This window comes from Pseudohongiella sp., assembly GCF_040877505.1.
Taxonomy (GTDB): domain Bacteria; phylum Pseudomonadota; class Gammaproteobacteria; order Pseudomonadales; family Pseudohongiellaceae; genus Pseudohongiella.
On record NZ_JBBDNQ010000010.1, the window covers coordinates 23,572 to 81,242 of the forward strand.

The 57,671-nt window shown below is 58.1% G+C and carries 41 protein-coding genes and 1 pseudogene (1 of these 42 running past the window's edge); 35 read left to right on the plus strand and 7 right to left on the minus strand.

Features of this window, described 5'->3' with window-relative positions; genetic code table 11:
* The first annotated feature begins 68 nt into the window (after window positions 1–68).
* Complete coding sequence (locus WD071_RS03350) at window positions 69–383, plus strand: BolA family protein (RefSeq protein ID WP_368046916.1); 315 nt, start codon at window positions 69–71, stop codon at window positions 381–383.
* A gap of 272 nt (window positions 384–655) precedes the next feature.
* The gene (locus WD071_RS03355; protein WP_368046917.1) at window positions 656–1,495 is read left to right on the plus strand and encodes a glucosaminidase domain-containing protein; all 840 of its coding nucleotides are present in this window, start codon (window positions 656–658) and stop codon (window positions 1,493–1,495) included.
* 104 nt (window positions 1,496–1,599) lie between these two features.
* Here WD071_RS03355 and WD071_RS03360 read toward each other — a convergent pair whose 3' ends face one another.
* Together WD071_RS03360 and WD071_RS03365 are read right to left on the minus strand one after the other, a co-directional pair.
* Window positions 1,600–4,134: a hypothetical protein gene (locus tag WD071_RS03360; RefSeq protein ID WP_368046918.1), complete on the minus strand. Its 2,535-nt coding sequence runs from the start codon at window positions 4,132–4,134 to the stop codon at window positions 1,600–1,602.
* Window positions 4,135–4,270: 136 nt separating this feature from the next.
* The gene (locus tag WD071_RS03365; RefSeq protein WP_368046919.1) at window positions 4,271–5,407 is read right to left on the minus strand and encodes a polysaccharide deacetylase family protein; all 1,137 of its coding nucleotides are present in this window, start codon (window positions 5,405–5,407) and stop codon (window positions 4,271–4,273) included.
* Between the two features lie 381 nt (window positions 5,408–5,788).
* Here WD071_RS03365 and rpsB point away from each other — a divergent pair.
* The 29 genes and pseudogenes from rpsB to WD071_RS03510 all read left to right on the plus strand — a co-directional run.
* A pseudogene (gene rpsB, locus WD071_RS03370) lies at window positions 5,789–6,553 on the plus strand (30S ribosomal protein S2); the annotation flags it as partial.
* A 271-nt stretch (window positions 6,554–6,824) separates the two neighbouring features.
* The gene (tsf, locus tag WD071_RS03375) at window positions 6,825–7,694 is read left to right on the plus strand and encodes a translation elongation factor Ts (protein ID WP_368046920.1); all 870 of its coding nucleotides are present in this window, start codon (window positions 6,825–6,827) and stop codon (window positions 7,692–7,694) included.
* A gap of 95 nt (window positions 7,695–7,789) precedes the next feature.
* The gene (gene pyrH, locus WD071_RS03380) at window positions 7,790–8,548 is read left to right on the plus strand and encodes a UMP kinase (RefSeq protein WP_368046921.1); all 759 of its coding nucleotides are present in this window, start codon (window positions 7,790–7,792) and stop codon (window positions 8,546–8,548) included.
* A 10-nt stretch (window positions 8,549–8,558) separates the two neighbouring features.
* Window positions 8,559–9,116, plus strand: a complete 558-nt coding sequence (gene frr, locus WD071_RS03385) for a ribosome recycling factor (RefSeq protein WP_368046922.1) — start codon at window positions 8,559–8,561, stop codon at window positions 9,114–9,116.
* A 50-nt stretch (window positions 9,117–9,166) separates the two neighbouring features.
* Window positions 9,167–9,931, plus strand: a complete 765-nt coding sequence (gene uppS / locus WD071_RS03390; RefSeq protein WP_368046923.1) for a polyprenyl diphosphate synthase — start codon at window positions 9,167–9,169, stop codon at window positions 9,929–9,931.
* Window positions 9,924–10,829 (plus strand): phosphatidate cytidylyltransferase, encoded by a 906-nt coding sequence (locus WD071_RS03395; protein ID WP_368046924.1) that lies wholly within the window; start codon window positions 9,924–9,926, stop codon window positions 10,827–10,829. The genes uppS and WD071_RS03395 overlap by 8 nt, the downstream gene beginning before the upstream one ends.
* Window positions 10,830–10,852: 23 nt before the next feature.
* A complete protein-coding gene (gene ispC, locus WD071_RS03400) occupies window positions 10,853–12,076 on the plus strand; it encodes a 1-deoxy-D-xylulose-5-phosphate reductoisomerase (RefSeq protein ID WP_368047005.1) in 1,224 nt (407 codons plus the stop codon).
* Between the two features lie 2 nt (window positions 12,077–12,078).
* Complete coding sequence (gene rseP / locus WD071_RS03405) at window positions 12,079–13,464, plus strand: RIP metalloprotease RseP (protein WP_368046925.1); 1,386 nt, start codon at window positions 12,079–12,081, stop codon at window positions 13,462–13,464.
* 64 nt (window positions 13,465–13,528) lie between these two features.
* Window positions 13,529–16,258, plus strand: a complete 2,730-nt coding sequence (gene bamA, locus WD071_RS03410) for an outer membrane protein assembly factor BamA (protein ID WP_368046926.1) — start codon at window positions 13,529–13,531, stop codon at window positions 16,256–16,258.
* Between the two features lie 106 nt (window positions 16,259–16,364).
* Window positions 16,365–16,871, plus strand: coding sequence for an OmpH family outer membrane protein (locus WD071_RS03415; RefSeq protein ID WP_368046927.1), 507 nt, complete (start codon window positions 16,365–16,367; stop codon window positions 16,869–16,871).
* 33 nt (window positions 16,872–16,904) lie between these two features.
* Window positions 16,905–17,966: a UDP-3-O-(3-hydroxymyristoyl)glucosamine N-acyltransferase gene (gene lpxD, locus WD071_RS03420; RefSeq protein ID WP_368046928.1), complete on the plus strand. Its 1,062-nt coding sequence runs from the start codon at window positions 16,905–16,907 to the stop codon at window positions 17,964–17,966.
* 4 nt (window positions 17,967–17,970) lie between these two features.
* A complete protein-coding gene (gene fabZ, locus WD071_RS03425) occupies window positions 17,971–18,414 on the plus strand; it encodes a 3-hydroxyacyl-ACP dehydratase FabZ (RefSeq protein WP_368047006.1) in 444 nt (147 codons plus the stop codon).
* Complete coding sequence (lpxA, locus tag WD071_RS03430; RefSeq protein ID WP_368046929.1) at window positions 18,387–19,181, plus strand: acyl-ACP--UDP-N-acetylglucosamine O-acyltransferase; 795 nt, start codon at window positions 18,387–18,389, stop codon at window positions 19,179–19,181. The genes fabZ and lpxA overlap by 28 nt, the downstream gene beginning before the upstream one ends.
* Window positions 19,181–20,347, plus strand: a complete 1,167-nt coding sequence (gene lpxB / locus WD071_RS03435; protein WP_368046930.1) for a lipid-A-disaccharide synthase — start codon at window positions 19,181–19,183, stop codon at window positions 20,345–20,347. Before lpxA ends, lpxB begins: the two co-directional genes overlap by 1 nt.
* Complete coding sequence (rnhB, locus tag WD071_RS03440; RefSeq protein WP_368046931.1) at window positions 20,344–20,958, plus strand: ribonuclease HII; 615 nt, start codon at window positions 20,344–20,346, stop codon at window positions 20,956–20,958. Before lpxB ends, rnhB begins: the two co-directional genes overlap by 4 nt.
* 50 nt (window positions 20,959–21,008) lie before the next feature.
* Window positions 21,009–24,626 (plus strand): DNA polymerase III subunit alpha, encoded by a 3,618-nt coding sequence (gene dnaE / locus WD071_RS03445; RefSeq protein ID WP_368046932.1) that lies wholly within the window; start codon window positions 21,009–21,011, stop codon window positions 24,624–24,626.
* A gap of 61 nt (window positions 24,627–24,687) precedes the next feature.
* Window positions 24,688–25,641 (plus strand): acetyl-CoA carboxylase carboxyltransferase subunit alpha, encoded by a 954-nt coding sequence (locus WD071_RS03450; RefSeq protein ID WP_368046933.1) that lies wholly within the window; start codon window positions 24,688–24,690, stop codon window positions 25,639–25,641.
* Between the two features lie 33 nt (window positions 25,642–25,674).
* A complete protein-coding gene (gene tilS, locus WD071_RS03455) occupies window positions 25,675–27,123 on the plus strand; it encodes a tRNA lysidine(34) synthetase TilS (RefSeq protein WP_368046934.1) in 1,449 nt (482 codons plus the stop codon).
* Window positions 27,124–27,187: 64 nt separating this feature from the next.
* Window positions 27,188–28,822 carry a CTP synthase gene (locus WD071_RS03460; RefSeq protein ID WP_368046935.1) on the plus strand — a complete coding sequence of 545 codons (1,635 nt, stop codon included), beginning with the start codon at window positions 27,188–27,190 and terminating at the stop codon, window positions 28,820–28,822.
* The gene (kdsA, locus tag WD071_RS03465; protein ID WP_368046936.1) at window positions 28,819–29,667 is read left to right on the plus strand and encodes a 3-deoxy-8-phosphooctulonate synthase; all 849 of its coding nucleotides are present in this window, start codon (window positions 28,819–28,821) and stop codon (window positions 29,665–29,667) included. The genes WD071_RS03460 and kdsA overlap by 4 nt, the downstream gene beginning before the upstream one ends.
* Before the next feature lie 62 nt (window positions 29,668–29,729).
* Window positions 29,730–31,025, plus strand: coding sequence for a phosphopyruvate hydratase (eno, locus tag WD071_RS03470; protein WP_368046937.1), 1,296 nt, complete (start codon window positions 29,730–29,732; stop codon window positions 31,023–31,025).
* A gap of 33 nt (window positions 31,026–31,058) precedes the next feature.
* On the plus strand, window positions 31,059–31,328 hold the full coding sequence (ftsB, locus tag WD071_RS03475; RefSeq protein ID WP_368046938.1) for a cell division protein FtsB: 270 nt from the start codon (window positions 31,059–31,061) through the stop codon (window positions 31,326–31,328).
* 4 nt (window positions 31,329–31,332) lie between these two features.
* Window positions 31,333–32,124 (plus strand): 2-C-methyl-D-erythritol 4-phosphate cytidylyltransferase, encoded by a 792-nt coding sequence (gene ispD / locus WD071_RS03480; RefSeq protein WP_368046939.1) that lies wholly within the window; start codon window positions 31,333–31,335, stop codon window positions 32,122–32,124.
* Between the two features lie 5 nt (window positions 32,125–32,129).
* A complete protein-coding gene (gene ispF, locus WD071_RS03485; protein ID WP_368047007.1) occupies window positions 32,130–32,609 on the plus strand; it encodes a 2-C-methyl-D-erythritol 2,4-cyclodiphosphate synthase in 480 nt (159 codons plus the stop codon).
* A gap of 39 nt (window positions 32,610–32,648) precedes the next feature.
* Window positions 32,649–33,659, plus strand: coding sequence for a tRNA pseudouridine(13) synthase TruD (gene truD, locus WD071_RS03490; protein WP_368046940.1), 1,011 nt, complete (start codon window positions 32,649–32,651; stop codon window positions 33,657–33,659).
* A gap of 138 nt (window positions 33,660–33,797) precedes the next feature.
* Window positions 33,798–34,454 carry a protein-L-isoaspartate(D-aspartate) O-methyltransferase gene (locus tag WD071_RS03495; RefSeq protein WP_368047008.1) on the plus strand — a complete coding sequence of 219 codons (657 nt, stop codon included), beginning with the start codon at window positions 33,798–33,800 and terminating at the stop codon, window positions 34,452–34,454.
* The gene (locus WD071_RS03500) at window positions 34,454–35,314 is read left to right on the plus strand and encodes a DUF368 domain-containing protein (protein ID WP_368046941.1); all 861 of its coding nucleotides are present in this window, start codon (window positions 34,454–34,456) and stop codon (window positions 35,312–35,314) included. The genes WD071_RS03495 and WD071_RS03500 overlap by 1 nt, the downstream gene beginning before the upstream one ends.
* 92 nt (window positions 35,315–35,406) lie before the next feature.
* Complete coding sequence (locus tag WD071_RS03505; protein WP_368046942.1) at window positions 35,407–36,519, plus strand: peptidoglycan DD-metalloendopeptidase family protein; 1,113 nt, start codon at window positions 35,407–35,409, stop codon at window positions 36,517–36,519.
* A 201-nt stretch (window positions 36,520–36,720) separates the two neighbouring features.
* On the plus strand, window positions 36,721–37,584 hold the full coding sequence (locus WD071_RS03510; protein WP_368046943.1) for a sigma-70 family RNA polymerase sigma factor: 864 nt from the start codon (window positions 36,721–36,723) through the stop codon (window positions 37,582–37,584).
* A gap of 3 nt (window positions 37,585–37,587) precedes the next feature.
* Here the strand turns inward: WD071_RS03510 and fdxA are convergent, their stop codons facing one another.
* Window positions 37,588–37,920, minus strand: coding sequence for a ferredoxin FdxA (gene fdxA / locus WD071_RS03515; RefSeq protein ID WP_368046945.1), 333 nt, complete (start codon window positions 37,918–37,920; stop codon window positions 37,588–37,590).
* Between the two features lie 119 nt (window positions 37,921–38,039).
* Window positions 38,040–40,628: a DNA mismatch repair protein MutS gene (gene mutS, locus WD071_RS03520; protein ID WP_368047009.1), complete on the minus strand. Its 2,589-nt coding sequence runs from the start codon at window positions 40,626–40,628 to the stop codon at window positions 38,040–38,042.
* Window positions 40,629–40,813: 185 nt separating this feature from the next.
* Between mutS and WD071_RS03525 the strand changes: the two genes are divergently transcribed.
* Window positions 40,814–41,440 (plus strand): response regulator, encoded by a 627-nt coding sequence (locus tag WD071_RS03525; RefSeq protein ID WP_368046946.1) that lies wholly within the window; start codon window positions 40,814–40,816, stop codon window positions 41,438–41,440.
* Here the strand turns inward: WD071_RS03525 and WD071_RS03530 are convergent.
* On the minus strand, window positions 41,413–43,161 hold the full coding sequence (locus WD071_RS03530; RefSeq protein WP_368046947.1) for an ATP-binding protein: 1,749 nt from the start codon (window positions 43,159–43,161) through the stop codon (window positions 41,413–41,415). The genes WD071_RS03525 and WD071_RS03530 overlap by 28 nt on opposite strands.
* Window positions 43,162–43,451: 290 nt before the next feature.
* On the opposite strand from WD071_RS03530, the gene WD071_RS03535 reads away from it, so the two are divergent.
* Window positions 43,452–55,196 carry a hypothetical protein gene (locus WD071_RS03535; RefSeq protein WP_368046948.1) on the plus strand — a complete coding sequence of 3,915 codons (11,745 nt, stop codon included), beginning with the start codon at window positions 43,452–43,454 and terminating at the stop codon, window positions 55,194–55,196.
* A gap of 71 nt (window positions 55,197–55,267) precedes the next feature.
* Here WD071_RS03535 and WD071_RS03540 read toward each other — a convergent pair whose 3' ends face one another.
* On the minus strand, window positions 55,268–55,525 hold the full coding sequence (locus WD071_RS03540) for a hypothetical protein (protein ID WP_368046949.1): 258 nt from the start codon (window positions 55,523–55,525) through the stop codon (window positions 55,268–55,270).
* An 89-nt stretch (window positions 55,526–55,614) separates the two neighbouring features.
* Complete coding sequence (locus tag WD071_RS03545; RefSeq protein ID WP_368046950.1) at window positions 55,615–55,884, minus strand: hypothetical protein; 270 nt, start codon at window positions 55,882–55,884, stop codon at window positions 55,615–55,617.
* A 376-nt stretch (window positions 55,885–56,260) separates the two neighbouring features.
* Here WD071_RS03545 and WD071_RS03550 point away from each other — a divergent pair, with 376 nt between their 5' ends.
* Window positions 56,261–56,815 carry a CinA family protein gene (locus WD071_RS03550; RefSeq protein ID WP_368047010.1) on the plus strand — a complete coding sequence of 185 codons (555 nt, stop codon included), beginning with the start codon at window positions 56,261–56,263 and terminating at the stop codon, window positions 56,813–56,815.
* A 121-nt stretch (window positions 56,816–56,936) separates the two neighbouring features.
* On the plus strand, window positions 56,937–57,671 hold the 5' portion of the coding sequence (gene recA / locus WD071_RS03555) for a recombinase RecA (RefSeq protein WP_368046951.1). Its footprint extends 330 nt past the window's final position; 735 of the gene's 1,065 nt are visible here — the first part of the coding sequence; the start codon lies at window positions 56,937–56,939; the stop codon falls past the right edge of the window.

The following is a 57,671-nucleotide window of genomic DNA, read 5'->3' on the forward strand; positions in this document are numbered from 1 at the left end:
AAAAACCCCCCCCCCCGCAGTCCCCATAATCACCTCCGAATTTACATGAATCAGTTTGCAGGAGCCGCATGACGATGGCCACTATGCATGAACGAATCAACAACAAGCTGTCGGCGGATATCAAGCCGACACATTATGAGATTATTAACGAAAGCCATATGCACAGCGGGCCGGCCACGGAATCCCATTTCAAGCTGATTGTGGTGGCGGATTGTTTTGCAGACCTCAATGCGGTCAAGCGTCATCAAAAGCTCTATGGCCTGCTTGCCGATGAACTGCGTGACGGTGTGCATGCGCTGGCGCTGCATCCCTATACACCGGCAGAGTGGGCGGTGAATCAGCAGGGTGCGCCGGCATCGCCGAACTGCCGTGGAGGCGAGTAACTGCAGCTACGATATCTGGTGGCCTGCTGTTTCAAAAAGCGCTATATCTGGGATGCTGTCGGCAAAAATGGGGCGTAAAAGGCGTGAATTTCTTGCCAGCGGGTGCATTATCCGTTAAGGTGCCGCCCACTACAGTGCAGTGACTCAGTTGCCATGACGGGCAGCAGAGCCCTGCGGAATAAGTTATAACGTTGATACGTCTGGATAAGAGTAAAACAATAATCATCGACCCTTAGCTTTAATTTGACGTTAATACCAGAGGCCAGGACTAGATGCTTGATTTACTCCGACACCCGAGATTACCCGCGCTAGTGCGCGTCGGAACGATTGCTGCCGCAGCTATCTTCACCCTGACTGCTTTTGCGCAGTATCATCAGACCGCAGTCATCACGCATGAACTGGTGCTGCAACCCCAGCCGCAACCGGTAACATCCGATGTTGTTATGCTGCTACCCGATTTCGAAGCCGTGGCTGACACGGATAAGCGGAAAGAGGCTTTTTTTGCCTTCCTGCACGCCCATATCGAAGAAGAGAACGAGCGTGTGCGCCAGACCCGGTCGCGACTGCTGCCGCTGGCTGAGATCGTGGCGGCGGGCGAGCCTCTGAGCGCGGTGGAACAAGCGGAGCTCGATGACATCGTGGCGCAGTATAAACTTGCTGACACTGCCATGTCCGATCGCGCCCTGATGGCGGAGTTGTTGCGCCGCGTCGATATCGTGCCGATGTCACTGGTCATGGCGCAGGCCGCCAACGAATCAGCCTGGGGCACGTCACGTTTTGCCCGCGAGGGCAACAACATCTTTGGTCAGTGGTGCTTTGACGAAGGCTGCGGCCTGGTCCCGGAGCGCCGCCGCAGCGATGCCAGCCATGAAGTGCGCAGCTTTGGTTCGGTGCAGGGCTCGGTGCGCGCTTATCTGCGTAACCTCAATACCCATGCCAGCTATGCCGAGATGCGCGACATGCGCGCCGACATGCGGGCACAGGGCCGTCCACTGGATTCCATGGTGCTGGCCCGTGGCCTGACGCAGTACTCCGCACGTGGCATGGCTTACGTCAGTGAGCTGCAGGACATTATCCGCGTCAACCGCCTGCACGCCTTCGATCGATCGTAGGAAAGAATGGGGACGGAGGGAATACTTTTTAACCAATATTGGTTAAAAAGTATTCCCTCCGTCCCCATTCTTTCCTCCGTCCCCTTAACTCTCCCCTCAACTCTTTACTGGCCCTGGTAGCCCGGGCCGGGAATAAATTCACCGGTGATGATGGTGGGCACGCTGTATATCAGTTGCACACCATTGCGGGTAACGAATTCATAATCCATGATGCCGTCGCTGTTGTTATCCACGGCGCGCAGGCCGACATCCCAGGGGTTACCGTTAAAGGCCAGCAGGTTGTTGTCGGCTGGCTGCAGTGGCGTCACGAAGTAGCTGGGCCGGAAGCTGCCAACGCCTTCGATGCTGATGACGCCGCTGAACCGATTGGTGGTGACGTTCAGGCCGTCGGCCTGAAGCATTGCGTACAAAGTTGTGTCGTCGATGGCGGGGGAGATCCGCTGGGTGACACCGTTGCTGCACTCTGCGATAAAGGCAACTTCTGACGCGACCGGGTAAACGGGTGTTGCGTCTTTAATGGTCACCTCACTGCAATCGCCGTCGCCCCCGCTGATATCCTCAAATCCGAACGCCCCTGCGAACCGCTCGCCATTGCCCAACTCAATAGACAGGACTCCGTCGTTGCGCAGGCTGGGAACGTAACCCATGTCTATAACCGCACTAAACAGCGCGTCGGTATTTACCGGGATGGCGGACAGGTCCAGCGCCAGGCCGTCGGTGTAGATAAGGTGCGCGCCGTTGGAGGTCTCTACCATGCCGGTAAGGTCCTCTGAGGGCAAAAATCGCACGGCGGTAAGCTGTGTCAGGTACTGCTCGCCGTTGGGCATGGTGATCAGAATTTCACCGCTGTCCGGGTCGCGGTCAATGAGCGGGGAGGCCGTTGCCGCAAGGATATTGCTTGCTTCTGGCGGCGCTGTCATCCGCTTGAGCATGGCGATTTTCAATTTTTCGTCGGAGAATTTGCCGCTGGTATCTATTTTTTTCTCATCAAATTTTGACACTTCACTTTGTTGTTTCTTCGAGGCGGCGTTCGCAGCCAGCTTGCCCCGCAACAGCTCCTCTTTTTGCTGTTTGACGGCTAATTTTGCTGACCTGTGCTCGATCTCCTGAAGCTTGCGGCGTCGAACTTGCTCCTCGAGTTTATCAAAATCCTTGAACTCCTCGGAGGTCTCCTGCTCGGTCATATCCCGGTGTTTCATCAGCAACGAGGCAAATTCCTGTGTTGTGCTGCCATCAAGTTTAACGCCCAGGTCAAGCTGCATGGACGCGATGCTGCCCAGAAGTTCCTTGTTTTTATACGCAACTTCCTGCTGACTGATTTTGCTCTGCACCTGTGTTTGTGATTTCAGCAGCCGAACCATGTCTTCTTTTAGTGCGTTCTGCTGCGCGGTCGAAAGCAGCAGTCGTTGAATCAGCTGAGTTTGTCGCTGTGCTTCCAGTTGTTTCTGCTTCATTTCCTCCATCATGTTGTTCTGGGCTTCAAGCAGATGTCTGCTGATAGCGCCGGGATCTGTCATGTTCTGATTGGCGATCTGGGTGACCAGTTCAGTTGTGCCGGTCAGCGAATCGATGACAACGATTGTTTGTGGAACGGTTAACTGGTCTGCGATCTGTCGGGATTGGGTGTTGATACCGAATGCACGTAAAATGAAGTTGTTGCGGGCGCTCGGGTCGACACCGGACACAGACTGGTCGCCAGCGTCAGACACAAACTGGGCGTCAGCGTCGAGAATGGATTGCTGAAACGTATCAGCGGCGCTGGGAGGCGTAGCTTCTTCGGTCTCATCGGATGTCTCTTCTTCTGCGCAGTCCTCGGACAGCAAGGTAAATGCGGCGCCCGGCTCTCCCGGGTCTGCACCCAGCTGCAAAATGCCACTGATGGCGTAGGCAGAGCTGAAGGCGGCGGCCAATGTGCCCGACAGGGTAAAATTAGCGTCGCTTTGTGAGCTCGGAGAATTGGTGCAGGTGGTTTGCATGCGCGGGAGTGCGGTGAAACTCTGCCCATCCTGGACGCCGAAGGCTACGTTGTCGGTAAGTGGTTGCATAACGAGGCGTATGTTGATGTTGCGCGCATCGTTGAGGTCACCAAAAGTTTTCAGAAAATCGACAACCGCAGAATTGCCTTGTAGCTCGTATAACGCGTCGGGCATGCGAATGTATATTTCTTCATCGGGAGAGAGCGCGCCGTTACCTGCGTCAAAGGTGGCGGTTCGGGTATCAGTACCATTTGTAACGACCAATTGTGTTGACTCGCTGTCGTCAATGACAATTGTATCGAGTTCATCGTCCTTGATCGTGATGCTGACGGCGCCCAGACCAGCCTCCAGCCTCGCTTCAGTGTCCTGGTCCTGCAGTATAAGACCCAGGCGCAGCTTGTATTCGCCGTCAGCCAAACCGAGGGCCTGCAGAGCGAGCGGTATTTCAAGGGCGCTGGTTTGCGAAAGCAATTTTTCGGGCGTCAGGTTGAACTTGCCAAAAGAACCATTACTTTGCACGTTAACCGTGACCGGATTGTCGGACAGGCTGATATCAAGCTTATTGCCCACCAGGCTGAACCCGTCAGCAGCAGCCGATGCGCTGAAGGTGGTAATGGCAGAGGCTAGCAGCGCTCTTGTCAAAAACGGTATAGGTCTGATCATGATCTACGGTCCCTGTAAAAAAGTCCAACCTTAAAGAAGAATGGGGACGGAGGGAATACTTTTTAACCAACAGTGGTTAAAAAGTATTCCCTCCGTCCCCATTCTTTCAAAAAAGTATTCCCTCCGTCCCCATTCTTTAGTCTGCATTATCGGGCGTGGGGCGGGTCCAGAACTTGTTGAACCAGTAGTAGCGGTCCGTGCCGCGTTTGGGTGCGGTGCAGATGTAGCCGAAACGGCGGGCGTCGAAGGTGTTGCCTTCGGCGGGCTGGATGGTGAAGTGGGCTGCCTCGCGATCGATCCAGTCCAGTTCCAGCGGCTCACCGCCCGCGTAGCAGCCCAGCTGCGAGACGTTGAAATCGCCGGCCAGTTGCAGGGTGACGGCGGGGCGGCGGCTGTCGGTAATGGGTGAGCGCGGCTCCTGGACCTTGATTTCAAACGCCAGGCTCTGCAGTTTGGTTGCGGCCGATTCTATGTCGGCGTAAAAGCCCGCCAACGGGAAACGCGGCAGGGCGGTCATGTCGGAATGATAACCCACGGCGCCTGAATTCTGCGCCAGACCCACAAAACCCTCGTCCTCGATCATGGCGGTAATATCGGTATCAAATTCGCCATAGGGGTAGGCCAGGATTTTGTGATCCTGGCCGGTCTCATCCCTGATGCGTTGCTGGGCGTGTAATAACTCCTCACGCAGGCGCTGCAGGCGTTCGGCATTGCTCTCCCCGGGCAAAGCGTCAATCATGTGCGGGTGGTGCACCATGTGGTTGGCGATTATCACGCCAGCGTCAGACATCGCGCGGATCTGGTCCCAGCTCAGGTAGCCGGCCTGGTTGTCATCAATGGGCTGGGTGCTGACGAACAGCGTCATCGGAAAACCGAATTCCTGCAGCATCGGCAGGCCGTTGGTGTAAATCGACTCATAAGCATCATCAAAGGTCAGCGCTGCCACCCGTTCGGGCATGTCTTCCCGGTTTTGCAGTGCCGCCAGCAGGCGGTCCAGTGGCCACACCGCAAAGTCATTGTCACGCAGGTACTCCAACTGGGTGCGCAACTCGTCCGGGGTCAGACTGGTTGAGCGTGGGGTGGCGTCAGAGACGTGGTGATAGGTGGCAATGACCGCATGTTGCGCCCGGGCTTGCGGGCTGCAACCAGCCACCATGGCTGCCATCAGGGCCAATGCGGTTACCCGTGCCATGACCCGCGCGACAGAACCGAAGCCCGGCGTCCGGATGCTGGGTTGATCAAAAAGGGTCTGCCGCTTTGTTTGAATGCGCATAACAACTCCTCTGCACAATGGTGTCGAATCCCTGATCTTACCCGACATCAGCGTCCCGATTCTATCCGCATGACCGGTGTTGCGACCTTGAACCGGGGTTCTGTGCTTTGACCGTTGTCAGTCTTGTCGGTTTGCCCGTAAATGTCTCATTTGCGCACAGTTTTGCTTTATGTAGACGGGTGGTTGTGGTATAAATGCGCCCGCTGCAAAACCGGGTGCCTTCTGCTGAAGTTCTGCTGAAGTCATCCAGCCTGCCGCGAAACTTAAAACTTAACGTCACACATGCACCGACACATGTTCTTGGGTGCCCGTCATAGCGTCAGCGAAGGTGGGTTAGATCATGGGGTGTATGGAGGCCTAACCCGAAATAAGGTAAATATCATGACTGTAGTATCAATGAAAGACATGCTCAAGGCTGGCGTCCACTTTGGCCACCAGACCCGTTACTGGAACCCCAAGATGAAGCCTTTCATCTTCGGCGCGCGTAACAAGATCCACATCGTTAACCTGGAGCACACCGTGCCCGCGTTCAACGAAGCCCTGGCTGCCATTCAGAATCTGGCCGGTGGCAACAAAAAAATTCTGTTTGTCGGCACCAAGCGCGCTGCAGGTAAGATCATCAAAGAGCAGGCCGAACGCGCTGGCATGCCTTATGTTGATCATCGCTGGCTCGGCGGCATGCTGACCAACTACAAAACCATCCGTGGTTCCATCAAGCGTCTGCGTGACCTGGAAGCCCAGGAAACCGACGGTACGCTGGAGCGTCTGACCAAGAAAGAAGCACTGATGCGTCGCCGTGCCAAAGACAAGCTGGATCGCAGCATCGGTGGTATCAAGGATATGGCGGGTCTGCCTGATGCACTGTTTGTGATCGATGTTGATCACGAGCGCATCGCGGTGACAGAAGCCAACAGCCTGCGCATCCCCGTGATCGGTGTGGTTGATACCAACAGCAACCCTGACGGCATTGACTACCCGATTCCCGGTAACGATGACGCCCAGCGCGCCATCCTGCTGTACGCGACAGCTGTGGCCGATGCCTGCCTGGCGGGCCGCACCAAGGGCAACCTGGTCAGCGACAGCGACTTCGTTGAAGTAGACGAGACGGCTGAAGCAGCGGCGGCGGCAAAAGCGCCTGCGGCTGAGAAAGCGCCTGCAGCCGAGAAAGCACCTGCGGCAGAAGCGGAAGCGCCTGTGGCAGAAGCAGCGCCAGCGGCGAAAGAACCCGCTGCAGATTCGGAGAAGCCGGCCTGATGCGGTTGAGGGTGTCGGCCCCCGACACCCTCAACCCAAGCGACCCGACATACTCCGTTGGCAGATTATTGAACATTATCTGCTTGAAAAAAGGGGCCTCGCCCCTTTTTTTTAACAATTTTTCAGCAAACTTTATTCAAGAATTCTAGTGAGGCTATCGCAAATGGCGAATATTACAGCAGGCATGGTTAAAGAGTTACGTGAGCGCACCGGACTGGGCATGATGGATTGCAAAAAAGCCCTGGTGGAAGCCGACGGTGACATGGAAAAAGCGATCGAAGACATGCGCAAAGCCAGCGGCCTGAAAGCAGCCAAAAAAGCCGGCCGCACGGCCGCTGAAGGCGTTGTCAAAACCCGCGTGGCTGATGACAACAGCTATGGCGTGATCATTGAAATTAACAGCGAAACCGATTTTGTTGCCCGTGATGACAGTTTCCTGGCCTTTGCTGATGACTGCCTGAACCAGGCGTTTGACAACAAACAGAGTGATGCCGCAGCGTTGGCTGCCAGCGTGGAAGATGCGCGCTCTGCCCTGGTGCAGAAAATAGGCGAGAACATCAATCTGCGTCGGGTGAGCGTTGTTGATGCGGATGTGGTTGATACCTACGTACACAGCAACAACCGCATTGCGGTGCTGGTTGCCCTGAAAGGCGGCGACGCTGATCTGGCCCGTGATGTTGCCATGCACGTGGCGGCTTCGAACCCCATGGTTGTGCGCGCCAGCGACGTACCGGCGGATGTTCTGGATAAAGAACGTGAAATCTACTCTGCGCAGGCAGCTGAAAGCGGCAAACCGGCTGAAATCGTGGAAAAGATGGTCGAAGGCCGTATTCGCAAATATGTCGCCGAAATCACGTTGCTGGAGCAGGCCTTTGTCAAAGACCCTGACCTGACAGTCGGCGCCCTGCTGAAAAAGGCTGGCGCGGATGTCGTGAGCTTTGTACGCTACGAAGTCGGCGAAGGCATCGAGAAAGAAGTGGTCGACTTTGCTGAAGAAGTTGCCGCGCAGGCAGCGGCCTCGAAAAAGCAATAAACAGCTTTGGTCGCCCCTTAATACAACCGCTAGGGGACGGAGCTTCGCTCAGTCCCCGAGCAAACAGAATCGAACCAAACTGAATCGGACCTGACATGGCTAAAACTGAGAAAAAGTATAAACGCATACTCTTGAAGCTCAGTGGCGAGGCGCTGACGGGCGAGGCCGATTTTGGCATCGACCCCAAAGTGCTGGACCGCATGGCAGTTGAAATCGGCCAGCTTGTGGGGCTTGGCATTGAAATTGGCGTGGTCATTGGCGGTGGTAATCTGTTCCGCGGGGCGGCACTGCATGCTGCTGGCATGGAGCGGGTCACCGGCGATCACATGGGCATGCTGGCCACGGTGATGAATGCGCTGGCCATGCGCGATGCGCTGGAGCGGGCCGGCATCTCGACCCGGGTGATGTCGGCCATCCCGATGAGCGGCGTGGTTGAACACTACGATCGTCGCGCAGCGATTCGCCATCTGCGCTCCGGCGACGTGGTCATCTTTGCTGCCGGTACCGGTAACCCGTTTTTCACCACCGATTCTGCCGCCTGTTTGCGCGGTATCGAAATTGATGCCGGTCTTATCCTGAAAGCCACCAAGGTAGACGGCGTATATTCTGCCGATCCCATGCGTGTGCCCGATGCCGTCAAGTATGATTATCTGACTTTTGATGAAGTACTGGACAAAAAACTGGGAGTGATGGACCTGACAGCGATCTGTCTGGTGCGTGACCACGATATTCCGGTGTGTGTATTCAATATGCAGAAGCCGGGATCATTATTGAACAATGTGATGGGCCTGACCGATGGTACCTTGATAGGTGTGGTTCGCCCGAGCGAGTCTGGTGGCGAAACCGCCAATTAAGGGGATCAGCATGATTGACGAAATAATCGATGATGCCAGTGAGCGGATGGAAAAATCACTGCATTCACTGGAAATTGCATTCAACAAAATACGTACCGGCCGCGCTCATCCGGGTATTCTGGACACGGTCATGGTGCCTTATTACGGCGCCGACACACCCTTGAACCAGTTGGCCAATATTACTGTGGAAGAGGGGCGTTTGCTGGTCATTGTGCCCTGGGAGCGGGCGCTGATCACCGAGGTGGAAAAAGCCATTCTCAAATCCGATCTGGGTTTGAACCCGTCCAACAACGGTGAATCCATCCGTCTGCCGATGCCTGCGTTGACAGAGGAAACCCGTCGCGATTACACCAAGCAGGCCAAGCACGAAGCCGAAAATGCGCGCGTTGCCATCCGCAATATACGCCGCGATGCCAACAGCACTATCAAGGATCTTCTCAAAGATAAAGAGATCAGCGAAGATGATCAGCATCGGGCTGAGGAACGCATCCAGAAACTGACCGACAAGTACATCGCGTCTGTCGAAGCCACGTTCGGCGCAAAAGAGAAAGACCTGCTGTCTATCTGATTGATGGTCGGCACGACAGCTCAAGCCATGGATGCGTGAGGAGACGTCAAATGGGAGAGGTAAAAGCAGGCACTGTACCCAGACACATCGCGTTTATCATGGATGGCAATAATCGCTGGGCAAAGTCGCGCGGGCTGGGCGGCGGTGCTGGTCACCGTGCCGGGGCCGAGGCGGCACGGGATGTGGTTTACGCCTGTGTCGAGCGTAATATCGAGCACCTGACCCTGTTTGCGTTCAGTAGTGAGAACTGGCTGCGTCCCCGCAAAGAAGTACGCGGCCTGATGGCGTTGTTTTTGAGTGTCCTGCAGCGCCATGAAATCAATCAGCTGCATGAGCGTAATGTGCGGCTGCGTTTTATCGGTAACCGTGCCAGTTTTTCGCCACGGCTGCAGAAAAATATGGCCGACGTGGAATGCCTGACGCGGGATAACACGGGTACCGTGGTAACGGTGGCGGCGGACTACGGTGGCCAATGGGACATCGCTCAGGCCTGTCGGCGCATCGCCGATAACGTTCAGCAGGGCACCCTTCAGGCTGCTGATATCACGCCCGACACGGTACAGCAATATGTCTGTCTGGCTGACGTTCCCCCCCCGGATCTGTGCATACGCACGGGTGGCGAGCAGCGCATCAGCAACTTCCTGTTGTGGCAGTTTGCCTACACCGAGCTGTATTTTACCGATATCTACTGGCCGGATTTTAACGCCAACTCGTTGCGAGAGGCGCTTGACAACTTCAGCGGACGCAAGCGTCGTTACGGCGGTCAGTCTGACAGTGACGAAGTCACCGATGCCGAGGGGACGCAGATTGCTTAAACAGCGTGTATTGACTGCCATTGCCATGATACTGGTGCTGTATGCCGGCACTGCATGGTTGTCGCCCGTCATGTTCGCCGGTTTTCTGAGCCTGATACTGTTGCCGGCCCTGCTGGAGTGGGGCCGCCTGATGGGGCTGGTGCGCGATCGCGAGCGCCTGGCCTGGGTCGGCTGCTTCATCACCCTCCTGTCGCTGGTCATCTGGTTTCTGCTCGCGCCTGACACCGGCGCAATTGAACAGACCGGGTTGTTCCTGACTTCCAGCCTGACCTTGAGTGTGGCGGGTGTCTCGTTCATCAGTGCCCTGGCGATGGGGTTCTGGATTGGGATTTTCTACTTTCTGCGCCGTTACCCCAGGCGCCAGGAGTATTGGCAGGCCCGCTGGCGCATCGGCCTGATGGGGATGGCCTGCCTGCTGCCAACCTGGGTCGGTTTTATGTACCTCAAGGTGCTGGCGCCGTCGGGGTTGCTGGTGCTGATTCTGGTGGCACTGGTCAGTGTGGTTGATATTGGCGCCTATTTCACCGGCAAGAAGTGGGGCAATTCGAAGCTGGCGCCGGCGCTGAGCCCGAAAAAATCCTGGGCCGGATTCTGGGGCGGTGTGGCCAGCTGTGTCGCGCTAACCCTGTGTCTGCTGACCTGGGTACATATTGAGTATCAGACCCTGTCGCCGCTGACCTGGATACTGTTATTGCTGGCGGCGCTGTTACTGGCGGTTTTTTCGGTGATAGGCGATCTGTTTGAAAGCATGCTGAAGCGCCACCGGGGTCTGAAAGACAGTGGCCGCAGCCTGCCCGGTCACGGCGGGGTGCTGGATCGAATTGACAGCCTGATCGCCGCGACGCCCGTTTATGTGCTGGCGCTGGTACTTTTAAGCACAAGGCTTGATGTGTTATGAGCCAGTCTCCGGCCAATCAATCGATGAAATCGCAACTGTCATCGCAACCACCATCGCCACCGCTTGCGCAGACGATCACCGTGCTGGGCGCCACCGGGTCAGTGGGCACCAGTACGCTGGACGTCATCGCCCGCCATGAGCATTTTTCCGTTTACGCCTTGAGTGCCCACAGCAATACCGCTTTGCTGTTGCAGCAGTGCCTGCAGTTCAGGCCGGTATATGCCGTGCTCAGTGATGAACATGCGGCAGAGACCTTGCGTTTGCAGTTGATAAAAGCCGGTTCGCAGACCGAGGTCCTGTGGGGCGCTGATGCGCTGACAAAGATCGCCTCTGACCCGGCTGTTGACGTGGTGATGGCGGCTATCGTGGGCGCGGCAGGTTTGTTGCCGGCACTGGCTGCCGCCGAAAGCGGCAAGAAGGTGTTGCTGGCCAATAAAGAGTCGCTGGTGATGGCGGGTGAGCTGTTCATGCAGGCGGCCGTGCAAAGCGGCGCGGTGATTTTGCCCATCGACAGTGAACACAATGCGATTTTTCAGTGTTTACCGGCACCGGCACAATCCAGGCGCGGCAATCTGGCCGGGCAGGGTGTGCGCAAGGTGCTGCTGACCGCGTCGGGCGGACCGTTTCTGCACACCCCGGTGGAGCAGTTGCATGCCGTCACGCCGGCGCAGGCCTGCAAACACCCCAACTGGGACATGGGGCGCAAGATTTCCGTTGATTCTGCCACCATGATGAACAAGGGCCTGGAATTCATTGAGGCCTGTTATCTGTTTGATCTGGCGCCCGACGCGGTGGAGGTGGTCATTCACCCGCAAAGCATCGTGCATTCGATGGTGGAATACGCCGATGGCTCGGTACTGGCGCAGCTGGGCAGCCCGGATATGCGCGTGCCGATAGCACATGCCCTGGCCTGGCCGCAGCGCATTGAATCCGGGGCGGATTTCCTGAGCCTGGTGAAGAGCCCCGACCTGCAGTTTCTGGCGCCGGATCTGGTGCGTTTCCCTTGCCTGGCGCTGGGTATGGAGGCGGCCCGGGAAGGCGGTTTTGCGCCTACCTGCCTGAACGCCGCCAATGAAATTGCGGTGGCCGCCTTCCTGGAAGGCCAGATTCGCTTCACGGACATTCCGCAGATTATTTCCGGCACGCTGGCGCAAATAACTTGTCGCCAGCCGGTCTCTATCGCTATGATTCAACAGCTGGATGCCGAGGCGCGGGCTGTTGCCTGTGACATCGCAGCGGGGCTTTAATTATGTTTGAAACACTGCTTATCAATATTCTTGCCCTCATTGTAACCCTGGGCATTCTGGTCACCATTCACGAATTCGGTCACTTCTGGGTCGCGCGGCGCTGCGGTGTGAAAGTGCTGCGCTTCTCTATCGGCTTTGGCCGTGCGGTGAAGACCTGGCATGGCAAGGATGGCACCGAATACGTGATCGCGCCCATCCCGCTGGGGGGCTACGTCAAGATGCTGGGTCAGGACGATACCCAGGCCGGCGGCGGTGACATTCCAGAATCCGAGCGTCACATGGCGTTCAATTTCAAGCCCCTGTGGCAGCGCTTTGCCATTGTCGCGGCAGGGCCGATGGCCAATTTCCTGCTGGCCATTGTGGTGTTCTGGCTGATCAATGTGGCTTACGGCCTGAAAGGTGTGGCGCCGGTGATGTCCAATGTGCTGGACGGCTCGCCGGCCTATGAAGCCGGTTTGCGCGCCGGAGACGAAATTGTTGCCGTTGACGGGGTCGATACCAATATCTGGCAGCAGGTGACCATGCAGCTGCTCAACCGCCTGGGTGAAACCGGTGAACTGGTGGTCAGCGCAGTGCCGGCCAATGCGGTGGACGCACGTGATTACCGGATTCCGGTGCAGAACTGGGAGTCGCGTACCTCGGAACCCAACCCGCTCGCGTCGTTGGGCATCGTGCAGTATGAAATTCCGCCAGTCATTGACGGAGTTGTCGCCGGGGGCCGCGCCGAGCAGGCCGGGTTCCAGGCTGGTGACCGCGTGCTGAGCGCCGGTGGCGAGCAGGTCCGCAGCTGGACGCAGTGGGTGGAAATGGTTCGGGCGCATCCGGAACTGACGCTGGATGTTGTTGTCCAACGCGGAGCAGTTGAGCAGGCGTTGACGGTGACGCCGCAAAGCAGTGATGTTGATGGCGTGGCAATTGGCACCATCGGCGCCTATGTTGAACCTTATGATCTGTATGGCAGTTTGCCGCCGGAGATGCGCCGGGAGATTTCCTACAACCCGCTGACCGCGATCGGGCCAGCGTTGCAGGAAACCTGGGACAAGTCGGTTTTTGTGCTGGATTCGATCAAGAAGATGGTGATTGGCCTGATTTCCGTGAAGAATATCAATGGCCCCATCACCATCGCGCAGGTTGCGGGGGAGACCGCCAGTTATGGCCTTGAGGTCTATCTGGGGTTTCTCGCCATACTGAGTATCAGTCTGGGTGTGCTGAACCTGCTGCCGATTCCGGTGCTCGATGGCGGGCATTTGTTGTATTACACCATAGAGGCTATCATACGCCGTCCTGTGCCAGAGCGGATTCAGGCCATGGGGCTGCAAATGGGTCTGTTGATGATTGGTGGCATCATGATGCTGGCCATTTATAACGATGTGGCCCGGCTGCTTTAATACGGGTTTTACGCGACATCATTCATCTAAATTATCATCCAGACTTCGGGCTACAAAGAATTTCATGATTAGATATTGTCTCAGCGCCATCCTGACCGTCGGTCTTTGCACTGCTACCCAGGCACAGCCACTATTGCCCGGCGCCGGTTCCTCGCAGCCGGGTTCTCCTCAACCGGGCGCGCAACAACAGAGTTTTGTGATCAGCGACATCCGCATCGATGGCCTGCAGCGCATTTCGCCCGGGGTCATGTTCAGTCTGCTGCCGGTGAGTATCGGTGACACCATGCAGCCGGGCATGACCGGCCCGATTATCCGCGCGGTGACCGAATCGGGTTACTTTGAAGAAGTGGAAGTGGCGCGCGAAGGCGACGTGCTGCTGCTGACGGTACTTGAGCGCCCGTCGGTCAGCGAGATCAATATCGAAGGCAATAAGGTTCTGCAGACCGAGGACATTCTGGAAAACATGGCGTCGGCAGAGATTGTCGAGGGCGGCATTTTCACCCGTGCCACGCTGGAGGCCATCCGCCAGGGCATTCAGGAAGTCTACTCCTCGCGTGGCCGCTACGGCACCACGGTAGACATCGAGGTCACCGAGCAGCCGCGTAACCGTGTTGCCATCGACATGACCGTTAACGAGGGTGAGGAAAGCCGCATCCGCGACGTCAACCTGGTTGGCAATACCACTTACAACGATGATGAACTGACCGAACTGATGGATCTGGGCACAAAACCCTGGTATCTGCCGTTCAGCAGCCGCGACCGGTATTCGCGCGAGCAGCTGTCGGGTGACATCGAGCGGGTCACTTCCTACTACCTGGATAACGGTTTTGCCCGTTTCAATGTTGATTCCACACCGGTGACCATTACGCCGGACAATGAACAGATTTATATCACCATCAATGTCAGCGAGGGCCAGCAGTACGAAATCAGCCGCGTGGACCTGGTGGGTGACCTGGTCAACGCCGAAGCGCTGCTGCGCGCCTACACGCTGGTAGGGCCCGGTCAGACCTATTCACAGGCGCTGATTACCGCCAGTGAAGAATACATGACACAGATCCTGGGTAACCTGGGGTACGCCTTTGCAACCGTGGAAGGGGTGCCGACGGTCAATGATGATGATCAGACCGTGGAAGTCATCTTCTATGTTGAGCCTGGCGCCCGCACTTACGTCAACCGCATCAATTTCCGCGGCAACGTATCAACCGCTGATGATGTGTTGCGCCGGGAAATGCGCCAACTGGAAAGTGCCCCCGCGTCGAGCCAGCAGATTGAATTTTCCAAGATTCTCCTGGAGCGTCTGGGTTATTTCTCCACCGTTGAGGTGGACACGGTGGAAGTGCCGGGCACTTCGGACCAGATTGATGTTGAGTTTGACGTGGAAGAGCAGAGTTTTGGCAGCATCTCCTTCAGTGTCGGCTCCGGTGGTGGCGGTGACTGGTTTGTTGCTACTGACCTGCAGGCGGAGAACTTCCTGGGTACCGGGCGCACCGTCGCTGTGGGCCTGAACCGCAGTTATTTCCAGAGCAGCGCACGGTTTTCCTATGTTGATCCGTATTTTACCCCCGATGGTGTGAGCCGTGGTTTCAACGTTTTTGTGCAGAAGCAGGATTCACCGTTCAACATTGCCAGTTTCTCGACGACTTCTTACGGGGCGTCGCTGAATTTCGGTTATCCGATCAGCGACAATCAGCGTATCGGATACAACCTGGGGTATACCCATACCGAACTGTCCTCTGGTGGTCTGTCCGTGCAGGAAATTGAGGCCACGCCGCGCGTGGGTCTCAATGATCGCTACCTGGTGCGCCCGGCCAACAATAACCCGTGGGCAGGCCCGGTGGTGGATGCCATCACGGCGCCAATTTCCAGCCTGCCCGAGGAATATCGCAATCTGCCCACAGACCCCGGGTTTATTGACAAGTATGGCACCGAGTTTGATAACTTCACGTTTACCACCAATTATGTGTACAGCACGCTGAACCGTGGCCAGCTGGCCACCCGGGGCACTCAGCACCAGGCCGCCTTCGAAATCACGGTGCCGGGCAGTGACCTGGAGTATTACCGCGCCACCTATACCGGCCAGTACTACAAACCGATTTATGGTGATGACTGGGTATTCCATCTGCGCACCAACCTGGGTTATGGCAGTGGTTATGGCGGTACCGATGACATGCCGTTCTTCCAGAACTTTTTTGCCGGTGGTCTGGCTTACAACGGTGTTGTTCGTGGTTACGACGAAAACAGCCTGGGCCCGCGCAGCACGGATCCGCGCGTCATAACGCCGCAACAGGCCGGGCTGGTGAAGGACGAAAATGGCAATATTGTGCTGACCCCGGGCGGCGCTGCCTCGTATGATGGCTCAATCGCCTACCCGACGGTGCCGGTGTTCGACAGCAACGGACAGCCGGTACTGGATGCCGATGGTAATCAGCAGGTCCAGCTGGCCGTTGAAAACTACAATCTGAACCGCCGCGATCGCGATTCCTTTGGCGGCAACATACTGACCACGCTGACTGCGGAAATTCTGTTTCCCTTGCCCTTTGTGGAGAATCGCGGTGGTGTGCGCTCCAGTCTGTTCGTGGATGTCGGCAACGTATTTTCCAGCAGTTGCAGTGAGTCCCAGAAACGCTTGGGCTGCGGCAACTTTGACGCCAGCGAGCTGCGCTACTCGGCCGGTGTCGGGGTGACCTACCTGTCGCCCTTCGGGCCGTTGACGTTCTATCTGGCAGCGCCGCTGAAGAAAGGCGAAAATGACCGAACCAAGACTTTCGATTTTACCATCGGTGCCGGTTTCTAAAAAATCTGGAAAAATTACGGTCCGAACCCGGATCTCAATGATACAATGCGCGGCTGAATACGTCAGTCGGCATTATCTACAATGCGGAGAACTCATGGTGAATACAATGAACAAGATACTGATACTCGCGACCATGCTGCTGACCAGCAGCGTAGCGGTTGCCCAGTCGCAGCCGACGATTGGCATTATTGATCTGGAACAGGCCCTGTTTGGTTCCGAGGCAGCTCAGGCACTGGAAGCGTCCACGCGTTCGGAGTTCGGAAACGACGAAGCACGCCTGGAGACGCTCAACACTGAGCTGCGTGAAATCATCGAGCGCGCCCAGCGTGACGAGTCCATCCTCAGCGAGGCGGAGATGCGCGAGATGAACTCGGATGCTGAAGAGAAGCAGGCGCAGATGCAGGTCATTGCCGAGCGACTGCAGAATGCCTGGCAGCAGCGCCAGCAGGGTTTCGTTGAGCGCATGCGCCAAAGCCTGGGGCAGGCCATTGAGGCGGTTGTTGAGGAAGGCGGGTATGACGTGGTGCTGAATGCAGAATCCGTTGCCTACTTTGACAATGCCTACAACATCACGGCTCTGGTGACGGCCAAACTCAACGAAATGGCGCAATAATACCGGCGCGCCGGTATGACAGGATCCCGTACGGTGAAGCCTTCTTTTACATTAAAAGAACTGTCCCGATTACTGGATGTGCCTGTCCAAGGCGATGACTCGATCCGGATCGACGGGCTGGCGACACTCAAGCGTGCCGGTCCGGGGAGTCTAAGCTTTCTCACCAACCCTCGTTATGCCCACCAGCTTGCTGAATGCCGGGCCAGTGCCCTTATTCTGCATCCGGACCAGGCAAGCTCTGTTACTGTTCCCTGTTTGTTGTCGCGCGCGCCTTATGTCACTTATGCCCGGGCATCGCAGCTGTTTTTCAGCCTTGCCAGTGACAGCGCCGATCAGCCACAGGAGGCTTTAGTGCACGCCAGTGCCGTGGTCGATGTCAGCGCAAGCCTGGGCAAAGGCGTCAGTGTCGGCCCGCAGGCGGTCATCGAAAGCGGCGCGGTGATAGGCGATGGCTGTCGTATCGGGGCTGGCAGTGTTATCGGTCGTGACAGTCATATTGGCAATGAGGTAGTGATCTATCCTAACGTGACGCTCTATCACGGCGTCAGCGTGGGTGATCGCTGTATTATCCATGCCGGTACCGTGATTGGCGCTGATGGTTTCGGTTTTGCGTTTGATGGCCAGCGTTCGGTGAAAATCGCTCAACTGGGTTCGGTCAGGATTGCGGCAGATGTCGAAATCGGTGCCGGCAGTTGCGTGGATCGTGGTGCGCTGGACGACACGGTTATCGAAGAGGGCGTGAAGATCGACAATCAGGTGCAGATTGGCCACAACTGTGTGGTCGGTGCCCATACCGTGATTTGTGGTTGCAGCGCGCTGGCCGGTAGCACGCGTGTCGGGCGCTACTGTGTCATTGGCGGCGGAGTGGGCATTACCGGCCACCTGAGTATTTGCGACAAAGTAACCGTCAGTGCCATGTCGATGGTGACCCAGTCAATCAACAAACCGGGCCTGTATTCGTCCGGCACCTTGCTGCAGGAAAGCGGCCAGTGGAAACGTAATGCCGTGACGCTCGGTAAACTGTCCGAGCTGTCCAGGCGTGTAAAAAAATTGGAACAGGTTCTGCCCAATGAACCGCATGAACCAGGAAATTGAAATGATGATGAACGTCGAAGAAATCAAGGAATACCTGCCACAACGCTACCCGTTTTTGCTGGTGGATCGTGTAGTCAGCATGGAGATGGGCAAGTCGATCGTGGCTTACAAGAATGTCTCCGTCAATGAACCGTTTTTCAACGGCCATTTTCCTGACTATCCGATCATGCCGGGTGTGCTGATCATCGAAGCACTGGCGCAGGCCGCCGGTGTACTGGGTTTCAAGAGTCAGGAAAAAAAGCCCAAAGACGGTTATCTGTATTATTTTGTGGGCGCAGACAACGTCCGTCTGAAACGCCCTGTGGTGCCAGGTGACTGTTTAACCCTGGAAGCGACCATTATTACCAGCAAACGCGGCATCTACAAATTCGCCTGTCGTGCCTCGGTAGGTGATGAGCTGGTCGGAGAAGCCACCATCCTGTGTGCGGAGAGGAAACGAGAACAGTGATTGATACACGCGCCATTATCCATCCCACTGCCAGGCTGGCAGACAATGTCAGTGTCGGTCCGTGGAGCATCATCGGTGCCAATGTCGAGATTGGTGAGGGCACCGAGATCAGCTCTCATGTCATCATCAAAGCCAACACCCGGATGGGTAAAAACAACACGGTTTATCAGTTTGCATCAGTCGGCGAAGATCCGGCCGATAAAAAATTCGCCGGTGAAGATACCTGGCTGGAAATAGGTGACGGCAATATTATCCGTGAAGGTTGTACCCTGCACCGGGGCACGGCTTCGGGCGGCGGCGTGACCCGCATTGGCAACAACAATCTGCTGATGGCCTATGTGCATGTTGCCCATGACTGCATCGTGGGCAGCAACACGGTGTTTGCCAACAATGCAGGTCTGTCCGGTCATGCCATTGTTGATGACTGGGTGATTCTGGGTGGTTATGCCGGGGTCAATCAGTTCCTGCACATTGGCGCCCATGCCATGATAGGGGGCATGACACACATTTCCCATGATGTGCCGGCCTACGTCATTGTCAGTGGCAGCCCGGCAGCAGTGCGCAGTGTCAACACAGTCGGTCTTGAGCGGCGCGGTTTTGACGCAGATACCGTTAAAGAGATTCGACGTGCTTTTAAAACCATTTACAAGAAAGGTTTGAGTCTGCAGGAAGCGCAGGCGCAGCTGGCCCCGATGGCGGCTGAAAATCCCGCCATTGATGTCTTGCTGCAATCCATTCAAGGCTCGGCCAAGGGCATACATCGCTGATGCTGATAGGCATGGTGGCTGGAGAAACTTCGGGTGACATGCTCGGCGCCGGCCTGATGCAGGCCATACGCCAGCGTTATCCCCATGCCCGTTTTGCCGGTGTCGGCGGCCCGCTGATGCTGGCCCAGGGTTTTGAATCCATCACGCCGATGGAGCGCCTGTCGGTGATGGGATTTGTTGAGCCATTGGGCCGCCTGCCTGAACTGCTCAGGCTCAAGCGTGATCTGGTCAGGCTCTTTGTTACCGAACGCGCTGCGGTTTTTATTGGCATCGACTCGCCCGGCTTTAATCTTCGCCTTGAGCAGAACCTGCATGATGCCGGCATCAAAACCGTGCATTATGTCAGCCCAAGCGTGTGGGCCTGGGGTAAAGGCCGCATCAAAAAAATTGCCCGCGCTGTAGACCTGATGCTGGCCCTGTTTCCCTTTGAATCTGATATCTATCAGCAGCACGGTATTGCCGTGCACTGCGTGGGACATTCGCTGGCCGACAGAATTGCACCGGGGCAGGATCAGACCCTGATTCGTCAACAGTCACGCGATGCATTGCAGCTGCCGGCGTCGTTGCCGGTGTTGTGCCTGATGCCCGGCAGCCGCAAGGACGAGGTGCAACGTCTGGGCCCGGTGTTCATCGCAGCCGCCTTGTTATGTCTGCAGCACCGGCCTGATCTGCGGTTTGTGATTCCCTGTGCCAACGAACGTCGGCGCGAACAAATTGACAGTATGCTGGAGCAGGCTCTGCAACAGAAAACCACGGCACGACACGCGTTTACCGTATCGGATGGGCGCTCTCATGAAGCCATGCAGGCATCGGATATGGTGCTGCTCGCCTCGGGCACTGCGACACTGGAAGCGCTGTTGTTAAAGCGGCCCATGGTGGTGTGTTACCGCTTGTCGGCACTGACCTGGGCGTTGGCAAAACGCCTGGTCAAAGTGCCGTTCATCTCGCTGCCCAATTTGCTGGCCGGCCGCGAGCTGGTACCCGAACTGCTGCAGGACCAGGTGACGCCAGCGACTGTCAGCGCCGAGGTACTGGCATGGCTGGGTGACCCTGCGCGGCAGGAGAACCTGTATGAAGCATTTGAGACCATTCACCAGTCCATCCGCCTGGATGCAGATCAGCAGGCCGCAAGCGCGGTATGCCGGTTGATCGCAGAGGATGCATGATGCAGCGGGTGTCGACATTGCCTGCGCACGCCGCCGACACGCTGATTGCTGGTGTTGATGAAGCCGGCCGTGGCCCCCTGGCCGGTGCCGTGTATGCGGCCGCCGTGATTCTGCCCGCGCAGTACGACCTGCCGGGGCTCAATGATTCCAAAAAGCTTGGCGAGGCTCGCCGGGAACGCCTGTTTGACCTGATTCTGGCACAGGCAGTGAGCTTTGCCATTGTCAGTGTGGACGCGGCGGAAATCGATCGCATCAATATTCTGCAGGCCAGTCTGCTGGCAATGAAAAAAGCAGTGACAGCGCTGGCAACCCAGCCGCACTTTGTTTATGTTGATGGTAAGTTTTGTCCGCAATGGCATTATCAGGCAACAGCGCTGGTGCAGGGCGACGGCCGGCTCGACTGCATAGCGGCAGCCTCGGTGCTGGCGAAGGTGGCACGCGATCGTGTCATGGTCGATCTGGATCAACGCTATCCGGGTTACGGTTTTGCGCAACACAAGGGCTACCCGACCCGGGCACACATGGCAGCACTGCAGCAACTGGGCCCGTGCCCTGAGCACCGCCGCTCGTATGCCCCGGTGGCACGCTGCCTGACGGCACTGAATCAGTAAAACCCGGACCCTGAAGGCCGGTGTTGACAAGAACAAATTCTGGAGAGGGTATGAGCCGGTTGGTTCCGACAAATTTTGTGCACTTGCGCGTACACACCGAGTACTCCGTGGTCGACGGCCTGGTGCGTGTCAAACCACTGGTCGAAGCCACCGCCCGGATGGCCATGCCCGCAGTGGCCGTCACTGACCACGCCAACCTGTTTGCCATGATCAAATTCTATACGGCGGCGATGGCGCAGGGCATCAAGCCGGTCTGCGGCTGCGATGTGCTGCTGGAAAATCCGGAGCGGCCGGACAAACCCTTTCCGCTGGTGCTGCTGGTGATGAACCTGCAGGGATACCGGAACCTGACCCGTCTGATTTCATTGTCCTACACGGAAAAACTTGGCCACGGCGAGCCCCAGATACGCCGGGAGTGGCTGCACGCCAATGCTGATGGTCTGATTGCTTTATCCGGTGGCATGAGCGGCGAAGTCGGCCGCAGCCTGATGGAAAGTGACCACGCGACCACCCGTGCGGTGCTGGACGAATACATGACACTGTTCCCGGGCCGTTTTTATCTGGAGCTGCAGCGCTGCGGACGTCAGGGTGAAGAGCCTTACCTGCAGGCGGCGATCAGGCTGGCGGCCGAGACCGGCTGCCCGGTGGTGGCAACCAATGATGTGCGCTTCATCCACAGTGACGACTTTGAAGCGCATGAGGTCAGGGTGTGTATTCACGAACGTCGCACGCTGGATGACCCGCGCCGCCCGCGACACTACTCCGAGCAGCAATACCTGCGCAGCCCGGAAGAAATGCTTGAGCTTTTCGACGACCTGCCCGAGGCCATTGAGAACACCGTGCAGATCGCGCGGCGCTGTTCACTGGAGCTGGAGCTGGGCAAACCGTATCTGCCGAATTATCCGGTGCCCGCAGGGCTGACCATGGACGAATATTTTCGCCAGGTCAGTCGCGAAGGCCTGGATCAGCACCTGCCCCGACTGTTTCATGAGATTCGTGGAAAACAGGCGCCCGAAGAAGAATTTGCCGGCTTCTGCCAGCCGTATTATGAACGTCTGGATTTTGAGTTGAATGTGATTATTCAGATGGGGTTCCCGGGTTACTTCCTTATCGTGATGGAGTTTATCCAGTGGGCCAAGAACAATGATATTCCGGTAGGACCGGGCCGCGGCTCCGGTGCCGGTTCCATTGTGGCGTATGCGCTGGGCATTACCGATCTGGATCCCTTGCGTTATGACCTGCTGTTCGAACGCTTCCTGAACCCGGAGCGCGTGTCGATGCCTGACTTTGATGTCGACTTCTGCATGGAAGGCCGTGATCGGGTGATTGCCCACGTGGCTGAGCTGTACGGCAAGGAGGCGGTGTCGCAGATCATCACTTTTGGCACCATGGCGGCAAAAGCAGTTGTGCGCGACGTGGCACGGGTGCAGGGCAAGTCTTATGGCCTGGCCGACAAACTGTCCAAACTGATTCCGTTTGAGCCGGGCATGACACTGACCAAGGCCATGGAAATGGAACCGCAGCTGCCGGAGTTTATCGACAGCGATGAAGATGCGCAGGAAATCATGGAGATGGCCTTCAAGCTGGAAGGCATTACCCGTAATGTGGGTAAACACGCCGGTGGTGTGGTGATTGCGCCGACCCGCCTGACTGACTTCTCACCACTGTACTGTGACGAGAACGGTGATAGCCTGGTCACCCAGTTTGACAAGAATGATGTCGAAACTGCGGGCCTGGTGAAATTCGACTTTCTGGGTTTGCGCACCCTGACCATTATTGACTGGGCTGTCAAAATGATCAACGCGCAGGAACCGGCGCACCAGGATAACAAGCTCGATATCCGCAATATTCCGCTGGACGATGTGCGGGTTTACGAGCTGTTGCAGCGCGCTGAAACCACTGCCGTTTTTCAGCTGGAATCGCGCGGCATGAAAGAATTGATCCGCAAACTGCTGCCCAGCTGTTTTGAAGATATCGTGGCCCTGGTGGCTCTGTTTCGCCCCGGTCCGTTGCAGTCGGGCATGGTGGATGACTTTATCAACCGTAAACACGGGCGCGCCGATAGCAGTTACCCGCACCCGGATCTGGAGCCGGTATTAAAAAACACTTACGGCATTATTCTGTATCAGGAACAGGTGATGCAGATCGCCCAGGTGCTGGCCAATTTCACTCTGGGTAACGCGGACATGCTGCGCCGCGCCATGGGTAAAAAGAAGCAGGAAGAGATGGACAAGCAGCGCAGCTTCTTCCTGAATGGCGCCGCTGATCGTGGCATCAGCGCCGAACTGGCGGGATCCATTTTTGACTTGATGGAAAAATTCGCTGGTTACGGTTTTAACAAATCGCACTCGGCCGCCTACGCGCTGGTGTCGTATCAGACGGCCTGGCTGAAGAAGCATTACCCGGCGTACTTCATGGCGGCGGTATTGTCTGCCGATATGCAGAACACCGACAAGGTCGTGACCCTGATTGAAGAATGCCGGGACATGAAGCTGCCACTGGTAGTGCCTGATGTGAATGTGGGTGCCTACAATTTTACCGTCAACAAACAGGGCGAAATTGTGTATGGTCTGGGCGCGATAAAGGGTCTGGGCGAGGGGCCGATCAACGCCATCATTGCGGCGCGTAACACCGGTGGCGACTTTAAGTCGCTACTGGATTTCTGTTCGCGTCTGGATTTGCGCGCGGTCAATAAGCGGGCGCTGGAAGCCATGATCAGGGCTGGGGCGCTGGACCACCTGGTCGATGCCGATACCGATACCACCAGAGCGCAGTTGATGGCGGCGCTGCCAGACACCGTGCAGGCCGCTGAACAGAGCAGCCGCAACCAGGCCGCCGGGGTGCTCGACATGTTTGGTGATATAGCGCCGGTACCCGAGCCGGAGGTCAGCGCCGGCGTGCTCAATGTCAGGCCCTGGACCCAGCAAAAACGCCTGCAGGCCGAACGTGACACCCTGGGTCTGTATCTGAGCGGTCACCCCATTGATGAATATCTGCCGGAACTGAAACAGCTGACCCGTGACCGGCTGGCCAATGTGCGCCCGGAGCGGGAAAGCCAGTGGGTGGCCGGGCTGCTGGTCAGCACACGTACCATGCGCAGCAAACGCGGTGACAATATTGCTTTTATTACCCTGGATGACCGCAGTGGTCGGCTGGAAATCTCGCTGTTCGCCAAGGAGTACGAGCAGTTCCGCGAACTCCTGCAAAAAGACGCCATCCTGGTCGTGGACTGCCAGGTGTCTATGGATGACTTCAAAGGAGCCATGCGGGGGCGGGCGCGTGAGGTGCTGAACCTGACCCAGGCTCGCCAGCGCTTTGCCAAAGCCATCGAGCTGGAGCTTGAGGCTGACAAATTGACGCCCGGTTTCACCAGCCGACTGGCCGGGGTGTTGCAGCCGTATCGGCAAACGCCGGCACCGATACCGGTGTATCAGACGGCGGCCGGTGCTGTTGACAGTCATCCTGAGGAGCCCCCGGTGCCGCCCGATGCGGCGTTGATGGCACCGCTGGCGCCGGTCAGTTGTCCGGTTCGCATACGCTACCGGCGGCCGGAAATTGCCGGCTGTCTGCAACTGGGCGAGCACTGGCAGGTATTGCCAGACCAGAACCTGATACAGGAACTGCATCTGCTGTGTGGTGCAAACGCTGTCAGCATTGCTTACCGCTGACGCTTATATTTGCTATCATTGCAGCCCTAATTGACCGACTTTGGCCGGAATTGACGTATTTATGAACCCGAATTATCTGGATTTTGAGCAACCCATCGCTGATCTTGAGGTCAAGATCAATGAACTGCGTCTTGTCAGTGATGACAACGATCTCAATATTAGTGATGAAATTCAAAAACTTAAGGAAAAGAATACCAAGCTTACCGAGAAGATCTACGGCAACCTGAGTCCGTGGCAGATCTCGCAGGTCGCCCGCCATCCGCTGCGGCCCTATACTCTTGATTATATTCAGCATATTTTTGATGATTTTGACGAATTGCACGGCGACCGGTTGTTCGCTGACGATATGGCACTGATTGGTGGCATTGCGCGCCTGGACGGCAAGCCGGTGATGGTCATTGGTCATCAGAAAGGCCGTGGTACCAAGGAAAAAGTGCGGCACAACTTTGGCATGCCGCGTCCGGAAGGTTATCGCAAGGCGCGTCGCCTGATTCTGTTGGCCGAGCGCTTCAAGCTGCCAGTGCTGTCCTTTATCGATACGCCTGGCGCCTACCCGGGCATTGACGCTGAAGAGCGTGGCATCAATGAAGCCATCGCCGAAAACATGGCCATGATGTCACGGGTTAAAACCCCGCTGATCGCCACCGTGACCGGCGAGGCCAACTCCGGCGGCGCCATCGCCATTGGCATCGCCGATCATCTGAACATGCTGCAGTATTCCACCTATACCGTGATCACGCCCGAAGGCTGTGCGACCATTTTGTGGAAGTCATCCGAGCACGCACCTGACGCCGCCGAAGCGATGGGTGTCACATCAACCCGCCTGGAAGAGCTGGGTATTGTGGATACCACGATTCCTGAGCCGCTGGGTGGCGCCCACCGTGATGTGAAAGCGATGGCGCGCAACATGAAAACGGCATTGATTGATCAGGTTGAGCGTTTGCAGGGCATGGACATTGATGACCTGGTGGAGCGCCGCTACAAGCGCCTGATGAGTTATGGCATCAGCAGCTGAGCGCCGTCAACATGGGCCTGAGGGCGCATGCCAATGACCGACAGCACTGCCGATACAGATTATTCCCGCGAGCAAACGTCTTTGCATGAAACTGCTCACCAGAACCCGGTCGAGGTTCTGGTGTCAGCTTTATTGCGTTTGCATCAGCAGCAACCGGCCTGTCGGCGCTTGCTGCTGGGGGTCAGTGGCGGCCTCGATTCCATGGTGTTGTTGCATGCCTGCCATCAGTTGCATGCACAGCAGAGACTGCCTTTTGCGGGCTTGCGCGTTGTGCATGTCAATCACGGCATCAGCGCCCATGCGGATGCCTGGCAGGCGCATTGCCTGGCAGTCTGCCGGGCATTGGATGTCGACTGTGTTGCGCATCGGGTAACGGTGCAGCGCGCGCCGGGGCAGAGTCCGGAGGCGGTGGCCCGGGATGCTCGTTACCAGGTGTTTGCGCAGGAACTGGCGGCAGATGAGGCGCTGCTGCTGGCACATCACCAGGATGATCAGTTGGAAACAGTATTGCTGCGCCTGCTGCGCGCCGCCGGGCCGCGCGGCCTGGCGGGCATGCCGGAAAGCCGCGCGCTGGGAGCCGGTGTGTTGTGGCGACCCTTGCTGGCGGCGACGCGGGCGCAACTGGCGGGCTGGGCCCGGGCCAATGCGCTGCAATGGCATGATGATGACAGTAACGGCGATGATTCGTTGAGCCGGAATTATCTGCGTCACCGGCTGATGCCGACACTGGCAGAGCATTGGCCAGGCTGGCGACAAAGTGTGGCACGCACGGCGGCGCTGGGAGCCGACGCTGATTTGATACTCAGCGAGCTGGCCGGGCAGTTGCTGCTTACGCTGTCGCCGCCCGACAGCAATCGATTGAGCTGTGCGGGGGTGCGGAATCTGTCGGCAGCCAGGCAGCGATTGGTCATTCGCCACTGGCTGCTGCGCGAAACAGAACAGGTGCCCGGCTGGCGATTGGTACAGCGGGTACAGGATGAGTTATTGAGTGCGCGCGATGATGCGCAACCGCAGATCAACTGGCAGCACTGGCAGTTGCGCCGCTTTCGCGATGAATTGTACTTGATAGAGGCGCTGGATGACGTTCCGGCGCAACCGGATGAGGGTTACGCATGGCGCCCGCAAGGTGACGGGCGTTATGTGGCAAGGGTGTTGCCCGGCAATGGTTCACTGCGTTTGTATCAACCCGTTGGTGCGCAAAAACACCAGGTCATGCGCTTGCCTGCAGGCGAGTGTGTGATTCGTTATCGTCGCGGTGGTGAGGTTTGTGCCTTGCCCGGTCGGCCACAACGGCCATTAAAAAAAATTCTGCAGGAGTCCGCATTGCCACCGTGGGTGCGTGAGCGGACGCCCTTGTTGTATATCGATCATAAGCTGGCCTGGATTGTCGGGGTTGGTGTGTGTGACGGTTTTCAGGCTGTTGATGAAGGTGCGGGCTGGGCAGTGAGCTGGCAGACGCCTTCGCGACAGGATCATATTTAATTTGTCGATGCTGGGCGCTTCTGGTAATCTGTAGCCCCATCAGCGACACAGGATGGGGCGTTAAATGACGCGATATATTTTCATTACCGGTGGGGTGGTTTCCTCACTCGGCAAAGGCATCACTTCAGCATCTCTCGCGGCGATTCTCGAAGCCCGCGGACTCAAGGTCACCATGCTCAAACTGGACCCGTATATCAACGTGGATCCCGGTACCATGAGCCCGTTCCAGCACGGCGAAGTGTTTGTGACCGAAGACGGCGCAGAAACAGATCTTGATCTGGGCCACTATGAGCGTTTTATTCGCACCACGATGAGCGCACGCAACAATTTCACCACCGGTCGGGTATACGAAGAGGTCATCAGGCGCGAACGTCGCGGTGATTATCTGGGCGCAACCATTCAGGTTATCCCGCATATTACCGATGAAATCAAACGCCGCGTCATTGATGGTGCGGCCGGTGCCGATGTAGCGCTGGTCGAAATCGGTGGCACGGTGGGTGACATCGAATCCCAGCCCTTCCTGGAAGCCGTGCGCCAGATGCGCGTTGAACTGGGCTCGTCAAAAGCGTTGTTCATGCACCTGACGCTGGTGCCCTACATTGCCACCGCCGGCGAAACCAAAACCAAACCGACCCAGCATTCGGTGAAAGAACTGCGCTCCATCGGTATCCAGCCTGATATTCTGATTTGTCGTTCCGAGCAGGAAATCCCTGAGTCAGCGCGGCGCAAAATTGCCCTGTTCACCAACGTGGATTTGCCAGCGGTGGTGTCATTGCCTGATACCAATACCATTTACCGGGTGCCATCGATGTTGCGTGCTGCCCACCTGGATGAAATTGTGGTCAGCAAATTTGGCCTCGATTGCCCCGCGGCCGACCTGGGCGAGTGGGACCGGGTGGTGGATGCCAAGCTCAATCCTGACCGTGAAGTCAATATCGCTATTGTCGGCAAGTACATGGAGCTGCTGGATGCCTACAAGTCTCTGATCGAAGCCATCAGTCATGCCGGCATTCAGACCCGCACCCGGGTCAACATCAAGTACATCGACTCCAGCGACATCAAGGTGCATGGCACGTCGTTGCTGGAAGGCGTGCACGCGATTCTGGTGCCGGGCGGATTTGGTCTGCGTGGGGTCGAAGGCAAGATCAGCACGGTACAGTACGCCCGCGAAAACAAAATTCCGTACCTGGGTATTTGTCTGGGTATGCAGGTGGCCGTGATCGAGTACGCCCGCAACAAAGCGGGCCTGCCGGAAGCCCACAGTTCTGAATTCAAACCCGACTGCAAAGATCCGGTCGTGGCCCTGATCAGCGAATGGATGACCGCCGATGGTGGTGTTGAAGTGCGTGACGAACATTCCGATCTGGGCGGCACCATGCGTCTGGGCGCGCAGGAGTGCCGGTTGCAGACGGGCTCCCTGGCACATCAATGTTATGGCCAGGACGTGATTGTTGAGCGCCATCGTCATCGCTTTGAGGTCAATAACAATTACCTGCAGGCACTGGAGGCCGCCGGCCTGATCATCGCTGGCCGTTCCATGGACGGTGAGCTGGTTGAGGTCATCGAAGCGCCCGATCATCCCTGGTTTGTTGCCTGTCAGTTTCATCCCGAATTCACCTCCACCCCGCGCGATGGCCACCCACTGTTTACCGGTTTTGTGAATGCGGCCCTGGCGCATCAGGCGGCGAGAGACAAATGAATGCTGCTCACTTACAGCTAAATGAGCAGGTGCGCTTCGGCAATGATCTGCCGTTTGTCCTGATTGGCGGCATGAACGTCCTGGAGTCAGCCGAGCTGGCCATGGAGGTCGCCGCGCACTATGTGGACGTCTGTGGTCGGCTGGGTATTCCGTATGTGTTCAAGGCCTCCTTTGACAAGGCGAACCGGTCGTCGATCAATTCCTACCGGGGCCCGGGTCTGCAGAATGGCCTGAAGATACTGCAGGCCATCAAATCGAAATTTGACGTGCCGGTGCTGACCGATGTTCATGAACCGGCACAGGCCGAAGCAGTGGCTCAGGTGGCGGACATTCTGCAACTGCCAGCTTTTCTGTCGCGGCAGACCGATCTGGTGACGGCGATGGCGCGCACCGGTGCCTTCATCAATATCAAGAAAGCACAGTTCCTGGCGCCGGAAGAGATGCGGCATATTCTGCGCAAATTCGAAGAGGCCGGAAACAACAAGTTGATGCTGTGTGAGCGCGGCTCCAGTTTTGGTTACAACAATCTGGTGGTGGACATGCTGGGATTCTCGGTGATGAAAAAGTTCCGTTACCCGGTGATGTTTGATGTCACCCATGCCCTGCAGAAGCCCGGTGGCCTGGCCGCCAGTGCTGATGGCCGCCGCGCCGATGTCACCACACTGGCCCGGGCCGGCATGAGTCAGGGGCTGGCAGCGTTGTTTCTGGAGGCGCACCCGCAGCCGGACAAGGCGCTTTGTGACGGCCCCTGCGCGCTGCCGCTGGACAAACTGGAGGCGTTTTTGCTGCAAATGAAACAGGTCGATGATCTGGTGAAAACGTTCCCGACAATCGATACCGAATAACGGGTCAGAAAAGCACTCGCTAAGAAAAGCATCTAAACAGACAAAGCAGAACAGGAAATACTATGGCTATCATCAAAGACATCTGCGCACGTGAAGTGCTGGATTCCCGCGGCAATCCCACCGTTGAGGCAGACGTGACGCTGGACAATGGCATCATGGGCAGTGCCTGTGCACCTTCGGGCGCCTCCACCGGTTCACGCGAAGCCCTGGAGCTGCGCGACAAGGACCCTTCACGTTACTTGGGCAAAGGCGTGTTGAAGGCAGTTTCGCATATCAACAAGGATATTCGTGATCTGCTGCTGGGTCATGATGCTGCTGATCAGGCGACAATAGACAAGATGATGATTGACCTGGACGGAACTCCGAACAAGGCCAAGCTCGGCGCCAATGCCATTCTGGCGGTGTCACTGGCTGCGGCCAAGGCTGCGGCCCAGGCCAATAAACAGCCCTTGTATGCATGGATCGCAAAGTTGAACGGCACCCAGGACAGCATGAGTTTGCCGGTGCCGATGATGAACATTATTAACGGTGGTGAGCACGCGGACAACAATGTTGATATCCAGGAATTCATGGTGCAGCCGGTGGGTGCACCCACCTTTGCCGAAGCGCTGCGTTATGGCGCCGAAATTTTCCACAGCCTGAAATCGGTTCTGAAGCAACAGGGGCTGAGCACAGCAGTGGGCGATGAAGGCGGTTTTGCCCCCGACCTGCCGTCCAACGCGGCGGCGCTCGATGCCATCACCAAGGCCGTAGAGAGCACCGGCCTGAAGATGGGCAGTGATATCCGCCTGGCGCTGGATTGTGCCTCATCCGAATTCTACAAAGACGGTAAATACAATCTAAAAGGTGAAAACGCCGTTTATGATGCGGCGCAATTTACTGACTACCTGGCAAAGCTGTCTGTCGATTACAACATCCTGTCCATTGAAGACGGCATGGATGAAAGCGACTGGGACGGCTGGGCGCGCCTGACGCGAAAAATCGGCAACAAGGTGCAACTGGTTGGTGATGATCTGTTTGTGACCAATACCGATATTCTGGCGCGCGGCATTGATGAAGATATCGCTAACTCGATTTTGATCAAATTCAATCAGATCGGTACACTGAGCGAAACGCTGGCAGCGATCCGCATGGCACGAAAAGCAGGGTATACTGCTGTGATCTCACACCGTTCGGGTGAAACCGAAGACACCACGATTGCGGACCTGGCGGTTGCAACCGGTGCGGGTCAGATCAAAACCGGTTCACTGTGCCGCTCGGATCGTGTTGCCAAGTATAATCGACTGCTGCGTATTGAGCAGGAACTGGGCAGCAAGGCGATTTATCGCGGCATTGAGGAGTTCCGTCACGTTAACTGACCGCCCTGACGACAACAACAGAGTCTCTGGCTTATGAAAGCACTGGTGACAGCGCTGGTTCTGGTTTTGCTGGTCTTGCAATGGCGATTGTGGGTCGGTGACGGTGGCGTCGCCGACCTGAACCGGCTGGAAGAACAGTTGGCAGTGCAGCAGCAGGAAAACGAAGCTCTGCGCGAGCGCAACCAGATGCTGGAAAGCGAAGTGCTGGATCTGAAAAATGGCCTGGAGGCTGTGGAAGAGCGCGCGCGCGCCGACCTGGGCATGACGCGCAAAGATGAAACCTTTTACATGATTATCGAATAGGCCTATGACGATCTGGGCTGTTGTCCCCGCTGCCGGTATTGGCAGCCGCATGCAGGTTGCCATCCCCAAACAATATCTGCGAATCAACGGGCAGACAGTGTTGTCGCTGACGCTTGCGCGGCTGTCAGCTCTGGCGCAGGTGGAGCGTATCATGCTGGTGCTGAGCCCGGACGACAGACACTGGGCGCGGCACAATTCAGTCTATAACCCGGAGCGCGACAAAGTACTGACCTGCGTGGGCGGTGAAGATCGCTGGCAGTCGGTACTCAATGGCCTGGACGCGCTGGCCGGGTTGGCGGGACCAGATGACTGGGTGCTGGTGCACGATGCCGTGCGCCCGTGTGTTCGGGTCGATGATATGTTGCGTTTGCTGGAACTGGCCGCAGGCGAGGGCACAGGCAAGGGCAAGGGCGCAAAAGGTAGCAGCGGTGGTTTGCTGGCGTTGCCGGTGAGTGACACCCTGAAGCGTGCTGACAGTGAGCGTCATGTTGTGCAGACCGTCGACCGCGACGCGTTGTGGGCCGCCTGCACGCCACAACTGTTCCCGTTTCAGCGCTTGCGTGATGCCTTACGTGCAGCATCAGCGGCAGGTGTCACACTCACTGATGAGGCCTCGGCCATGGAATGGGCTGGCGAGCATCCGCAACTGGTGCCTTGTCACAAGGACAATATCAAGATTACCTATGCAGAGGATCTGCAACTGGCGGAATTGATTCTGCAGGCGCAGGCGCAGGCGCTGGAGACACGCGCCACGGCTGAAACTGGAACACAGGCATATACAGGCATACTGGAATGAAAGATATCAGAACCGGACATGGTTATGACGCACACCGGTTCGCCGAGCCCGATGATCAACGCGCCTTGATACTGGGCGGTGTCACCATACCCTATGAGCGCGGACTGTTGGCGCACTCTGATGGTGACGCGCTCATCCATGCGTTGTGTGATGCCATACTGGGCGCGCTCGGACGTGGTGATATAGGCCGTCATTTTCCGGATAATGATGCGGCCTACAAGAATGTAGACAGTGCTCTGTTGCTGCAACAGGTCGTGTCTATGGTGGCAGACGGTGGCTGGACGCTGGCCAACGCAGACATGACGATTCTGGCACAGGCACCCAAAATGGCGCCACATATCCCGGCCATGTGCAAACGACTGGCGGAGTTGCTGAATGTTGACGTGGCGCGTGTCAATGTGAAGGCATCAACGACCGAGGGCATGGGATTTGTCGGGCGCCGCGAAGGTATCGAAACCCACGCTGTTGTTGTGTTGTACCGCTAGGTGGAGCTGCCGCCGCTGCCCCGGTCTCTCGGCACGCCTTTGTTACAGGCCCGATTCAAAGTTGCGATGGATGACTTTGTGGTCAATGAAGTGCTGGGTTTTGAGTGCAGCGGGGAGGGTGAGCATCTGTGGCTGCAAGTGCGCAAGACCGGCATTACCACCAGTGACGTTGCCGGGCGCCTGGCGCGGGCCACCGGACTGCGCCAGGGTGATATCAGCTGGTCGGGACAAAAGGACAAACACGGTGTCTGCACGCAATGGTTCAGCCTGCACTGGCCCAAAAACAGTGCCGGCCATGACCTTGGCGGCCTGGCGCAGATCGAGTCGGACGATTTGATTATTGAGCAGCAGTTGCGCAACAGCCGCAAGTTGCGCCGCGGCAGTCATCGCAGCAACCAGTTCCGCATTCGTTTGCGTGATGTCAAGGCGGCAGACGGGGTGTCATTGAGTGACGCCTGGCAGGATCTTGACATTCGCATGCAGGCCATTGAGCACTCGGGGGTGCCGAATTATTTTGGTGAGCAGCGCTTCGGTCACGCTAACCTGGCCAATGCCGAAGCCTGGTTTGCCGGTAAAACCAGGCCGCGCGGTCGACTGGAACGCGGCATGTGGCTGTCTGCGGCCCGCTCGGCGCTGTTTAATGCGGTGCTGGCCCGGCGTGTGGCGGCCGGCAACTGGAACCGCTGGTTGCCGGGCGATGTCATGAACCTGAATGGCAGTGGCAGTGTTTTTGTCTCCAGCGCAGATGACGCAGACCTGCCGCAACGACTCGCCGACATGGATATTCACCCGACCGGCCCGTTGTGGGGACAGGGTGCGCTGGCCAGCCGGGATTCGGCGGCAGCACTGGAACAGGCAGTGGCAGATGAGATGGCTGTCTTCAGTGCGGCGTTGCCGCGCTACGGATTGCAACAGGAACGGCGCAGTTTGCGTTTGCCGGTTAAGGCTTTAGACTATCGGCGGCCTGATGACGGCACGCTGGAGATTGAATTCACGCTGCCGACGGGGACCTATGCCACGGCAGTATTACATGAACTTTGTGGCTATTAAGAACTGCATCGCAGGTAAGAACTGCATCGTCGGCAATAACTGCATCGTCGGCAATAGCTGCATAGCCGGGCAGGCTCGCTTTAACATGACACATAAGGGAACGATTGCTTGAACACTCCAAATCTGGCCGGCATAGGCATGACCTCGCAACGCACCCGCGAACGCATGATTGCCTCACTGCTTGAAAAAGGCATCAAAAACTGGGCGGTGCTTGATGTCATGCGCACCACGCCGCGTCATATTTTTCTGGATGAAGCGCTGTCGCATCGGGCCTATGAAGATACCGCGCTGCCCATCGGCTATAGCCAGACCATTTCGCAGCCCTTTGTGGTGGCACGCATGACCGAGGCGGTGCTGGGCAATCGCGCGCCGGAGCAGGGTAAATTACCCCGGGTACTGGAGATCGGCACCGGCTGTGGATACCAGACGGCGGTGATTGCACAGCTTGCTGAACGGGTGTGGACGGTGGAGCGCATTCAGCCCTTGCTGGAAAAAGCACGCCGAAACCTGTCATTGCTCAATGTGCGCAATGTGCGTTCCAAACATGATGATGGCAGTCTGGGCTGGGCCGAACATGGCCCCTTTGATGCCATCATTGCAGCGGCGGCGCCGCAACAGGTGCCAAATGAGCTGATGGCGCAACTGGCTGATGGCGGACGGCTGGTGATTCCGGTGGGTTCAGAGCGCGGTGGTCAGGAACTGTTGTTGATTGAGCGCGAGGGTGATGCTTTCAATCGCCAGGTGCTGGAAGCGGTCAATTTTGTGCCCCTGTACATTGGCCAGGTGCAGTACTGATGGCAACAGTATCGTTGTTCCGGGCCCGCCTGGTGTTGTTCCTGAAGGGCATGGCGATGGGCGTGGCGGATTCGGTACCGGGTGTGTCCGGCGGTACCATTGCAGTCATCAGCGGTATCTACGAGGCATTGATCGACGCCCTGAAGCAATGTCACCCACTGGCGCTGAAAACGCTCTGGCAGCAAGGGCCGCGTGCATTCTGGCAGCAGATTCACGGCGCGTTTCTGTTCACGCTGTTAGCCGGCACACTGCTGAGCCTGGTGTTGATGGCCAATACCGTGCTGTATCTGCTGGAGACGTATTTTGTCCTGGTGATGGCCTTTTTTATGGGCCTGGTACTGGCGTCATGCTTTTTGCTGCGCGCTGATGCCGGGCGCTGGACACTGTTCAAAGGCCTGCTGTTTGGTATTGGTTTCATGCTGACGGCGTTGACGGCCATACTCAATCCGATGGCTGGCAGTACCGCACTGGTCTACATCTTTTTCAGCGGCATGATTGCCATTTGCGCCATGATTCTGCCGGGCATATCGGGTGCTTTTATCCTGCTGCTGCTGGGCGTGTATGAATACGTGCTGGGTGCGCTGCGCAGCTTCCAGCTGGAGGTGATCCTGGTATTTGCGCTGGGCTGCGTCATTGGTCTGCTGTCCTTCGCGCATCTGTTGTCGTGGACATTTCGTTATTACCGCGAACAATCCTATGCCTTTCTGATCGGCATGCTGGCGGCCTCTCTGATTGTGTTGTGGCCCTGGCGTGATGCGTCAGTGCCAGCCGCTGACGCGGGCACCCTGGTGGCAGCCTTGCTCTGCGCGGCAGCGGGTTTTGGGCTTATTCTGGCATTTTCGCGCTGGGCACGTGCTTGACGTGGCATCCTGAGGCGCTGCAGTTTATGATGGGCCGTCTCATTGCTGTTTAAGTCGTTTGAGTCGTTCAAGTTGTTTCAGGTGTTATTGTCATGAGTCAGTCCAAGCACGCCATCCCGACCGTCCCCCACAAGGTTTTTCGCCGATCGGCAGGCGCTTTAATGTTATTGCTGCTGGCTGCGTGTGGCAGTACCTACCAGGCGCCCATGGATGATCGCAGCAGCGCTCTGGAACGCTCGCCACCGGTGATTGTGCCCAGTGGCCAGACGGCGCCGACACCACGCCGCAGCGGGCCGGAAATCGCATCGACTGGCAATGACGGCAGCAGTGCATCAAACAGCAACAATGGTGATTCTGTCGGCGCCAGCGCCACGGTTGTCAGGCCGGTCACACTGGGTGGCGGCATCGGGCGTACAACTCTCGGTCGCAGCACTCTGCCTGCCTCTGGCGATCAGGCGCAAGCGAGCCAGCCACAAGCCAGCCAGCCGCAAGTGGCTGTCAGCAGCGAGCGTCAGGCCGAGCCAGCGGCGGCACCCGGCAGAACTCAGGCGCGAACGCACACTGTAGCCCGGGGCGACACCCTGTATTCCATCGCCTGGACCCACAATATTGACTACCGGCGCCTGGCGCTGGTCAATAACCTGTCGGCACCGTACACCATCTATCCTGGGCAGCAGTTGAATCTGAGTGACTCGGGGGTTTCCGAATCTGCGATCAGTGCGCTGCCTGATATTCCGGCATCGCCTGCCGGTGAATTGGCGGTCAGTGGCGGTCAGCGTCCACAGGCCGCGATTGATGCCCGACGTACCGGCATTATCACGACCCGCGAGGTAGAGGGAGTCAACTGGCAGTGGCCGGCTGATGGCCGCATGCTGAGCATGTTTTCTGAATCAGGCAGCAGCCGTGGCATCGATATTGCCGGTGTCCAGGGGCAGGCCGTGTACGCCGCGGCCGATGGTGATGTGGTGTATGCCGGCAGTGGTATTCAGGGCGCCGGTAATCTGGTGATTCTGCGCCACAGCGCCCGCCACCTGAGTGCGTATATGTACAACCGTGACATGGTGGTGAGCGAAGGAGACCGTGTGCGTGCGGGTGACAAGGTTGCCGAAATGGGATCCGGTCCCGGCGGGCGCGATATGCTGCATTTTGAGGTTCGGGTTGATGGCAAACCCACGGATCCGGTGAGGTTCCTGCCCAGCCGTTGAACTCCCCTGTGCAGCGGCGCTGACTGAGGTGCTGGCTGCTCCGCTATCTGTTTCTTTGTCTGCCGTGTTATCCGAATTGTGATATCGCGCACAGTTTCCAGTATCCAACAGCCGTATTCTCGTTTGATGTCTTTTTTGTCGGCGTTTTGCTGTGATATTGTCTGATCGTTCCTCTAATAACAAAAAGGAAGAATGATCGATATGGAAATATATGGAATCAATGCTACGGATAGCATTTCTGCAGACGCCGAACAACGTTATATCAAAGACATCAGCCCCATTGCCGTGCTCGGCTACGAACAGGAACTGGAACTTGCGCGTGCCGCGCGTGCGGGCGACACTGCCAGTCGAGAGGAGATGATTCGTCATAATCTGCGCCTGGTCATCAGCATTGCCAGACGTTTTCGCCATCGTGGCCTGGCCCTGCTGGATATGGTGGAAGAGGGCAACATCGGTCTGATGCGGGCCGTAGACAAGTATGACCCTGAACGCGGCTTCCGGTTTTCCACCTACGCAACCTGGTGGATACGGCAGGGTATTGAACGCGCGATCATGAATCATGCCCGCAATGTCCGCCTGCCGGTGCATGTCATCAAGGATATCAGTCAGTGCCTGCGTAACGAAATGGAGTTGTCACACCGCCTTGGTCGGCGGCCCCGACGACGCGAGCTGGCAGAGCACCTGTCGCGGCCACTGGCCGAGATGGAAGACTTATTGAGTTGTCATGAATCCAGTTACGACTCGGGTGAATCATTACCTGATACAGATTCACTGGACGCGGACACATTGCTGGATGAGATGCGCGGTACCGATCCCGCACAACGGCAGCACAGGGCCAGCAGCTGCCGGACCCTGCACCGCTGGCTGGCCGAACTGAGTCTGCGTCAGCGCGATGTGCTGGTCCGTCGGTTTGGCCTGGACGGGTACCGGCCGGGCACGCTGGAGCAGGTGGGTGAGGATGTGGGGTTGACGCGGGAGCGGGTCAGACAGATCCAGATTGATGGCATGCGTCGTCTGCGCCGACTGGCGGCGCGCGATGGTTGCGATCTGGATGCGCTTTTCTGACGATCAGTCGGGGTCTTTGATCAGGTGCTCAATTTTGCCGGCCACGCCATTCCACTTTTCGGCGTCGTCCAGCGGCGGTTTCATCTGGGTGATGTTTGGCCACTTTTCTGCCAGATCTGCATTAAGCTCGAGAAAGTCCTTCTGGTCGTCCGGCAGTTCGTCTTCGGCAAAAATGGCATCTACCGGGCACTCGGGCTCACACAGCGCGCAGTCGATGCATTCGTCCGGGTGGATAACCAGAAAATTGGGGCCTTCGTAAAAGCAGTCCACCGGGCAGACTTCGACACAGTCTGTATGTTTACAGTTAATGCAGTTTTCACCCACTACGAATGTCATGATGCTTTCCAGTCAAGAGTAAAACGATGCGGCATTATAGAGCACCTTGGCGGTCGGGGCCAAGGTTCTCTCGTGATAGCGATGCGCAGAGAGCTGTGTCCGTGACCGGCCGGGGCCGGTCATAACATTTTTTTGGTCTCGTACAGCCATTCCAGTGCCTGTCGTGGATTCATTTCATCCGGATCCAGGCGCATCAGGCGTTCCAGGGCCGGATGCGGCGAGCTGGCGAACAGATCATTTTGCGCCGGTTGTGCTGATTTTGCGGTTTGCTCCGGCTGCGTCAGTGGCGACTGTGGTTCCCGTTGCGGTGCCGGTGCTGCCGCGATCACCTGGTGTTCCAGCTCCTGCAGTTTGGCGCGGGCGCTGCTGATGACGTCGGCCGGAATGCCCGCCAGCTGCGCGACCTGCAAGCCGTAACTCTGATTGGCGGGGCCGGGTTTGACCGTGTGCATAAAAACAATGCCCTGTTGGTGCTCGGTAGCGTCCAGATGGACATTGCCGATGTTGTCCAGCATGTCGGGCAGGGTGGTGAGCTCAAAATAATGCGTGGCAAACAGGGTCAGGGCATTTAACCGCTGAGCAATATAGACCGCGCTGGCCCAGGCCAGCGACAGACCATCAAAAGTGCTGGTACCGCGCCCGACTTCGTCCATCAGGACCAGGCTCTGCGCGGTGGCGTTGTGCAGAATGTTGGCGGTTTCGGTCATTTCCACCATGAAGGTGGAGCGGCCACCGGCCAGGTCATCGGAGGAGCCGATGCGGGTGAAAATACGATCAATCGGGCCGATGCGGGCGGCGCTGGCGGGCACGTGGCTGCCACAAAAGGCCAGCAGAACAATCAACGCGGTCTGCCGCATGTAGGTCGATTTACCGCCCATGTTGGGCCCGGTGATGATGAGCATCTGCTGTTGCTCATCGAGCCGGGTGTCGTTGGCAACAAACTGCTTTTCCAGCACCCGTTCCACGACCGGGTGGCGCCCCTGTTCGATCCGGACGCCGGGCTCGTCGCTCAGTTCAGGCTGGGCCCAATCGAGATTGAGTGCGCGCTCAGCGAAATTGCACAATACGTCCAGTTCGGCGACGGCGCTGGCGCTGTCCTGCAGCGCGCTGAGCTGCTCGGCGGTGGTTTCCAGCAGCGCGTCATACAGGGCTTTTTCCCGTGCCAGGGCTTTGCTGTTGGCGCTGAGCACTTTGTCTTCGAAGGTTTTAAGTTCCGGGGTGATATAACGCTCGGCATTTTTCAGGGTTTGTCGGCGTTGATAGTCGGCCGGCATTTCGCCGGCCTGCGCCTTGCTGACTTCGATGTAGTAGCCGTGTACGCGGTTATAACCAACCTTGAGTGTGCTCAGGCCGGTACGTTGCTTCTCGCGCACTTCCAGATCAATCAGATATTGCCCTGCATTGGTACTCAGACCGCGCAGTTCGTCCAGTTCAGCGTCATAACCGTCAGCCAGCACACCACCTTCGCGGATGACCACCGGGGGATTTTCCATCAGGGCGCGGCTCAACAGATCCGCCAGTGCCGGAAACTCGGCGATGGTTTGCTGCAGACTTTGCAGACGCGCCGATGCTGAGGCGGACACCACAGGCGTCATTGTGGTCTGTAATGTTGGCAACACACACAGTGCATCGCGCAGGCGCGCGAGATCACGCGGACGGGCCGAGCGCAGGGCAACGCGGGACAGAATGCGCTCGATGTCGCCGATGTTTTTTAACAGTGGTTGCAGCTGTTCAAAAGCGTAGTCCGTGCCCAGAGCACTGACGGCAAGCTGCCGCTGCTGCAGGGTGTCACGGGTGCGCAATGGCCGGTGCAACCAGCGGTTGAGCAGACGGCTGGCCATGGCCGTGCAGGTGGCATCAAGCACGGACATTACGGTATTGGTGCTGCCACCGGCCAGGTTGCGATCCAGCTCCAGGTTGCGGCGGCTGGCGGCGTCCAGAATCAGGGCGTCAGCCGGCAATTCCACTTCAAGTCGCTGAATATGGGGCAGGCCGGAGCGCTGGGTGTCCCGGGCATAGGCCAGCAGACAACCGGCGGCCTGAATGCCGAGCGCCATGTCTTCACAGCCAAAACTGCGCAGGTCGCGGGTTTTAAAGTGCGACGTCAGGGCACGGTAGCTGCTGTCGGCATCGAACTCCCACACCGGACGGCGGCGCAGGCCGGCACGAGCTGTCATATCGGCGGGCAGCTCGATGTCTTCGTTGTACAGCAGTTCGGCCGGCCGGATGCGTTCGATCTCAGCCAGCATGGCCTGTTCGCTGTCCACTTCGCAGAGCTGGAAGCGACCGCCGCTGATATCCATCCAGGCCAGGCCATAGGTGTTCTGATGGCAGGTCAGCGCCAGCAGGATACAGTCGCTGCGTTCTTTCAGCAGCGCTTCGTCACTGACCGTACCCGGCGTGACGATGCGCACTACTGCCCGCTCTACCGGACCTTTGCTGGTGGCCGGATCGCCGATCTGCTCACAGATGGCCACCGAGCGGCCCAGCTCCACCAGGCGGGCCAGGTAACGCTCGGCCGAGTGGTAGGGCACGCCACACATGGGGATGGGTTTACCGTTGGAGTTGCCGCGCGCGGTCAGCGTGATGTCGAGCAGGCCGGCAGCGTCCACAGCGTCCTGGTAGAACAGTTCATAGAAGTCACCCATGCGGTAGAACAGCAGGGTGTCCGGCTGCTCGGCTTTCAAGCGCAGGTATTGCTGCATCATGGGGGTGTGTTGTGAGAATTCCTGGGTCAAGCGCTGGAGTCCTTGTTATGCTGATTTCGGGGTGTGAAAGATTCTACGCCATGATGAGGGGGTGGTGCGAGACACAGAGATGAAAACATCGACTGCGGAGCTAAAAATCTGTAAAAATAGATCGAAACCATTCGGCAAAGATATGTTCGACTACCGTGAAAATACTAGTTATTGATGATCACGCCTTGTTTAGAGAAGGCCTCAAGGCGTTATTGCCACGTTTCTGCGATGCCCTGCAATTGCTTGAGGCGGCCAGTTGCGAGCTTGGGCTTGCGCAGCTTGTTGCTCACGGTGATCTTGATCTCGCTTTGCTGGATCTGGGGTTGCGGGATGGCAATGATCGTCTATGCTGCTTGCGCAGGCTGCGCCGCACCGATCCCACGCTCCCGATAGCGATTATTTCAGCGCACGAGTCTGCTGCGACGGTGAGGTCTGCTTTGCAGGAAGGTGCAAATGGCTACATCCTGAAATCAGCTTCAAAGGACGAGATGTTTGACGCGCTGCGCCGAATTCTGGCGGGAGATGTTTATTGCCCGCCGACGCTGAGCAACGATTCCGACAAGGTAGCAGGTGATATTCTTACCAATCGACAACGTGAAGTACTGGAGCTTGTTGCACGGGGAGAATCCAACAAAGCGATTGCCCGGCGACTGGGGACAGCGGAAGGTACGGTGCGCATCCATGTCACAGCTATCATCAAGGCGCTGGATGCTGTCAACCGCACCGAGGCGGTTATTAAGGCCATCCGGTTGGGCTATATCGCCGACTTCGCTGACGACTGATTCGGGCGCGTCGCGGCGTTCAGAGCGATACGAAGGCGGGCGGGCTGCACGGGTTTGCGCAATACCGGCAGATTTGCCTCCGAAATCTGCCGCAATGGTTCTGCCGCTGTCTCTCCCGTGATAATAAATGCCTTGACGCTACGTTTAAAGTGATTCCTTAAGGCGGCCACTACCTTATCGCCGGTCTGTTGCCCTTCCAGGCGGTAATCGACCAGAAGCAGATCCGGTTGCCAGTCGCGGTTAGTGTCTTCGAGACACGATCTCAGAGAACGGTAAGTGGCCACTTTGCATTGCCAGAGTGTCAATACCGCTTCAATGCTCTCGAGAATGATCGGATCGTCGTCAATAACAATGATCCCCAGCTCGGCAACAGAGGGCTGTGACTTTGAAGGTATTCGGTCGTTTGTTTTGGGCGAGGTTGAGCGCGGCAAAATAACGCGGAAGACAGAGCCGGTGCCAGGTTCAGAATCCATTTCGATCCGGTGATTGAGGTTGTCCGCCAGGCCTTTGACTATGGACAGGCCCAGACCAAGGCCGCTGAACGCTTCCTGTTTCTGGCGGCCCTGGTAGAACTCATGGAATATCCGGTTTTTTTCCTCATCCCTGATACCGCGCCCGCTGTCCATTATCACAATGGCCAATTGTGCTTCGCGCCGCCGACAAACAACAATCACGGCGCCCGTGTCGGTGAATTTGATTGCATTTTCAACCAGATTGCGCAAAATTCTTTCCAGAAATTGTTGATCCGTGTTAACCCAATACTGTCCCGCACTCATGCGCAAATTAATTCCTTTTTGACTTGCAAGTGGTGTCAGTTCCGCTGCCAGCTGCTGAAACAGGGGGGCCAGTGCTATGGCTTCTGGCCTCGATTCCAGTGTGCCAGCCTCTATCCGCGAAACATCCAGCAGGCTATCTGTGAGCCTGGCAAGTGCCTGCACCGACGCTGCCATACGCTGGCGAAGGTGTTCTGCAGAGTCGGAAAGTTCCAAGTCTTGCTGCGCTTCCACAAACATGCCAAGTGCATGCACGGGCTGCCGAAGATCATGACTGGCAGCGGCCAGGAACTTTGATTTACTCAGCGTTGCCTGCTCGGCACGATATGTTTGTCCGCGCAGTTCCTCGATCAGTTCTGCATTTTCGTAACGCAGACGAATGGATTCGGACACCATGCTGGCAAGATAGCGGCCGTGGGCCAGCTGCGTCAGCAGATAAACAAACGTTAGCGCGCTCACCCAGACCAGTGCGGATTCGGGGCGCATCAACATGCCTGCACCATAGGGCACCAGCACTGCAATGGAAAAAGCGGTGAATGCCGGCGGAAATGGTGTCTGTGATGCCAGCCCGCTAGCGATTGAGCCGGCCACCAGCACTGTGAGGAAGACCAATTGGAAGGGGTCACAGTAGGGCATGAAAACAAATGCACCGGCACCATAAAGACCGCCGGATGCGAAAGCGCCCATGATTGCAACAGGGCGCCAGCGCAAGACCTCGTCGTCGTTCCGGGGGCACTTCAAAAAGTGCCGCGTAATTGTTATACGGATGATGACAAGCAACCAGATTGCGCTCACCCATCCGATAATCAAATTAGTGGGAATACTGTTCCAGAATGCTATGCCGCTGACCAGTGAAATGCCCGCCGAGCCGAATTGAGCCGGAATTACCTGCTTTAACAACAGGCGTATCTGTTCAGCGAGTTCCCGCTTTTGTATTTGTTTGTCCATTGTTCAACCCAGATGCCGAACCCAGCTGCTAAAAGCAGAACTTTGAATATAAATAGATCAAACGTTGAGTGTATCGGCATCAGGGGCGCCAGTAAATTACCCCTGCGCGCTTCTGCCTTTATCTATGCGGTATGTCATATGGTGTCGTGACTGAACGCGGTATATCGTTCGGGTGACTGAAGTCCCTTGGAGAATTTGTATTCATGTTGTTGCTCCCTTTCCCGCGACGGCCCCTTTGCGACGCAATTTCAAGATCAACGGCGCGACTGCCCCGATGGGTAGGGCGTTCAGTGGCTGTTTTTGTGCTCAGCGCAGTGTCGCCGCTGAGCCTGGCGGATTTGCCTACTGGTGGAACTGCTGTGGACGACCAGGTGACCCATCCGGTGACCGGGGAGGCGCTGACGGTGGTGGAGGTGCTTGATATTGGCATGCCAATGCCGACTGTACTGGCTGAGGGCCCGGACGGCACTGAGTTCATTGTGCTGGGCGAGCCGCCGGGGGGTTACCCAACGACCTTTGATTTCGAAAGTGAGAATCCTGACCCGGATGTTCCAGGGACAATAACCAAAGAACTTACCATCACGAGTGTCGAGATTAACGTGGATACCGGTCTGGTTGAGCGCTTTATTATCGATAACGGGGGCGGTGACCCGATTGACTCAGCATTGGAACCGCAGGACGTGACCTGGGTGACACCCGGGGATGGTGCAGGCACGGGTGGACCTATCATTGTACCAGTGCCCGGTGGCAACGAGGGTATTGTTAGCAATTTGCAGCAGGGCGGCCGCGGCAGCGGCGGCAGCGACGGCGGTGGTATCAGGATCTGCTGGCCTTTTGTCGGATGTACCACTTTCGGCTATGGCCCGTCGCGTGGAGGGGACGGCCAGGATGGTCCGACCGTTAACCAGAATGTTGACACAGACATTATCTCGTCTATTACCGATGAGCTTCCGGGCGTGACAGTGTCCAGCATTGGCGGTAACGGCGGCAAAGGCGGTGATGGTTACGGTGTGAACATCAAGGGTGCCAACGGCGGTGCAGCAGGTGCGGGTGGAGAGGTCAATGTAAACGTGGAACAGGATATCGGTATCACCACGACTGGTACCGAGGGGCACGGGGTTTTCGCCCAAAGTCGCAGTGGCAAGGCGGGTGACGGTGGTAGCGGGTTTATCTGGAGCGGCGGCGGGGATGGCGGCAAGGCGGGTTTCGGCGGCGATGTGACCGTGACAAATCACGGCACCATATCCACGTCCGGTATTGGTGCAGCGGGCATATATGTGCAGAGCACTGGCGGTGCCGCCGGGGATGGCGGCGATAGTTGGGGGCTTGTGGGGGTGGGCGGCAGTTCCCGGATTGGAGGTTATGGCGGCGATGTTGCGGTCAATAATCATGGCGTCATTCAGACCACGGGCGCTTTTGCGCCGGGCATTTTTGCCCAAAGTATTGGTGGCACTGGCGGCACCGGCGGTGATGGTGGCGGTATCGTGGCCTTTGGCGGCAGTGGTGAAACCGGCGGCGATGCCGGCGCTGCAGCGGTTAGCCTGGGCAGCGGCGCCGAGATTTTTACCCAAGGGAAGGAGTCCCACGGCATGCTGGTACAAAGCATCGGAGGAGGCGGTGGCAGCGGTGGTGACGCTGGCGGTGTTGTCGCTTTCGGCGGCACCGGCGAAGCCGGCGGCAATGGCCGTCAGGTTAGTGTTGACAATGCCGCTGGCAGTGTCATCACCACGCAGGGCGATGATGCTGATGCGATTGTAGCGCAGAGCATTGGTGGCGGTGGCGGCGACGGTGGTGTAGGCGGTGGTCTGGTGGCACTGGGTGGTGACGGCAATGCCGCAGGCCATGGTGGTGCGGTCACTGTAAACAGTGCCGCCGATCTGTCGACATCAGGCAGTGGTTCGCGGGGTATTTTTGCCCAGAGCGTTGGCGGTGGCGGTGGTTCCGCGCGAGGTGGGGCCGGTCTGGTTGCCCTGGGCGGTGACGGGGGCAGTGGGGGTGACGGCGGCGAAGTCTCTGTAACCAATGATGGACAGATTCGGACTGGTGGCGACGGTGGTGACGCGATTGTTGCGCAAAGTATTGGTGGTGGCGGTGGTTCCGGTGGTTTCGGCATCGGGCTGGCCGGCATCGGAGGCAGCGGCGACAGCGGCGGCGCTGGTGGCGATGTAACGCTGGATAACAGCGGAGCGCTGCAAACAGACGGAGATAAAGCGCGTGGTATGTTCGCCCAAAGTGTTGGTGGTGGTGGCGGTGATGGTGGCATCGGCGCTGGTTTGGCAGGTATTGGTGGTGCGGGCAGTACCACCAGTGATGGCGGTGATGTCGCCGTCGGCAATACCGGTGTTATTGAGACCGAAGGTGAGGATGCTCACGGCATACAGGCGCAGTCCATAGGTGGTGGCGGTGGTGATGGCGGGACCAGCAGCGGCGTGCTGTTTACGCTGGGCGGCAGTGGCGGTGGTGGTGGCAACGCCGGTGACACTACCGTGACCAACGCCAACGACATTAGCAGTGAAGGCGATGGAGCCCGTGGCATTTTTGCACAATCCATCGGCGGTGGTGGTGGTAACGGTGGCGCCAGCTACTCCGGTTCAGCCTTTGGTGGCATTGCCATTGGCGGGAACGGCGGCGATGGCGGCGATAGTGGCCATATATCTGTGACATTGCAGGACCGCACGCGCACGGTCGATGGTGCACCCACGCTAGTCTCGCCGCGAATAAGTACCCGGGGAAATCGTGCCGAAGGCATTCTGAGCCAGAGCATCGGCGGGGGTGGCGGCGATGGTGGTCAGGCCATCCAGATCAGCGGCGGGGCATTTGGTGCGGTGTCCGCTGCTGTTGGTGGCAGTGGCGGCGGCGGTGGTAATGCCGGCGTAGCTGCATTGTCAGGGAGAGCCGATGTCGTTACCACAGGGCGTGATGCTGACGGCGTGGTGGTGCAATCTGTCGGCGGCGGCGGCGGCAGCGGCGGTGGAGCCATTTCCGTTGCAGCGGCGGCCGGGCCTGCGGCAGGTTCGTTTGCATTTGGTCTGGGTGGCAGTGGTGGTAGCGGCGGACACGCCGGAGGGGTCGATGTGGATGCCGGTGGCAGCATTCGTACCGATGGAGATCTGGCCGATGCTTTTCTGGCGCAGTCCGTTGGTGGCGGCGGTGGCAGAGGTGGATGGGTCGTCAATGCCAGTGTGGCTGCCAGTCAGGGAGGCAGTGTCAGCATAGGAGTAGGTCTGGGCGGCAGCGGTGGTCTTGGTGGCAGCGGCGCTAAGGTCGATGTGACATATGAGGGCAACATCAGCACAGCTGGTGATAATGCCAACGCGTGGACGGCACAAAGTATTGGCGGGGGTGGGGGGCACGGTGGATTTAACGTGACCGGTGTCGCCGCCGCCAGCGGGGGAGGCAGTGCCAGCGCGGCCTTCGGCTGGGGCGGTTCGGGCGGCGGCGGCGGTCGCGCTGAGTCCGTCACGGGCATGCTGACGGGGGATATCGGCACGCGTGGGATGATGTCCGATGCTGTGCTTGCACAAAGCATAGGCGGGGGCGGTGGCAGTGGTGGTATCAATGTCAGTGGTAGCGTCAGTGTCGGTAAGACCAGCGGGTCAGTGGCCGTAGGCCTTGGTGGTTCGGGTGGTGACGGTGGAGCAGCTGGCCTGGTTGATATGACCTACGAGGGCTCCTTGCGCACAGTCGGCAGCGATGCCAATGGTGTGGTTGTGCAGAGTGTGGGCGGCGGTGGTGGCCAGGGTGCCCTGAATGTCTCCGGCAGTGTCTCGGTCAGTTCTGATGGTGGTGGTGCGCTCTCGCTTGGTATCGGCGGCAGCGGCGGTCGGGGTGGGGCTGCTGGTCAGGTCAACAGTGATGTCAGCGGCGATGTTACCACCGAGGGTGCCCGATCTGGCGGAGTCATTACACAAAGCGTCGGTGGAGGGGGTGGCAGCGGCGGTATCAATATTTCCGGTGCGGTTGCACTGTCTGGCAAGTTCGCGGGCAACGTGGCGGTGGGTCTTGGTGGCGTCGGAGGTGATGGTGGGTATGCAAGCGGTGCGGCCGCTAATATTGTCGCTGATGTGACCACACTGGGCGATGACGCAACCGGAATTCTGACTCAAAGCATCGGCGGCGGCGGGGGCAGAGGGGCATTAAATGTCTCTGGCGGTCTGAGCATCAGCGGGGAGCAAGCCGGTGCCGGCATTTCGCTTGGTGTTGGTGGGTTTGGGGGTAGCGGTGGCAGGGCCAGCACCGCCACGCTGACACTGGCGGGTGATACCCATACCCGTGGACGCGAAGCCAGCGCGGTCGTGGTGCAAAGCACCGGTGGCGGTGGGGGCAGCGGTGGCATGAACATCGCCGGTAATGTCAGCCTGTCCTCCGGCGCTGCCGGGGCGGTCGCCATTGGCGTCGGCGGTTTCGGTGGTTCCGGTGGCGATGCCGATGTCGCCAGCAGCGATGTCACGGGAGACATTGTTACCGAGGGTCTTAACTCCGGTGGTGTCATCACTCAAAGTGTGGGCGGCGGTGGCGGAAATGGTGGCATCAATATTTCCGGAGCGGTTGCTGCGGCTGGCAAGAGCGGGGGCAATGTCGTTTTTGGCATCGGCGGTATGGGCGGTAATGGCGGTGATGGCAGCAATGCGCTGTCCCGTATTGTGGGTGATTTGACCACACTCAGTGATGGTTCAATTGGCATTCTGACTCAGAGTGCCGGTGGTGGTGGCGGGATGGGCGGATTCAACGTTTCAGGTGGCCTGAATATTTCGAAAGACGGCGGCGGTGGCAGTGTGGCCATCGGTATTGGTGGTTTCGGGGGCTCCGGCGGTCGCGCCAGAACCGCTACGCTGACACGGGAAGGTGACACCCGGACCCACGGCAGCAACGCCGATGCGATAGTGGTCCAAAGTGCCGGCGGCGGTGGCGGCAGCGGCGCCATGAATATTGGCGGCAACGTCAGCCTTTCCTCCGGTAGTGCCGGGACAGCATCTATTGGCTTGGGTGGTTTTGGCGGCTCTGGCGGTGATGCCGGTGCGGCCACCACTGATTTGACCGGCGATATTGAAACCCTGGGAAATCGTTCCAGTGGGTTGATTACCCAGAGTATTGGCGGCGGTGGCGGTAATGGCGCGATCAATATCTCCGGTGCTGTGACGTTGGCGGGCGGGAGCAGTGGCAACATCTCTTTTGGTCTGGGTGGCGCAGGCGGAAATGGCGGTGACGGCGCCAGCGCCAGCGCGACGATTGTGGGGGATATCTCCATCTCAGGTGATGGTTCAACGGGTATTCTGACACAGAGCACCGGCGGCGGCGGGGGTTTTGGTGCGCTCAATGTGAGCAGCGGCCTGAGTATTTCCAATACCAGCAGTAGTGGCGGCATTGCTGTGGGGCTGGGTGGTTTCGGTGGTGGCGGCGGTAACGCCGGCGACGCCATGCTGACGTCAACAGGCGAAATCCGTACCCAGGGGAAAGGCGCTGACGCGGTGGTGGTACAAAGTACTGGCGGTGGTGGTGGCAGCGGCGGCATTTCTGTCGCAGGCAATGTCGCGCTGTCGCACAGCCAGGCAAGAGCAATGGCTGTTGGGGTAGGCGGGTTCGGCGGTTCCGGTGGTGATGCCGGCGATGTCGACCTGATACGCACGGGTGATACGTTTACCGGAGATGCCAGCTCTGACGCGGTTGCGGTGCAGAGTGTCGGCGGAGGCGGGGGCCGAGGCGGCATTAATTTCAGTGGCTCCCTGAGCCTTGCAGATGGCCCGGGCAGCAGTTCTGCAGGGGCTGCCCTCGGTATCGGTGGTTTTGGTGGCACTGGCGGTGGTGCCGGAGATGTGTCGGTGCAGGTCGTCGGGGATGTATTGGCGACGCAGAGTGCAGACGAGAGGTTCGAATATGACGGGAACGGGGTGGTCACCGGACACTACCGCGATGATGGTTCTCACGGTGTGTTGGCACAGAGCATCGGGGGCTCAGGCGGCTCGGGTGGTCTGAATGTGTCGGCCGGGATTCAATACGGGGCACGCTCGGCCGCCGGGCTCACCCTGGGGCTGGGAGGTTTTGGTGGCAGCGGTGGTGATGCAGGTGCCGTGGATGTTGGTGTGGTGGGTGATGCGGTCGCAACCGGGGATTTTCGCAATGCCGTGGCAGCGCAGAGCATTGGTGGTGGCGGTGGGCAGGGCGCCATCAATGTTTCCGGCGGCGTGTCCGGTAATGGACAATTGACTGCCGGCATTGGTGGATTTGGCGGCGGCGGCGGCAGCGCCCAGACAGTCGTGGCAGATGTCAGCGGCAACCTGCTGGCCAGGGGTTCGGGTACGCGCGCCTTGCTGGCGCAGAGTATCGGCGGAGGTGGTGGCAATGGTGGCATGAATATCAGCGGCGGCATCAGCACGCTGTCCAATACCCGAACGCCGTCTCTGGTGTTTGGACTTGGCGGAGCCGGCGGTGCGGGTAACCATGCCGGTGATGTGACCTCTGCACAGCTGGGTGATATTGAGGTAAACGGGCGCGACAGTACCGCTGTGCTGGTGCAGAGTATAGGCGGCGGTGGCGGCAGTGGCGCCTTGAATGTAAGCGCGGTGGCAGGCCTTGGTAAAGGTTTTACCACGGGGGTCGGCATTGGGGGTGATGGTGGTGAAGGCAGTGATGCCGGTCATGTCATACTCAACAGTGATGGCAATATTCTGGCCGATGGTCGCCTTCGTGATGAGAATGGCGATCTGGTCCCGGTCGACCCGGAGATCACAGATTATTCGGCACGCACGACGGGTATTCTGGCGCAGAGCATTGGCGGTGGCGGTGGTCAGGGCGGCATCAACGTTACCGGTGTCATTGCGCCCCAAGGCAGTGTGATGGCGGCAGGGGTTGGCGGTAACGGTGGCGATGGCGGTGAAGCCGGTACAGTGACCGTCAATCGCGGTCTGGAGCTGGCGCGCAACCTGGACACCTTTGGCGACCAGTCCGCGGGGCTGATTGCGCAGAGTATTGGCGGTGGCGGCGGCAATGCCGGTATGAATTTGGTGTTTTCCTTCAACGCTGCCACGCCCGGAAACATGCGTTATGAAGCCAACGTCGTGGTGGGGGGCGAGGGCGGTCGTCCCGGGGACGGCGCCGCTACCAGGGTTAATCACATCGGTAGCATTGCAACCCGGGGCAATCAGAGCACGGGGTTGCTGGCTCAAAGTATTGGCGGGGGCGGAGGTAATGCCGCAATCAGCCTGGGGGTGGGTAACAATAAAAAAGCCTCCGGTATCAATATGGCGGTCGGCGGCGCGCCTGCCAGCGGCGGCTCAGGTGGCCGGGTTGATGTGAATCACCAGGGTTATATCGGTACACAAGGCCATGATTCCGCTGCTGTCATGGCGCAAAGCATAGGCGGCGGCGGTGGCAACGCGGCTCTGGCCTCGGCCTTTGCCAAAGGTGCGAGCAACAAAATAGACATCGGGATCGGACGCAAGGGTGGCTCTGGAGGGCAGGGTGGAACCGTCCGCGTGCTAAGCACAGGTGAGTTGCTTACCTTCGGGCATCGCTCAGTTGGTTTGTTCGCCCAGAGTATCGGCAATGGCGGTGGCAGGAGCACCTCTGATTCTGCCGGGCTCAAGGTTTCCGGGCCGATATCTGATCAGGACATAAGTCCACAGGCCAGTGTTGGTGTGCATGTTGGCCTTACCGGTGGTGAAGGTGGCCATGGCGGGGAAGTGCGGGTTGATACCGACAGCCTGGTCGAGACTCATGGTTTTGAGTCGCATGGTATACATGCGCAAAGTAGTGGCGGCGGGGGGGGGGGGGGGGGCGCCGCCACCGGCGTAATTCTGTCCGAAACGCTTGTTTCCAGGGTGGCAGTGGGTGGTGCCGGGGGTATCGGCGGTGAAGGCGGGCTGGTTGATGTCCGCAGCACTAATCAGTTGCTGACACTCGGGGACCGCGCCAACGGCATCTATGCCCAAAGCATAGGAGGCGGTGGTGGCACTGGTGGTCTGGCGGCAGTGCTCAGCATGCAGGCAAGCGGCGCTTCTGAACTGGGCGACAACTCACTTACGGTGTCGGTCGGCGGCTCCGGCGGCGAAGGCGGTCAGGGCAACGACACCCGGGTGAGCAATCTGGGCAAAATCGATACCTACGGAGAGTCAGCAAACGCTATCAGTGCCCAAAGCATCGGCGGCGGCGGTGGCGATGGAGGGCTCGTGCTCGACGGCTCGGTGGCGACATCGGGCAACAGGAATGCAATTTCGGTTGGCGTTGGCGGGGAAGGCGGCCGAGGTGCCGCAGGGGGTGAAGTAACTGTCAACAATCTTGGACGAGTGACTACCCGTAGTAATGGTTCCAGTGGTGTATTTGCCCAGAGTATTGGTGGTGGCGGCGGAAATGCCGGTTTGATGGCCAGTCTGGGTTTCGCCAATTTTGGTGGAGATACCTCATCAGCTGAGTTATCGGTGAATGTCGGTGGCAGCGGTGGTGTCGGCGGGACGGGCGGCCTGGTGAGGGTCAGCAATGCAGAGCAGGCTGTTATCGACACTGTGGGCGAAGATGCTTATGGCATCTTTGCACAGAGTATCGGTGGTGGTGGTGGCAACGGAAGTTCGGTCGTATCAGCCAGTTTCGGTCAGGCCGCCGCGGACGCAGATTACAGTGTTGCGCTGGGCGTGAATATCGGTGGCAAAGGTGGGCGCGGGGAAAGCGGTGGCCGGGTCGATGTCGACAACTTCGGCCTTATCAGAACAAGGGGTGACAAGGCCCACGGCATCTATGCCCAGAGTATAGGTGGCGGAGGCGGTAACGGTGGGATAGCCCTGTCGGCCGATGTTCTGCTTAATTCGGGTCGCGGCACGCCCGTCCCGATTGCGGTGGGTGGCAGCGGTGGTAATGGCGGCGATGGCGGTTCGGTAGTGGTAAGCAATTATGGCCGCATCGAGACCCATGGACGTGATGCACACGGCATATTGGCGCAAAGTATTGGTGGGGGTGGTGGTAACGCCAATGTGGGCCTGGGTGTCAGTGACTCCGGCGTGGGACTGCTTGTTGCCAATGGCATCAGCGCCCTGTTGGGCGCAACCGGGGTCGTTGACGGTGGTGATGGTGGGACCGGCGGGAGCGTAACGGTCGACCATGAGGGTGATATCACGGTGACCGGTGCCGGTTCGCGTGCGTTCAAGGTGCAAAGCATCAACGGTGGCGGTGGCGGTGTGGTGATGGATTTCAATGGCATTACCAGCCTGCCCGGACGAGAGGGGCTACCGACAATACCTGCGCTGCCGACCCTGCCGGGCATGCCGCAATTGCCGGAGCTGGATCCCGGCGATCTGGGTACCTCTACAGATCCGGTGTTAACGCTGAAAGCGGGTGGCGAGAACCAGATCCGTATGCAGGCCGGTGCCATGAGCAGTAGCAGTGAGGGCAATTTCATCACTGAAGGCCAGCGCAGTGCAGCACTGGACATGCAATCCGTAGGCGGTGGGGGCGGCAACCTGCAGCTGAACCTGGATCTGGACGATTATGAGGGTGGCGGTGAGCTGGCTGTCGACGCGCGTCTTGGGGGCACCGACGGCAGTGACAATTATGGCGGTGCTATCACCACCCGCCACAAAGGCAATCTGGCATCGTCGGGTAACCAGAGCCCGACTGCTATGCTTCGCTCAATTGGCGGTGGGGGTGGATCGGGGACCATCAATGTGTCCGGCGACCAGCGTGGCCTCGGCGAGGTCAGTGTTGCCTTGGGCGCCAGTGGGGGCGCGGACAACAACGCTGGCAATATTGTTCATCAACAGACCGGTGAGCTGCGCAGTGCCGGAAGCCGTTCTGCAGGGTTTCTCATGCAGAGCATCGGGGCTGGTGGTGGCGCGCTGGATTTGAGTGGCGTCGACATATTCGACGTCACGCTGGGGGGCGAGGATGGCGCCAGCGGCAATGCAGGTGGAATTGATCTGAGTTACACCGGGGATTTGCGGACCGAGGGGTCGCGTTCACATGGTCTGTTTCTGCAATCCATTGGCGGTGGCGGTGGCGCGGTTTTTGCGGATCCGGCGGCGATTTCAGATCTTCAGCTGTCAACATCCAATGAAGGCAACGGGGGCGACATCCACCTGGTTCTGGAGGGTGATATTGCGGCTTACGGTGATGGCGCCTACGGCTTGTTCGCGCAATCAATCGGCGGCGGCGGCGGTTACGTGGACGGTGTCGGTGCGCTTGTCGCGGGAGGTGATGGCGAGGGTGCGGCCGTGAATATTGAACTTAACGGCAGTGTCCGGGCGCAATCCGGTCCGGCGGTGTTCTTGCAAAGTGCTGGCGCTTCTGGGCACGGCAATATCACGCTGTTTCTGGCGGCGGGTGAATCCCTTGTGGGGGGCGGCGTCGATATCGCTGCGCTGGTTTTTGACGGCGGTAAAAACAACCACGTCAGCAATCGTGGAACACTGTCGTCACCGCTGGGCATGTCAGGTGTTGCCATGAGTGCCACACACGGTAACGATCGGATTGACAATTACGGGTTGCTGCTCGGTAATCTTATTCTGGGCGATGGGGACAACAGTCTGTTTAATCATGCTGGTGCGGAGCTGCTAAGTGGCGAGGCATTGGACCTGGGTGCTGCATCGGGCCTTTTCAGCAACAGCGGTAAACTGGCGCCCGGCGGTTCGGGTGTGGCCTTAAGCAGCCGTCTCAACGGCAGCTATCAGCAGAGCTCACACGGCCTGAGCGTCATGGAGCTGGATTTTGCCACCGGTGTATCGGATGCCCTGCAGGTGACGGGCACCATGGAGCTGAACGGCAAGCTGGATATTGAGCTGCTCAATACCGGAAAAATACGACCGGGTGTACACCAGCACACATTGTTCAGTGCCCGGCAGGGGCTTGACGATCTTGGACTGGACTGGCGCACAGCGCCGTCTGTGGTCATACAATATCAGCTGATGCAGGCGACGACGCAGGATATCGAGCTCCGTTACGACGTGGACTTTGCGGCCCATGATGCCGTGAACGGAAATTTGAAGCAGGTCGGGAACTATTTCAATCGTGTGCAGGAGGCAGGCAGCTCACCACAGATGGCTGATCTGGTGGATGTCCTGATCCATGTCGACGATCCGGCAGACTATGGTGACGCACTCACCCAGCTCTCAGCCACGCCCTACGCTACCCAGCAGAGCAGTTCAGTGCGGACGGCACAACAATTCGGTCGCGCATTGATGAGCTGTTCGAGTACGGACATGGCTTACCGTTACGAGCGCCAGGGGACCTGTATATGGCTTCGAGCTGATCGTTCTACTACCGATTTCCAGGCGATTAGCGACACGCCAGCCATGGCGTATAACGGCGCGCGCCATGCCATTGGCGGACAAAAGACGTTGGGGAACCTGAGTCTCGGGCTGGGTCTGTCGCTGGAAAATTTCGATACAACCGGGTTCAGCAATGCCTGGCGTGGTCGAGGTTACACCAAGCAGGTTGGCGGGGTAGTCAAATATCAATGGCACGAGGCCTTATTAAGCTCTTCGCTGCTCCTAGGCCGTACCAGCACCCGTATGAAACGGTCGATTGATCTGGTGGATTCGGTGGTAGCCAGCGGACATCAGAAGCTGGACTTTACAGCCGCTACCGTGGGCCTGAGTCAGGGCTTCGAACATTCTTGGTTGACGCTGCGCGCCATGGTGGAAGTGGGGACCCTGCAGACCCGCACGAGAGCTCAGTCGGAGAGCGATGCAGGCGCTCTGGGCCTGAAACTTGCGGCCGCCAGTGAGCGTAACAGCTGGATTCGGCCAGGGCTTGAACTTGCCCGGGAGTTTACATTCGCCGGGCATTCCTCGCTGCGACCATACGCGCGTGCCAGCCTGGTGCACTATTGGAACAGCAGTAACACCCATGTGACGGCCCAGCTGAGGGGAGCGCCCGGGCAGGTGGACGGTATGCACAACACCAGCAGTATGGGGCAAAATCAGCAACTACTGGAAGCGGGTGTTGATTTCATGGCCGCCAACGGTGTCAGTGTCAGGCTGCACGTGGAGCGCACTGTCGCGGACTACTATGAGTCCGATCAGATAAACCTGAAAGTGATGTTTCCGTTCTAACAGTCCATATAGTGACCGTCCCGATTGTGTCGGGGGCCGCCTTTGTCTGAGCTAAAGCAGCCTGAATCACATCAAAAAGTGTAATCAACACCAAGCCGTATTTCGTAGCGCGATGCATCGCCGACACGTGACTCCGCGGTCCCGGTCTCAACTGAATAAGGGAAGTTTTGCAGGTTCAGAATGCCCCAGTCGTCGTTCAGCAGGTTGGTCATTTTATCAACCACAAGGAAGACGGAGGCTCGCTGATCCGGCATGAATCCTGGTATTTCCTGCGCGATGCGCATGTCCAGTTTGCGCCACCAGGAACCGGTTTCCGCGTTTCGCTTCATACCTGGCTCCAGGACGGTAGGGTTAAAGTCCAGGTACGGCGTGAAATTGTATGGGTCTATGTCCCGTCGAACGCGATACTGTAAGGCAGTCAGGAATTAGCCTGGCCGTAAAGTGAGACGGTGGTCAGGTAGTTCCCGAACAAGGCTTTGCGCCAGGTAGCAGTCGCGGTAAACCGGTGTTCGATGTTGTAGTTGGACGTCGATGACACGTCCTCCTGCGGATCGAAGAAAGCTCGGTTCGAGTAGTAGCGGGCGCTTTTGGCGGAAATGCTGTAGTCGTAACCAATTGGCAGATTGCGCACCCGGTATGTTCCGGAGGCGTCGGTCTGCGTCGTTTTGAAAAATCTGTCTCTCGTCATTTAATACGGTCACCGTGGCATTCGGGACAGGGTTGCCGCTTCGGTCAATGACGCTGCCGCGAACGACCGAGCTTGTTTCCTGCGCAATTGAAATGCCAGATTGGGCAGACAGACCCAGAAGGATAGCGACGGCAAGTCTCTTTAGCGGGAGATTTAAGTGAGCAGACTGCTTTTTGTGTGTTCTGGTGTCCATGATCGCTCCTTCCGGGGTTAGGCAGTTGACATAAATTTGAGCCTGTTCTAGGAGAACAATGTGACAATTTCGTATCGGCCGATCGACGCTGCCACTGTGCCAAAGACACCGGGGACGAGGGTCTGCACGCTGAGCGGCTATTCAGGGCTGGGAGGCTGCAATACGCGGTGTTACACTCGCGGCATGGACAACGAGATCTATGAACTGGCGCGGCAAACAGGCCAGCGTGTATTGACGCTGAGTTTGCGCATGGCCACCGCCGAGTCCTGCACCGGCGGCTGGATCGCCCAGGCGGCAACCGCAGTGCCGGGCAGTTCGCACTGGTTTGATACCGGTCTGGTAACCTATTCCAATCATGCCAAACAGCATTTCCTGGAAGTGCCGGGCAGTTATTTTGCCGGGCCTGACGCGCCGGGCGCCGTCAGCCGCGAGACGGTGGAGGCGATGTCGCGCGGCATTCTGGCGGCGACCGGCGTGTCCTGTGCGGTCGCCACCAGCGGTATTGCCGGGCCCGATGGCGGTTCGGCCGACAAGCCGGTGGGTACCGTATGGATTGGCTGGGCTTTGAAATTGCCCGGGCAATCGACGTTGCGACAGGAAACACAGTGTTTTGTGTTTGCCGGTGATCGCGAGGCGGTCCGCCGCCAGAGCGTCATTGAGGCTTTCCGCGGGCTGCTGCGCGTGCTGGAAGAGGCCATGGTTAGCGTTGACAGTGCCGCTCCTGAAAATACTGGTTGAATATACAGTAAAGCTCTGCTTTAATACTTGCATAGGTTGTACCTGTACAGGTGACGGCGAGGCAGCCAGCAGCGGCGTCCGCCCCTAAAATTTTTACTACTTCAGCAACAGGATTTTACTCATGGCAGAATCACAAACCCGCGATCCCAATAAAGAAAAAGCACTGACAGCGGCACTGTCCCAGATCGAGCGGCAGTTTGGCAAAGGCTCCATGATGCGCTTGGGCGACAAGGGTCGCGAGGCCATTCCGGCGATTTCGACCGGCTCTCTGGGCCTGGATATCGCGCTTGGTATTGGTGGTCTGCCACGCGGCCGTGTGGTCGAGATCTACGGGCCGGAATCATCGGGTAAAACCACCCTGACCCTGCAGGTGATTGCCGAGTGTCAAAAGATGGGTGGCACCTGTGCCTTCATCGATGCCGAGCATGCGCTGGATCCCATTTATGCCGGTAACCTGGGTGTTGACGTAGAGAACCTGCTGGTCAGTCAGCCTGATACGGGTGAACAGGCGCTGGAAATATGCGACATGATCGTGCGCTCGGGCGCCGTGGATGTGGTGGTGATCGACTCGGTCGCGGCGCTGACGCCGAAAGCCGAAATTGAAGGCGAGATGGGCGACAGTCACATGGGCCTGCAGGCGCGTCTGATGTCACAGGCGCTGCGCAAGATGACCGGCAATATCAAAAACTCCAATACACTGGTGATTTTCATTAACCAGATCCGTATGAAAATCGGTGTCATGTTCGGTTCGCCGGAAACCACCACCGGTGGTAACGCCCTGAAGTTCTACGCGTCGGTGCGCCTGGACATTCGTCGCATCGGTTCCATCAAGGAAGGTGATGAGGTTGTGGGTAAC

What these genes read in the sequence shown, in the direction of transcription:
- WD071_RS03350 (WP_368046916.1), top strand. Translation starts at nt 69, where the DNA reads ATGACGATGGCCACTATGCATGAACGAATCAACAACAAGCTGTCGGCG.
- WD071_RS03355 (WP_368046917.1), top strand. Translation starts at nt 656, where the DNA reads ATGCTTGATTTACTCCGACACCCGAGATTACCCGCGCTAGTGCGCGTC.
- WD071_RS03360 (WP_368046918.1), bottom strand. Translation starts at nt 4,134, where the DNA reads ATGATCAGACCTATACCGTTTTTGACAAGAGCGCTGCTAGCCTCTGCC.
- WD071_RS03365 (WP_368046919.1), bottom strand. Translation starts at nt 5,407, where the DNA reads ATGCGCATTCAAACAAAGCGGCAGACCCTTTTTGATCAACCCAGCATC.
- tsf (WP_368046920.1), top strand. Translation starts at nt 6,825, where the DNA reads ATGGCGAATATTACAGCAGGCATGGTTAAAGAGTTACGTGAGCGCACC.
- pyrH (WP_368046921.1), top strand. Translation starts at nt 7,790, where the DNA reads ATGGCTAAAACTGAGAAAAAGTATAAACGCATACTCTTGAAGCTCAGT.
- frr (WP_368046922.1), top strand. Translation starts at nt 8,559, where the DNA reads ATGATTGACGAAATAATCGATGATGCCAGTGAGCGGATGGAAAAATCA.
- uppS (WP_368046923.1), top strand. Translation starts at nt 9,167, where the DNA reads ATGGGAGAGGTAAAAGCAGGCACTGTACCCAGACACATCGCGTTTATC.
- ispC (WP_368047005.1), top strand. Translation starts at nt 10,853, where the DNA reads ATGAAATCGCAACTGTCATCGCAACCACCATCGCCACCGCTTGCGCAG.
- rseP (WP_368046925.1), top strand. Translation starts at nt 12,079, where the DNA reads ATGTTTGAAACACTGCTTATCAATATTCTTGCCCTCATTGTAACCCTG.
- bamA (WP_368046926.1), top strand. Translation starts at nt 13,529, where the DNA reads ATGATTAGATATTGTCTCAGCGCCATCCTGACCGTCGGTCTTTGCACT.
- WD071_RS03415 (WP_368046927.1), top strand. Translation starts at nt 16,365, where the DNA reads ATGAACAAGATACTGATACTCGCGACCATGCTGCTGACCAGCAGCGTA.
- fabZ (WP_368047006.1), top strand. Translation starts at nt 17,971, where the DNA reads ATGATGAACGTCGAAGAAATCAAGGAATACCTGCCACAACGCTACCCG.
- lpxB (WP_368046930.1), top strand. Translation starts at nt 19,181, where the DNA reads ATGCTGATAGGCATGGTGGCTGGAGAAACTTCGGGTGACATGCTCGGC.
- rnhB (WP_368046931.1), top strand. Translation starts at nt 20,344, where the DNA reads ATGATGCAGCGGGTGTCGACATTGCCTGCGCACGCCGCCGACACGCTG.
- dnaE (WP_368046932.1), top strand. Translation starts at nt 21,009, where the DNA reads ATGAGCCGGTTGGTTCCGACAAATTTTGTGCACTTGCGCGTACACACC.
- WD071_RS03450 (WP_368046933.1), top strand. Translation starts at nt 24,688, where the DNA reads ATGAACCCGAATTATCTGGATTTTGAGCAACCCATCGCTGATCTTGAG.
- tilS (WP_368046934.1), top strand. Translation starts at nt 25,675, where the DNA reads ATGACCGACAGCACTGCCGATACAGATTATTCCCGCGAGCAAACGTCT.
- WD071_RS03460 (WP_368046935.1), top strand. Translation starts at nt 27,188, where the DNA reads ATGACGCGATATATTTTCATTACCGGTGGGGTGGTTTCCTCACTCGGC.
- kdsA (WP_368046936.1), top strand. Translation starts at nt 28,819, where the DNA reads ATGAATGCTGCTCACTTACAGCTAAATGAGCAGGTGCGCTTCGGCAAT.
- eno (WP_368046937.1), top strand. Translation starts at nt 29,730, where the DNA reads ATGGCTATCATCAAAGACATCTGCGCACGTGAAGTGCTGGATTCCCGC.
- ftsB (WP_368046938.1), top strand. Translation starts at nt 31,059, where the DNA reads ATGAAAGCACTGGTGACAGCGCTGGTTCTGGTTTTGCTGGTCTTGCAA.
- ispD (WP_368046939.1), top strand. Translation starts at nt 31,333, where the DNA reads ATGACGATCTGGGCTGTTGTCCCCGCTGCCGGTATTGGCAGCCGCATG.
- WD071_RS03495 (WP_368047008.1), top strand. Translation starts at nt 33,798, where the DNA reads ATGACCTCGCAACGCACCCGCGAACGCATGATTGCCTCACTGCTTGAA.
- WD071_RS03500 (WP_368046941.1), top strand. Translation starts at nt 34,454, where the DNA reads ATGGCAACAGTATCGTTGTTCCGGGCCCGCCTGGTGTTGTTCCTGAAG.
- WD071_RS03505 (WP_368046942.1), top strand. Translation starts at nt 35,407, where the DNA reads ATGAGTCAGTCCAAGCACGCCATCCCGACCGTCCCCCACAAGGTTTTT.
- WD071_RS03510 (WP_368046943.1), top strand. Translation starts at nt 36,721, where the DNA reads ATGGAAATATATGGAATCAATGCTACGGATAGCATTTCTGCAGACGCC.
- fdxA (WP_368046945.1), bottom strand. Translation starts at nt 37,920, where the DNA reads ATGACATTCGTAGTGGGTGAAAACTGCATTAACTGTAAACATACAGAC.
- mutS (WP_368047009.1), bottom strand. Translation starts at nt 40,628, where the DNA reads ATGATGCAGCAATACCTGCGCTTGAAAGCCGAGCAGCCGGACACCCTG.
- WD071_RS03530 (WP_368046947.1), bottom strand. Translation starts at nt 43,161, where the DNA reads ATGGACAAACAAATACAAAAGCGGGAACTCGCTGAACAGATACGCCTG.
- WD071_RS03540 (WP_368046949.1), bottom strand. Translation starts at nt 55,525, where the DNA reads ATGAAGCGAAACGCGGAAACCGGTTCCTGGTGGCGCAAACTGGACATG.
- WD071_RS03545 (WP_368046950.1), bottom strand. Translation starts at nt 55,884, where the DNA reads ATGACGAGAGACAGATTTTTCAAAACGACGCAGACCGACGCCTCCGGA.
- WD071_RS03550 (WP_368047010.1), top strand. Translation starts at nt 56,261, where the DNA reads ATGGACAACGAGATCTATGAACTGGCGCGGCAAACAGGCCAGCGTGTA.